This window comes from Arthrobacter globiformis (assembly GCF_003261175.1).
Taxonomy (GTDB): Bacteria; Actinomycetota; Actinomycetes; order Actinomycetales; family Micrococcaceae; genus Arthrobacter; species Arthrobacter globiformis_A.
In genome coordinates this window covers 1-47091 of sequence record NZ_QLNP01000082.1, presented here as the reverse complement: position 1 = coordinate 47091, position 47091 = coordinate 1, and the positions used below count along the sequence as shown (strand labels likewise).

The 47091-nt window shown below is 66.9% G+C and carries 44 protein-coding genes; 19 read left to right on the top strand and 25 right to left on the bottom strand.

The window, feature by feature from the left end; genetic code table 11:
* From DBZ45_RS12975 to DBZ45_RS12930, 10 genes are all read right to left on the bottom strand, one after another.
* The coding region (locus tag DBZ45_RS12975; protein ID WP_111904309.1) for an MBL fold metallo-hydrolase at positions 1–552 on the bottom strand (552 nt) is incomplete at its 3' end.
* Entirely contained in the window at positions 549–1691 is a 1143-nt protein-coding gene (locus DBZ45_RS12970) for an S-(hydroxymethyl)mycothiol dehydrogenase (protein WP_111904308.1), read from the bottom strand. The genes DBZ45_RS12970 and DBZ45_RS12975, both read right to left, overlap by 4 nt.
* Positions 1692–1750: 59 nt before the next feature.
* Positions 1751–3394: an APC family permease gene (locus DBZ45_RS12965; protein ID WP_111904307.1), complete on the bottom strand. Its 1644-nt coding sequence runs from the start codon at positions 3392–3394 to the stop codon at positions 1751–1753.
* Between the two features lie 164 nt (positions 3395–3558).
* On the bottom strand, positions 3559–5106 hold the full coding sequence (locus DBZ45_RS12960) for an aldehyde dehydrogenase family protein (RefSeq protein ID WP_111904306.1): 1548 nt from the start codon (positions 5104–5106) through the stop codon (positions 3559–3561).
* Positions 5107–5109: 3 nt separating this feature from the next.
* Entirely contained in the window at positions 5110–6828 is a 1719-nt protein-coding gene (betA, locus tag DBZ45_RS12955; RefSeq protein ID WP_111904305.1) for a choline dehydrogenase, read from the bottom strand.
* A 341-nt stretch (positions 6829–7169) separates the two neighbouring features.
* Positions 7170–7754, bottom strand: a complete 585-nt coding sequence (locus tag DBZ45_RS12950) for a TetR/AcrR family transcriptional regulator (RefSeq protein ID WP_111904304.1) — start codon at positions 7752–7754, stop codon at positions 7170–7172.
* Between the two features lie 38 nt (positions 7755–7792).
* Positions 7793–9193 (bottom strand): sensor histidine kinase, encoded by a 1401-nt coding sequence (locus DBZ45_RS12945; protein ID WP_223257063.1) that lies wholly within the window; start codon positions 9191–9193, stop codon positions 7793–7795.
* On the bottom strand, positions 9190–9873 hold the full coding sequence (locus DBZ45_RS12940; RefSeq protein ID WP_111904303.1) for a response regulator transcription factor: 684 nt from the start codon (positions 9871–9873) through the stop codon (positions 9190–9192). The genes DBZ45_RS12945 and DBZ45_RS12940 overlap by 4 nt, the downstream gene beginning before the upstream one ends.
* Positions 9874–10333: 460 nt before the next feature.
* Positions 10334–10543, bottom strand: coding sequence for a hypothetical protein (locus DBZ45_RS12935; RefSeq protein ID WP_111904302.1), 210 nt, complete (start codon positions 10541–10543; stop codon positions 10334–10336).
* Between the two features lie 96 nt (positions 10544–10639).
* Positions 10640–10891, bottom strand: coding sequence for a hypothetical protein (locus tag DBZ45_RS12930; RefSeq protein ID WP_146617520.1), 252 nt, complete (start codon positions 10889–10891; stop codon positions 10640–10642).
* A 53-nt stretch (positions 10892–10944) separates the two neighbouring features.
* Between DBZ45_RS12930 and DBZ45_RS23675 the strand changes: the two genes are divergently transcribed.
* The 6 genes from DBZ45_RS23675 to DBZ45_RS12905 all read left to right on the top strand — a co-directional run bounded on the left by DBZ45_RS23675 (position 10945) and on the right by DBZ45_RS12905 (position 16089).
* The gene (locus tag DBZ45_RS23675) at positions 10945–11316 is read left to right on the top strand and encodes a DUF6355 family natural product biosynthesis protein (RefSeq protein WP_223257064.1); all 372 of its coding nucleotides are present in this window, start codon (positions 10945–10947) and stop codon (positions 11314–11316) included.
* Positions 11317–11328: 12 nt separating this feature from the next.
* Entirely contained in the window at positions 11329–11652 is a 324-nt protein-coding gene (locus tag DBZ45_RS22725; protein ID WP_146617519.1) for a DUF6355 family natural product biosynthesis protein, read from the top strand.
* A 587-nt stretch (positions 11653–12239) separates the two neighbouring features.
* Positions 12240–13361, top strand: a complete 1122-nt coding sequence (locus DBZ45_RS12920; RefSeq protein WP_111904299.1) for a PP2C family protein-serine/threonine phosphatase — start codon at positions 12240–12242, stop codon at positions 13359–13361.
* Positions 13358–15349 (top strand): glycosyltransferase family 2 protein, encoded by a 1992-nt coding sequence (locus DBZ45_RS12915; protein ID WP_111904298.1) that lies wholly within the window; start codon positions 13358–13360, stop codon positions 15347–15349. Before DBZ45_RS12920 ends, DBZ45_RS12915 begins: the two co-directional genes overlap by 4 nt.
* On the top strand, positions 15339–15671 hold the full coding sequence (locus DBZ45_RS12910) for an STAS domain-containing protein (protein WP_111904297.1): 333 nt from the start codon (positions 15339–15341) through the stop codon (positions 15669–15671). Before DBZ45_RS12915 ends, DBZ45_RS12910 begins: the two co-directional genes overlap by 11 nt.
* Positions 15664–16089: an ATP-binding protein gene (locus DBZ45_RS12905; protein WP_111904296.1), complete on the top strand. Its 426-nt coding sequence runs from the start codon at positions 15664–15666 to the stop codon at positions 16087–16089. The genes DBZ45_RS12910 and DBZ45_RS12905 overlap by 8 nt, the downstream gene beginning before the upstream one ends.
* A gap of 52 nt (positions 16090–16141) precedes the next feature.
* On the opposite strand, the gene opgC is transcribed toward DBZ45_RS12905, so the two are convergent.
* A complete protein-coding gene (opgC, locus tag DBZ45_RS12900; RefSeq protein ID WP_223257062.1) occupies positions 16142–18631 on the bottom strand; it encodes an OpgC domain-containing protein in 2490 nt (829 codons plus the stop codon).
* Entirely contained in the window at positions 18628–19884 is a 1257-nt protein-coding gene (locus tag DBZ45_RS12895; protein WP_111904295.1) for a GAF domain-containing sensor histidine kinase, read from the bottom strand. The genes opgC and DBZ45_RS12895 overlap by 4 nt, the downstream gene beginning before the upstream one ends.
* 260 nt (positions 19885–20144) lie before the next feature.
* Between DBZ45_RS12895 and uraD the strand changes: the two genes are divergently transcribed.
* The 6 genes from uraD to purM are packed head-to-tail and all read left to right on the top strand — an operon-like array spanning position 20145 to position 25293.
* The gene (gene uraD, locus DBZ45_RS12890) at positions 20145–20642 is read left to right on the top strand and encodes a 2-oxo-4-hydroxy-4-carboxy-5-ureidoimidazoline decarboxylase (protein ID WP_111904294.1); all 498 of its coding nucleotides are present in this window, start codon (positions 20145–20147) and stop codon (positions 20640–20642) included.
* Positions 20639–20977, top strand: a complete 339-nt coding sequence (uraH, locus tag DBZ45_RS12885; protein WP_111904293.1) for a hydroxyisourate hydrolase — start codon at positions 20639–20641, stop codon at positions 20975–20977. Before uraD ends, uraH begins: the two co-directional genes overlap by 4 nt.
* Before the next feature lie 11 nt (positions 20978–20988).
* Positions 20989–21846: a fumarylacetoacetate hydrolase family protein gene (locus DBZ45_RS12880; protein WP_111904292.1), complete on the top strand. Its 858-nt coding sequence runs from the start codon at positions 20989–20991 to the stop codon at positions 21844–21846.
* A 56-nt stretch (positions 21847–21902) separates the two neighbouring features.
* On the top strand, positions 21903–22337 hold the full coding sequence (locus DBZ45_RS12875) for a hypothetical protein (RefSeq protein WP_317616959.1): 435 nt from the start codon (positions 21903–21905) through the stop codon (positions 22335–22337).
* 47 nt (positions 22338–22384) lie between these two features.
* A complete protein-coding gene (purF, locus tag DBZ45_RS12870) occupies positions 22385–24115 on the top strand; it encodes an amidophosphoribosyltransferase (RefSeq protein ID WP_111904291.1) in 1731 nt (576 codons plus the stop codon).
* Positions 24115–25293 carry a phosphoribosylformylglycinamidine cyclo-ligase gene (gene purM / locus DBZ45_RS12865; protein WP_111904290.1) on the top strand — a complete coding sequence of 393 codons (1179 nt, stop codon included), beginning with the start codon at positions 24115–24117 and terminating at the stop codon, positions 25291–25293. The genes purF and purM overlap by 1 nt, the downstream gene beginning before the upstream one ends.
* A 74-nt stretch (positions 25294–25367) precedes the next feature.
* Here the strand turns inward: purM and DBZ45_RS12860 are convergent, their stop codons facing one another.
* Positions 25368–26165 (bottom strand): VOC family protein, encoded by a 798-nt coding sequence (locus tag DBZ45_RS12860; protein WP_111904289.1) that lies wholly within the window; start codon positions 26163–26165, stop codon positions 25368–25370.
* Between the two features lie 206 nt (positions 26166–26371).
* Positions 26372–26605, bottom strand: coding sequence for a DUF3073 domain-containing protein (locus tag DBZ45_RS12855; RefSeq protein WP_003803040.1), 234 nt, complete (start codon positions 26603–26605; stop codon positions 26372–26374).
* A gap of 325 nt (positions 26606–26930) precedes the next feature.
* Here DBZ45_RS12855 and DBZ45_RS23255 point away from each other — a divergent pair, with 325 nt between their 5' ends.
* Positions 26931–27659, top strand: coding sequence for a septum formation family protein (locus DBZ45_RS23255; RefSeq protein ID WP_223257061.1), 729 nt, complete (start codon positions 26931–26933; stop codon positions 27657–27659).
* A 38-nt stretch (positions 27660–27697) separates the two neighbouring features.
* Here DBZ45_RS23255 and clpB read toward each other — a convergent pair whose 3' ends face one another.
* Positions 27698–30355: an ATP-dependent chaperone ClpB gene (clpB, locus tag DBZ45_RS12845; protein WP_111904288.1), complete on the bottom strand. Its 2658-nt coding sequence runs from the start codon at positions 30353–30355 to the stop codon at positions 27698–27700.
* Between the two features lie 283 nt (positions 30356–30638).
* Here clpB and DBZ45_RS12840 point away from each other — a divergent pair, with 283 nt between their 5' ends.
* The gene (locus DBZ45_RS12840) at positions 30639–30974 is read left to right on the top strand and encodes a YciI family protein (protein WP_111904287.1); all 336 of its coding nucleotides are present in this window, start codon (positions 30639–30641) and stop codon (positions 30972–30974) included.
* A 3-nt stretch (positions 30975–30977) separates the two neighbouring features.
* On the opposite strand, the gene DBZ45_RS12835 is transcribed toward DBZ45_RS12840, so the two are convergent.
* Positions 30978–31775, bottom strand: coding sequence for a S1 family peptidase (locus DBZ45_RS12835; RefSeq protein WP_190243120.1), 798 nt, complete (start codon positions 31773–31775; stop codon positions 30978–30980).
* Between the two features lie 427 nt (positions 31776–32202).
* Between DBZ45_RS12835 and DBZ45_RS12830 the strand changes: the two genes are divergently transcribed.
* Positions 32203–33126 carry a metallophosphoesterase gene (locus DBZ45_RS12830; protein ID WP_223257060.1) on the top strand — a complete coding sequence of 308 codons (924 nt, stop codon included), beginning with the start codon at positions 32203–32205 and terminating at the stop codon, positions 33124–33126.
* Positions 33127–33143: 17 nt separating this feature from the next.
* Here the strand turns inward: DBZ45_RS12830 and DBZ45_RS12825 are convergent, their stop codons facing one another.
* Positions 33144–34253, bottom strand: a complete 1110-nt coding sequence (locus tag DBZ45_RS12825; protein WP_223257059.1) for a glycoside hydrolase family 16 protein — start codon at positions 34251–34253, stop codon at positions 33144–33146.
* Positions 34254–34565: 312 nt separating this feature from the next.
* Between DBZ45_RS12825 and DBZ45_RS12820 the strand changes: the two genes are divergently transcribed.
* From DBZ45_RS12820 to DBZ45_RS12805, 4 genes are all read left to right on the top strand, one after another.
* Positions 34566–35342 carry a glycosyltransferase family 2 protein gene (locus DBZ45_RS12820; protein WP_262982859.1) on the top strand — a complete coding sequence of 259 codons (777 nt, stop codon included), beginning with the start codon at positions 34566–34568 and terminating at the stop codon, positions 35340–35342.
* A 1-nt stretch (position 35343) separates the two neighbouring features.
* On the top strand, positions 35344–36342 hold the full coding sequence (locus DBZ45_RS12815) for a glycosyltransferase (protein ID WP_111904285.1): 999 nt from the start codon (positions 35344–35346) through the stop codon (positions 36340–36342).
* A gap of 61 nt (positions 36343–36403) precedes the next feature.
* A complete protein-coding gene (locus DBZ45_RS12810; protein WP_111904284.1) occupies positions 36404–37504 on the top strand; it encodes a hypothetical protein in 1101 nt (366 codons plus the stop codon).
* A gap of 13 nt (positions 37505–37517) precedes the next feature.
* Positions 37518–39611: a glycosyltransferase gene (locus DBZ45_RS12805; protein ID WP_223257058.1), complete on the top strand. Its 2094-nt coding sequence runs from the start codon at positions 37518–37520 to the stop codon at positions 39609–39611.
* A 95-nt stretch (positions 39612–39706) separates the two neighbouring features.
* Here the strand turns inward: DBZ45_RS12805 and DBZ45_RS12800 are convergent, their stop codons facing one another.
* The 8 genes from DBZ45_RS12800 to DBZ45_RS12765 all read right to left on the bottom strand — a co-directional run.
* Positions 39707–40762, bottom strand: coding sequence for a hypothetical protein (locus DBZ45_RS12800; RefSeq protein ID WP_111904282.1), 1056 nt, complete (start codon positions 40760–40762; stop codon positions 39707–39709).
* Positions 40759–40965: a hypothetical protein gene (locus DBZ45_RS12795; RefSeq protein WP_111904281.1), complete on the bottom strand. Its 207-nt coding sequence runs from the start codon at positions 40963–40965 to the stop codon at positions 40759–40761. Before DBZ45_RS12795 ends, DBZ45_RS12800 begins: the two co-directional genes overlap by 4 nt.
* On the bottom strand, positions 40962–41294 hold the full coding sequence (locus DBZ45_RS12790) for a hypothetical protein (RefSeq protein WP_111904280.1): 333 nt from the start codon (positions 41292–41294) through the stop codon (positions 40962–40964). The genes DBZ45_RS12795 and DBZ45_RS12790 overlap by 4 nt, the downstream gene beginning before the upstream one ends.
* Positions 41291–43174: a glycosyltransferase gene (locus tag DBZ45_RS12785; protein WP_223257057.1), complete on the bottom strand. Its 1884-nt coding sequence runs from the start codon at positions 43172–43174 to the stop codon at positions 41291–41293. The genes DBZ45_RS12790 and DBZ45_RS12785 overlap by 4 nt, the downstream gene beginning before the upstream one ends.
* Positions 43171–44481 (bottom strand): lipopolysaccharide biosynthesis protein, encoded by a 1311-nt coding sequence (locus DBZ45_RS12780; RefSeq protein WP_111904279.1) that lies wholly within the window; start codon positions 44479–44481, stop codon positions 43171–43173. Before DBZ45_RS12780 ends, DBZ45_RS12785 begins: the two co-directional genes overlap by 4 nt.
* A complete protein-coding gene (locus tag DBZ45_RS12775) occupies positions 44478–45290 on the bottom strand; it encodes a glycosyltransferase (RefSeq protein WP_111904278.1) in 813 nt (270 codons plus the stop codon). The genes DBZ45_RS12780 and DBZ45_RS12775 overlap by 4 nt, the downstream gene beginning before the upstream one ends.
* Before the next feature lie 10 nt (positions 45291–45300).
* Positions 45301–46392: a hypothetical protein gene (locus DBZ45_RS12770; RefSeq protein ID WP_111904310.1), complete on the bottom strand. Its 1092-nt coding sequence runs from the start codon at positions 46390–46392 to the stop codon at positions 45301–45303.
* A gap of 95 nt (positions 46393–46487) precedes the next feature.
* Positions 46488–47091, bottom strand: a 604-nt coding sequence (locus DBZ45_RS12765; protein ID WP_146617518.1) for a CBM96 family carbohydrate-binding protein, incomplete at its 5' end; no start/stop codon positions are given.

The following is a 47091-nucleotide window of genomic DNA, read 5'->3' as shown; positions in this document are numbered from 1 at the left end:
GACGGTGGTTTCCGGCGGGAGGGTGAGGAGCCGTTCGCGGATGGAGGTCAGGATGGTGGGGTAGTCGCTGTAGGAGCGGCCGGTGGCGCCGGGTCCGCCGTTGAACAGGGTGTCTCCGGTGAACACGGTGTGCTCTGCTTCGAGGTGGAAGCAGGTGGACCCGGGTGAGTGACCTGGGGTGTGGATGGCCTTCAGGGTGGCGCCGCCGACCTGGAACTCGTCCCCGTCCGCGATGGCCGCATCGGGGGTGGTGCCGGGGTAGACCTGTTCCCAGAGGACCTGGTCCTCCGGGTTCAGGTGGATCGGCGCGCCGACGGCGTCGGCGACCTGGCGTGCGGCACCGATGTGGTCGTTGTGCGCGTGGGTGAGCAGGATCGCCTTCACCGTACGGCCGCGGACCTGGTTGATGATCGCGGCGGCGTCGTGCGGGGAATCAATGATCACGCACTCGGTGTCGTTGCCGACGATCCAGACGTTGTTGTCCACATCCCAGGTCCCGCCGTCGAGCGAGAACGTGCCCGAGGTGACAAGGTTTTCGATCCTCACGCTCATGCCGAGGCCCCCGCCGGCTCGGCAGCAGCAGCTGTGGAGGAGGCTGGCGCGGGCTGGATTTCGACGACGGAGCGGAGGACTTTGCCTTCGTGCATTTTGTCGAAGGCTTCCTCGACCTGGTCGATGGTGATCCGTTCGGAGACGAACGCGTCCAGGTCCAGGTTGCCGGCCTTGTAGTGGGCCACGAGCATCGGGAAGTCGCGGGAGGGCAGGCAGTCCCCGTACCAGGAGGACTTCAGCGACCCGCCCCGCCCGAACACATCCAGCAGCGGCAACTCCAGGACCATCTCCGGGGTCGGGACACCGACCAGGACCACGCGGCCGGCAAGGTCGCGGGCGTAGAAGGCCTGCTTGTACGTTTCGGGCCGGCCGACGGCCTCGATCACCACGTCCGCGCCGTTCCCGTTCGTGAGGGCCCGGATCGCCTCGACCGGGTCAGAGGTGCGGGAGTTCACCCCGTGGGTCGCGCCGAGGGCCTTGGCCATCTCGATCTTGTTCTCGTCAATGTCCACGGCGATGATCGTCGTGGCACCGGCGAGCTTCGCGCCGGCAATCGCAGCGATGCCCACCCCGCCGCAGCCGATCACGGCCACCGACTCACCGCGCTTGACCTCACCGGTGTTAATGGCCGCGCCAATGCCGGCCATCACACCGCAGCCCAGCAAACCCACGGCGGCCGGGTCCGCGTCCTCATCGACCTTCGTGCACTGCCCGGCAGCGACCAGCGTCTTCTCCGCGAACGCCCCGATCCCCAACGCCGGGGACAGCTCGGTGCCGTCCTCCAAGGTCATCTTCTGCGTGGCGTTCGCGGTGTTGAAACAGTACTGCGGCTGGCCCTTCGCACACGCCCGGCACTGCCCGCACACCGCACGCCAGTTCAGAATCACCCGGTCACCCGGGGACACCTCGGTAACACCCTCACCCACCGCCGAAACCACACCGGTCGCCTCATGGCCCAGCAGATACGGGAACTCATCACCAATCCCGCCCAGCTTGTAATGCAGATCCGTATGACACACCCCGCACGTCAGGACATCCACCAAAGCCTCCCCCGGCCCCGGATCCGGCACCAGGATCGTCTCCACCGACACCGGAGCATCCTTCGCCCTGACAACAACAGCCTTGACTTTATGAACCATGAGTTAGTGTTCCTTTCCTGAGTCCCGGGGACTCGTTCGCAACGGCACCTGTTGCCAATCTAGCTGACCCGTTGCGGTTCAAGATCATCCTCCATCGGTTCGACGCCGTCCTCCGTGCCTCCGCCTGCCCTGACCGGCTGAGGCTGCCCGGCCGCACCCGACGACGGGTGGGCCGCAACGGCAGCCGCGTGCTCGGCCAGGACACCGGTCTGGTGCCTGATCTTCAGGCGGTAGAGCAGGGTGCCCCCGATGGTGACGGCGGCGACGAAGAGGACGCCGCCCCACTGGAAGTACCACTCGAACGGCGGCACCGAGTTGTAGATTTCGGGGCGCGGCCAGATCAGGTTCAGCGTCATCGCCCCGCCCCAGAGCACGGCGAGGATGTTCACCGGCAGTCCCCATTTGCCCATGCTGAAGCCCGCTTCGCCGTGGCCTTCATCGCGCAGGGGCCACTTCTTCAGGAACCGCCTGCGCAGCATGGGAACCGTGACCAGCAGGTAGGAGAGGTAAATCAGGACGATGCTGATGCTGGACAGAATCGTGAAGATCGCGGGCTGCATGACATTGACCAGCAGCGGGATGACGGCCAGGACGCCGATCACGATGGCCGCGATGGTGGGCGTCTTGCGGACCGGATCCACCTTGCTGAGCTGGCGGCTGAAGGGCAGGTTGTTGTCCCGGGCCATAGCGAACATCATGCGGATGGCAGCGGCATGGACGGCCAGCGTGCAGACCACCACAGCCACCACGATGCACACAAGGAAGGCCTTGCCGAAGGGTCCGCCTAGGACGGAGAGGACGATGTGCTGCAGCCCGCCGTCGGCCGCACCGATCTTGGGGTCGGTGAGGTCCGGGGCCGCCAGGATACCGAAGAGCAGGATCAACCCGCCCAGCAGGAAGGAGGCGGTGACGGCCCGCAGGATGGCTTTGGGCGCGGTGCGCTTCGGGTCCTTCGTTTCCTCGCCGAGGGAGCTGGCGGTGTCGAAGCCGTACATGACGTAGCCCGAGGCCATCGCGCCGATGAGGAACACGCCGAAGAAGCCGAGGTCGTGGCCTTCGCCGAACCCGGCGGTGTCGAAGAAGACCTCGGGACCGCGCACCACATGCCAGCCCAGCGCGAGGATCAGCAGCACGGCCGCGACCAGTTCGACGAACACGCCGATGCTGTTGATCCGGGTCATGAGCTTCACGCCGAACGCGTTGATGAGGGTGGAAATGGTGATCATGATGGTGGCCAGCACGACGCCGTTCATTGCGAAATCAAAGGGTCCGGTGCCATCACCGACGATCTGGAATCCGGACCACAGCTGCGGCAGCGTGATCTGCAGGGCCAGCGCCACGGACCCCAGAGCCATGATGGAGGACAGCAGCAGCAGCCAGCCTGCAAGCCAGGCCGAGGTGCCGGAGGCGAGCCGCTTGGCCCAGTTGTAGACGGACCCCGCCACGGGGTAGCGGCCAGCCAGTTCGGCGAAGCACAGGGCCACCATCAGCTGGCCGACGAAAACGATGGGCCAGGACCACGCGTACGCCGGGCCAGCCATGGAGAAACCAAAGTAGAACAGTTGAAAAACGCCTGTGAGGATGGAGATGTAGCTGACGCCTGCGGCGAAGCTGGCAAACTTGCCGATGCTCCGGTCCAGGGTCTGGGCGTAGCCGAACTCGTCCATGCCGCTTGAATCAGTACTCTTGCTGGGTTCCAACATCTGAACTCCTAAGTAAGAAAAGCACGATGGTGATGACCCGCGGCCGCCTTTGGACGCGGGTAACACTACACGCACGTGACATCGCACGCAGCTGAAATCACGCAGGTGTATCGACGGCCGGGCGCGGGGCTGCAGCGCCCGGCCGTCTCCCCCAAAGCTGATGCCTAGCCGGCTGCGACCGCCCCCGTCTCCCCGCGAGTTTCCCCGTGAGCCGAGCCAAACCATCCGCTCGGGGCGGGGGCGATGTTCTGCCAGATGTGCTTGGCTTCGCGGTATTCGGCCAGGCCTGCCTGGCCGAGCTCACGGCCGATCCCGGACTTCCCGAAACCGCCCCACTCCGCCTGCGGGACGTACGGGTGGTAGTCGTTGATCCATACCGTTCCGTGCCGGAGGGCGCCGGCGACGCGCTGTGCTTTCGACGCGTCAGACGTCCACACCGCGCCGGCCAGGCCGTACTCGGTGTCGTTTGCGATGGCGACGGCCTCGGCCTCGGTCCGGAACGTCTCCACGGTCAGCACCGGCCCGAACGATTCCTCCCGCAGCACGCTCATGCCGGAGCGGCAGTTGCCGAGCACGGTGGGCGGGTAGAAGAAGCCGTCCGCGAGCGGCCCGTCGTCGGGAATGTAGCCGCCGCACAAGAGCTCAGCGCCCTCCGCGATCCCGGCCTGGACGTAGGCGTGGACCTGCTCCCGGTGCTTGGCGGAGATCAGCGGCCCGGTCTCGGCGTCGGAATCGAAGGGCCCGCCCATCCGGATCTTCTTCGCCCGCCGGACCACCTCGGCCACGAAACGCTCGGCGATCGTCTCCTCTACGACCAGCCGCGCCCCTGCCGAGCAGACCTGGCCGGAGTGCAGGAACACCGCTGTCAGGGCGTTGTCGACGGCGGCGTCCCAGTCGGCGTCCGCGAAGACGACGTTGGGGTTCTTCCCGCCGAGCTCGAAGGCCACGCGCTTCACGGTCTCCGCCGCGGCGGCCATGATGGTCTGCCCGGTGGACAGCCCGCCGGTAAGCGAGACGAGGTCGACGCGCGGGTCGGAGCTGAGCGGGCCGCCCACCTTCGACCCGGTGCCGGTCACGAGGTTCGCGACCCCGGCCGGGACGCCGGCCTCGGCGAGGGTTTCCATGAGCAGGATCGAAGTGGACGGCGTGAGCTCGCTGGGCTTGAGCACGAACGAGTTCCCCGCGACGAGTGCCGGCGCGACCTTCCACGCCGCTTGGAGGAGCGGGTAGTTCCACGGCGCTATGAGTGCGCAGACCCCGAGCGGCTCGTACACCACGCGGCTGATGGCATCCGCCCGGCCGGTGTCGATGACGCGGCCGGCATCGAGTCCCGCGACCTTGCCGTAGTACCGGAAGCAGGCGGCGATATCGTCCATGTCGTACTCGGCTTCCACCAGCCGCTTGCCGGTGTCGAGCGCCTCGGCCAGCGCGTAGGCGGCCTTGTCCCGCTCAAGGAGGTCCGCGACGCGGAGCATGACCGCGCCGCGCTCGATGTCCGTGAGCCGGCGCCATGGGCCGTCGTCGAACGCGGCCCGTGCGCTGGCGATCGCCCGCTCCGCGTCCTCCACCGTCGACGAGGCGACGACCGCCACCTCGCGCCCGTCCGCCGGGCAGCGCACGGTGGTGGTCCCGCCGTCGGACGCCTGTTGCCAGGCGCCGTCGATGTACAGGCCTTGGACGAGCTTCAGTTCTGTATCGATCGTCACGCTCATCCCCTAGCCCTTCGCCGCAACGGCAGCTGCTGCTACTGGCATTTCTCCGCCGCGTTCCAGCGGGCTCACACCGTGCCGGTAGAACTCGGCGTGCTGGGGCGCGAGCGGGGCCTTGCCAGCGATCAGGTCGGCTGCCTTCTCTGCCAGCATCATCACCGGGGCGTAGATGTTGCCGTTGGTCACGTACGGCATGGCCGACGCGTCAACCACGCGGAGGCCGCGGGTGCCGTGCACGCTCATGTCCAGCGGGTTGACCACGGCCATGGGATCGGAGTCCGGACCCATCTTCGCGGTACAGGACGGGTGCAGCGCCGTCTCGGCGTCGCGGGCAACCCAGTCAAGGATCTCCGCGTCGGTCTGCACGCTACGGCCGGGAGAAAGCTCGCCGCCGCTGAAGGGACCCATGGCGGACTGGCCGAGGATGTCGCGGGCAACGTGGATCGCCTCGACCCACTCGCGGCGGTCCTGGTCGGTGGAAAGGTAATTGAACAGCATGGACGGGTGCACAGTGGGATCAGTGGATTTGATCTTCAGGCTGCCGCGGGCGTCGGAGTACATAGGTCCGATGTGCACCTGGTAGCCGTGCTTGGCGTCCGCCTTCTGGCCGTCGTAGCGGACGGCGACAGGGAGGAAGTGGAACATCAGGTTGGGGTAGGCCACGTCGTCGTTGGAGCGGACAAAGCCGCCGCCCTCGAAGTGGTTGGTGGCGGCCGGGCCCTTGCGTCCCAGCATCCACTGCAGCCCGATCAGCGGGTAGCGCCACAGGTCCAGGTTGGGCTGCATGGAGACCGGCTGGGTGCAGGCGTGCTGGATGTAGACCTCGAGGTGGTCCTGGAGGTTTTCGCCGACGCCGGGCAGGTTCACCACGGAGTTGATGCCCAGCGAGTTCAGGTGGGCGGCATCGCCGACGCCGGAGAGCTGCAGCAGCTGGGGGGTGTTGATGGCGCCGCCGGCCAGGATCACTTCCCCCGCGGTCACCTGGTGGGTCTTGCCGTTGCGGCGGTAGGTGACGCCGGTGGCCACGTTGCCCTTGAAGTTGACCTTGGTGACGAGGGCCCGGGTCAGGACGGTCAGGTTCTTCCGGCCGAATTCGGGCCGCAGGTAGGCGCGGGAGGCGGAGAGCCGCTGGCCCTTGTGGACGTTGCGGTCGAACGCGGCGAAGCCCTCCTGGCGGTAGCCGTTGACGTCGTCGGTCAGCGGGTAGCCGGCTTGCTGGGCGGCGGCGAAGAAGGCCTGGAACAGCGGGTTGGTGGCGGGGCCCCGTTCCAGCACCAGCGGGCCGGAATGTCCGCGCAGTTCATCGTCGGGATCGGCTGCGAGCGCGTTTTCCATCCGGTTGAAGTACGGGAGGCAGTGCGCGAAGTCCCAGGTTTCCATGCCTGCGTCGGCTCCCCAGCGCTCGTAGTCGAGCGGGTTTCCGCGCTGGAAGATCATGCCGTTGATGGAGCTGGAGCCGCCCAGGACCTTGCCGCGGGCATGGGCTACGCGCCGGCCGCCCATGTGGGGCTCGGGATCGGACTCGTAGCGCCAGTCATAGAGCGGGTTGCCGCTGGGGAAGGTCAGTGCGGCGGGCATCTGGATGAAAAGGTCCCAGGGGTAGTCGCTCCGTCCGGCTTCGAGGACCAGGACGCTGCTCTGGCCTCCGTCGCTCAGGCGGTTGGCGAGCACGGATCCCGCGCTTCCGCCGCCGACGATGACGTAGTCGTAGTTGGTCTGTGTCATGCAAAATCTCCTTCTACCTGGTGCAGATCAGCGTTCACGAAGGTGTGAGTCCTTGGTTGGCCCCCGGTCTCTTAGATGACCGGTGCGCCATGACGCGATGTGGGGGTTGACGGGGTTGGTCAGAGGCTGCGGCGGGTGAAGTTGTGCCTGGGCCGGAAGCCGTAAGTCGCCGATGAAACGCCTTTATTTCCGCGGGACCCCGGTTGTGTGGTGTAGGTCATACACATGCAGACTAGCCCACCTTGAACAACTGTTCAAGGTTAAAACTGAACCGATGTTCAAGAAATTTTGGGCGTAGGGCGCCAGGGCAGTGAGTGTGTTTTAGCTAGGGCTTGTTTCCGCTAGCCGGCGAAGGCGATCTGCTCCGTGCGGGCGAGGCTCCTCCGGATGGAAGCCTCGTCGACGCCAAGGAGCGCCGTCAGCCACATGCCGTTTTGCACGACGACGATGTCGGCTGCCCGCTCCCTGCATTCCTCGCTGGAGAGCTCGGGTTTGGCATTCCCTATCAGCGTCGCGAGCCCATCGAGATACCGCTCAAACGCGGCGGCGTTAATCAGTCCAAAGTCTTCATGGGCTTGCGCGAGCGCCCAAAGATGGAGTCGCAGGGACAGATATTGTGTGGTCAGGAGCTCCGGGCCGGCAACGCGCCGGAGGGCCGTGCGGAGCTGCTCGTCGGGGGGCGACGCGGGGTCCGCCGCGACCAGCATGAGGTCGTGCTCGTCGATCCGGTGCAGGGCCGCACGGATCAGGCTCGACTTGTCTTCGTAGTAGTAATTCACGAGCCCCAGTGCGACGCCGGCCTCTCGGGCCACTGCGCGCATATTCACACCCGAGATGCCATGGCGTGAGAGCAGGCTAAGCGCCGCTTCAAGAATGCGTGCCTGCCTGTCTAGCTGTTCGCCGGAGTTCACGGTGCTTGTATCCACTTGGCCAGACTATGGCGAAACCCGTCATGGTGCATCCGTCAGGGGCGCGGGGCGGCCCTGAATGTGACGCGCGCGTCCACGCCCGGGACGCCCGGCCTGGCGTTGAGGGAGGCCGCTGCCCCGCTGGCTTCGGCGAGCTGCTGGACGATGGCCAGGCCCAGGCCGCTGCCCTCAGACGTCGACTGGCCGCGCCAGAAGCGGTTGAAGGCCTTCTGCCGGTCTTCCTCGGAAAGCCCGGGGCCGTCGTCGAGAACGTGAAGCTCGTAGCCTCCCGAAGTACCGTCAGGGCGGACCACCAGGCGGATCTCCGAGTCCGGCGGCGCCACGGCCAGGGCGTTGTCGATGAGGTTGTCGATGATCTGTTCTGCCGCGCCAGGCATGGCCACCACTCTGGCTTCCGGAACCGTGTCCAGGACCGTCCGCACCCCGCTTTCCTCGGCCAGCGCTTCCCACTGCTCCACCCGGTTGCGGGCGATCACGCTGAGGTCCACGTCCTCCCGGTCCACGTGACGGCTGTCCGCCCGGCTCAGGAGGAGCAGGCCCTCGATGATGCGCTGTAGCCGGTAGGTCTCCTCCAGGGAGTCGGCCACCATGACGCGTGCGCCGTCCGGATCGTTGCCGACGGCATCCACGGCGTTCTCCAGCCTGAGCCGCAGTCCCGTCAGCGGGGTGCGCAGCTGGTGGGACGCGTCGCTGGCGAACCCCCGCTGCTGCTGCAGGAGGTGCTCCAGGCGGTCCGCCATCTGGTTGAAGGACCGGGCCAGTGTGCGCAGCTCGGGCGGCCCCTGTTCCTCCTCGGTGCGGGTGTCGAGGTTACCTTCCGCGAGCAGTTCGGTGGCCTTCTGCAGCCGCTTGATCCGCCTGGTCACGGCACCGGCCATCAGGTAGGCCAGCAGTCCCGCGAGCAGCACGGTGATGCCCGCAACCGCCCACATCACCCGCAGCTGGCCGGAGACGCGGTCGTCCACCACGGACGCCGGGTAGGTCAGTCGCACCGCGCCGGTGATGTTCTCGCCGCTGAGGACGGGAACGGTGACGTAGACCAGGTCGAACCCCAAGGTGTCCGAGTGCCGCTGGCCCGAGGTGATCTGGCCGGCGAGCGCGGCGGAAATTTCGGGCCGCGAAAGGTAGGAGGCCCCGGTGGCCGACTGGTCGTCGTCGGAGGTTGCCACGGCAGTACCGGAACGGTCCACCACCACCACGCGCGCCCCGCTGGCCTGGCCGTAATCGCGGACGGCGGCGGCCACGGTGCCGGGTGCCGACCCGCCCGTTTCGAGCAGCTGCCGTGCCCGCCCGCTAAGCAGGAAGGCGTCGCGTTCAAGGGAGGTGGCCAGCCGGTCGCGTTCCACCCGGACCAGGTAGCTGCCCAGCGGAATGTCCTGCACCAGCACCACCAGAAGCGTGATGGCCATGAACACGGAAATCAGCCGCCACCTCATCCGGGCACGTCCAGCCTGAACCCTACGCCGCGCACCGCCTCGATCCAGCGGGGGTCGCCGAGCTTCTTGCGGATGGCTGCCACGTGCGCGTCCAGGGTCTTGGTGGTTCCGTACCAGGTGCCATCCCACACGGCGCGCAGAATGTCGGTGCGCTGGCACACGGCGCCGGGGTCCTCGGCGAGGTAGTAGAGGAGCTCAAACTCCTTGGCGGTGAGATGGATTTCGGTCCCGTCCACCTGGACCCGCCGGGAGCGCTGGTCGATGCTCAGGGTGCCGATGACGCGCGTGCCGTCAACCGGCGGGGTGGTCCCGGACTGCGGGTCGGCCGTGCGCCGGGCGACCGCCCGGATCCGGGCGACAAGCTCCCGCATCCCGAACGGCTTCACCAGATAGTCATCCGCCCCCAACTCCAGGGCCAGCACCCGGTCGATTTCCTCGTCGCGGGCACTGACAACGATGATCGGCGTCTGCGTCAGGGAGCGGATGGACCGGCAGACGTCCGTGCCGTCCATGTCCGGCAGCCCCAGGTCAAGGAGCACGAAATCAGGGCTGGAGGAGCGGACCTCGGCGAGCGCCCCTGCCCCGTCGGCGACGTGCCGGGCCTGGAAGCCAGCTCTGGTCAGGCCCTCCAGCACGCCGGCGGCCACCGATTCGTCGTCTTCAACCACCAGGATCTGCATATCCGATTATCTTCCGGCCGGAACGGTGCCGCGGTGGATAACCACGGCCTGGACAGGCTACTTCTTCGAGCTTTGACAATTCTTGGGCCCTCAAGGTCCCCCAACCACCCCCTCCGCCCCCAAACCCTTCCTCAGATCCTGCAGAGAAAACCCAAACCCTTCCGCACCGCCTGCGGAAGGGTTTACCAAAAGCCTGCGAAAGCTGAGGGAGCGTCGGGATGTGAATCGCAGCGATAAATGGCCGTCTTTTCGTAGCGCTAAATGTCATTCTCAATGGCCAGGCTGTGCGCTCAAGGCGCCTGCCACGCTCGAACGCTAGGTGAGCGAACCTCTCCCGTCCGTGCACGTAGATAGTGCAACGCCATGCGAGACCCGTCCGCAGTGTCCTGTCGGGGATCGGTCACCGAACACCGATCGCATCGACGCCGGGTTGGGCATGTCTGGACCACTAGGGGTGGAGCTACGGTGAGAGCCGCTGCTCCAAAGTGCCGGCTGCCGGGCGCCCGCGTCGGTACTCAAGAACTGAGCAGGTTAGGAACGCAGAAGCAGCCAGGACCATGACGAGGATCGAAACTGGCCCCCACCATTCCGGCAGCTTCTCAGCGAGCATCACCGTGCCCACCCCGAGAACGATCGACGCCCCGAATAAGTAGCGGCTCCATGCAGTCATATCCACAGCCTAACCGCCGCCGAGATTCTGAGCCGAGCTGCCCGTAAGCTGATCCTCCACGTAGCCGCATGTCACTTCCGCAGGAGCGAAGTCCTCTCAGGTATCCCTGTCTGAGATTTCCTTTGCTGTTCGCCGCAATCTGATAGCGGCAAGCCCGATGACGCTGCCTGCTGCGGCCAGGAAGAAGAACAGCACCAGCAGCGGACCAGACATCCCAGGAAAAAGGGGGTTCCGGCCGGTAAGGAAGATCGAAGCCAAGAGGCCCGCCATCGACACGCAAAACGCAAGCCCTAGTACCTTCTGCTTGCGGACCTGGCGCATCATCGGCGATCTAGTTGAAGTAGCCATGAATATATTCTATCGTGTTGAACGAACCCAACTTGACTGGGTTTGTAAATAACATGGGGGAAAATAACATTAAAGCGCGAAAGATTGTCAGAATTCTGTCCACAGGGCTTCTAGTTGCCGGTGGCATCGTTGGCACTTCACTAGTGGGGCCGGAAGAGGCAAAGGCTTCGGTATGTGGTTACTCGCAAGAAATCCGCACCTATAGTTCCATCCTCAGTCTGAACTTGCTTGGTCAGACCCTAGACCCCTTTGGCGGCCAGAAAGTCGTGTCTGTCTACGGTCACTGCGGTCCCACGAACGTTAGGATCGTCACCGAATCACCCAATGGCAACCGTTACGCATGCGTACCCCCGGGTGACAGCTGGCTCGGATTCGTGAACCAGGGCGACAGGATCACTGGCGCCTACTACGTCGGCCTCTGCTAAGGGGCAGCTCCAATGAGTCAGCTAAACGGTTTCAAGCGCGCTTGCACCGCAATAACGACTGGGGCGGCGCTGGTAGTCTCCGGACTGGTGGTCACCGCCGCGCCGGCATCTGCAGCCGTGTGCGGTTTTCAGGGTGTTGTCACGTCGAACATCGGCGGCAACATACCGCCCTGGGAAGAAGCGATCTATAACCACTGCGGTCCAGGTAACGTCAAGATCAGAGTCCAGTACTACTACGCCGAACGCGACCTGTGCGTGACCCCTGGAGAAACCCGCCTCTATGCAAACCCGAACTTGGGCGGCCTCAACTTCGCATATTATATTGGCGGCTGCTGACCAATACGAATCAGCCGATTCTCTGTAGGGCAAGTATTTACTGTGCACTTTACATAGAAAGTATTTATAATCTACTTCTAAATTAAAACTGAAGTGCTTCGTCCACACCGGCTCAGCAGGACGGACAAAACTGTCACCTGGTCCGACTTCGGGTGGGATGACATCTTCGGCACGTCAACGGAACCCGTTGAGATCGACAGAACGTTCGTATTCGAGCGGGCAGAGTACGAAAAAGCACTTCACACCCTCATCAGACAGTTCTCAGGGAGCTCGGATCACAAACTCTGAGGCGCGCACCCAGCTGTAACTGAGCCAGAAGAGACGATGTAACTGAGCAGAGCATGACTGGGGCTGTCTGTTTGTCTGCCCGTAGGGCCCAAGTCCTGCAGCATTGAAGCAGTCAAGGCAGCCAGCGCGCCATTTAGCGCTGCGAAAAGACGACCGTTTAGCCCTGTGGTTCACAGCGTCGGGAGGAACACGGCGACAAGCGAAGGAGCGTTTGACACGGGGGTTCACGCAGGCCGAGCCGCTTGGACATGTTGCAGGTGTGGCGTGACAAGTCTGTAGAGACAGGAGTTAATAGAGGCATGTCTTCAACCCCTGAGCCGCGCCGCGCCGTCGTGATCGAGGACGATCCGGACATTCGGGGGCTGCTGGTCCGGGTCCTGGTCAAGCAGGGCTTCGAAGTCACCGAAGCCGGCGCCGGATTCCCGGGCATCGAGGCGGTGCGAAACACCAAGGCGGACCTGGTCACGCTGGACCTGAACCTTCCGGATCTGGACGGGCTGGAGGTTTGCAAGCGGCTCCGTGAGTTCTCGGACGCGTTCATCATCATGCTCACGGCCAGGGTGGATGAACTGGACAAGCTCACCGGCCTGGACAACGGGGCGGACGACTACGTCAACAAACCGTTCAGTCCGCGGGAATTCCAGTCCCGGATCAATGCGCTGTTCCGCCGTTCCCGCACCCCCGCCGCGGACGAGGCCGCCCAGAACGACCTCCGCCGCGCCGCCGAGGTGCAGCAAAGCCTGCTCCCCCGCGAGGAGGTCCGCCTGGACGGCTACGAGGTGGCAGGCGTGTTCCGCCCCTCGCGCAGCGTGGGCGGCGACTTCTACGACTGGTACCAGACGCCCGACGGGCTGCACCTGACGTTCGCCGACGCCATGGGCAAGGGCATGGGCGCCGCCCTCATCGCGGCCACCGCCCGGGCCGTGATGCGCTCGGTCCGCCACGAGCCGGACCTGGGCAGTGCCTTCGGCCTGGCCAGCCGCTCGATCGCGTCGGACCTGGACATCTCGGGGTCCTTCGTCACGCTCTTCCACGCCCGGCTGGACGCCGGTTCCGGAAAGGTCAGCTACGTCGACGCCGGCCACGGCCTGGCGATTCATCTGCAGGCCGACGGCGGTGCGCAGCGGCTTCCGTCTGCCGGCCCGCCCGTCGGGGCCTGGGCCGATGCCGGCTGGACCGAAGCGGCCCTGAACCTTGCCCCCGGCGACTCGCTCGCCGTCGTGAGCGACGGCGTCCTTGACGTCTTCGGCTCGGTTGAGGAGTTCACCGACGCCGTCCGCCGGTCAACGTACGGACAGCCGACGGCGGAGGCGGCCTGCGCCGCCCTGCTCCAGTTGGCCCCGGCCGACACCGCGGAGGATGATGTCACAGCGGTTGTGGTGCGGCGCCTGGCCGGGACGGCCGGAACGGCTGCTCCGTGACGCGTTTCTGGACCCGGGTGGTGGTGCTCCTGACGGTCATTCTGGGGATCAACTACATCGCCTGGCGCTGGCTGGCCTCGCTGAACTGGGATGCCTGGTGGATCGCCGTCCCGCTCGTGGCCGCCGAGACCTACAGCCTCATTGACGTCATGCTGTTCGGCATGACCGTGTGGCGCCTGAAGATCCGCAAGGCCGCGCCCCGGGCTCCGGCCGACGCCACCGTGGACGTCTTCATCACCACCTACAACGAGCCGCTGGACCTGGTGATGACCACGGCCCTCGCCGCGAAGCGCATCCGGCATCCGCACAGCACCTGGATCCTCGACGACGGCGCCCGCCCCGAGATGCGCCGGCTCGCCGAGGAGCACGGGCTGGGGTACGTCACCCGGAGCGCGGACTGGCAGAACATGCCCCGCCATGCGAAGGCGGGCAACCTCAACAACGCCCTGATGGTCACCGAGGGTGAGTTCCTGCTGATCCTCGACGCCGACCAGATCCCCGAGCCGGACATCCTCGACAAAACGCTGGGCTACTTTACCCACCCCAAGGTTGCGCTGGTGCAGACGCCCCAGTACTTCAGCAACGTCCCCGCCAGCGATCCCCTTGGCAGCCAGGCGCCGCTGTTCTACGGCCCCATCCAGCAGGGCAAGGACGGCTGGAACGCGGCCTTCTTCTGTGGCTCCAATGCCATCCTCCGCCGCGAGGCCCTCATGCAGCTGGGCCTGGTGGGGTACGTGAAGGAGACGGAAAAGAGCATCCGGCGCGCCCTGGCGGCCTCCCAGTCGGCCATCCGCAAGGCCCGGAAATCGGCTGACTCGGACAACCTGCTCGTGGCGCAGATGCTGGACGAGGTGGAGGCCGCCACCACCGAAGCCCGCCGCCGGCTCGACGACGGCGAGTCCCTGAGCGAGATCACCTACCACGTACGCAGGAAGGTGGACCAGGCTGTCCACGCGCTCGTCCAGGCCGATGTGTCCGCGCTGCAGGCAGACCTTGAGGAAATCGCCGCCATGGAACTGGCGCACGTGGGCGATTCCGGCGTCCCCGTAGTGGCCGACGACGCAGTGCAGCGCATGTCCGCCCGGGACTGGTCCCCGCTCGGCGCCATCGAATCGGTGCAGGCCGTGCTGGACGCCCTTTCCGTGGAACGCACCGGCGAAGCCCAGCCCGTCATGCCGCTGGCCACCATCTCCGTGACCGAGGACATGGCCACCGCCATGCGCATCCACGGCATGGGATGGGAAAGCGTCTACCACCATGAGGTCCTCGCGTACGGCCTCGCCCCGGAGGACCTGGCCACCATGCTGACGCAGCGGCTGCGCTGGGCACAGGGCACCATCCAGGTGATGCTCCGGGAAAACCCGCTGGTGCAGCGCGGCCTCAAACTGGGCCAGCGTCTCATGTACTTCGCCACCATGTGGACCTACCTGAGCGGCTTCGCCGCGGTGATCTACTTTGCCGCCCCCATCATCTACCTGTTGCTCGGGATCCTGCCGGTGAGCAGCCTCAGCACCGACTTCTTCATCCGGTTCATTCCGTTCATGGTGGTCAACCAGCTGCTGTTTGCCATCGCCGGCCGCGGCATCCCCACTTGGCGCGGGCAGCAGTACAGCCTGGCGCTGTTTCCCACCTGGATTAAGGCATGTACGACGGCGGCCCGGAACGTCTGGTTCGGACGTCCCCTGGGGTTCGCCGTCACGCCCAAGGACCGCCAGACCGGCGGCCCCAGCTGGAGCCTGATCCGGCCGCAGATTGTAGTGTCCGTGCTGCTGGCCATTTCCTCGGTGGTGGGCATCGTGCGGCTTGCCGCCGGGATGTCCGAACCGATCGGTACGTTGGTCAATGTGGCCTGGGTGGTGTTCGACCTCGTGGTCATGAGCATCCTGGTCCGGGCGGTGCTGTACAAGGGTTTTGAACTAGAGGGTTCAGCGCCGGAGACCCGTCCGGCAGCGGGTTTGATCGAAGAAAGGAAGACGGATGGATCTTAGTTACGAGGTCAAGGACTCATACGCCGAAATCAAGGCCGCCGGCCGCCTGAACATGGTGTCCGCGCCCAAGCTCAGGGAGTTCGTGGCGGACGTTGTTGCCGCTGGATCCAGCCGGATCGTGGTGAACCTGGAAGATACCGCGTTCATGGATTCTTCCGGGCTGGGAGCCCTCATCGGCTGCCTGAAGGCTGCCCGGCAGGCTGGCGGTGACCTCCGCATCGCAGCCGTCCAGCCGCAGGTGAAGATGGTTCTGGAACTGACCAGCATGGACCGCGTGCTGACGTCCTACGCCACCGCGGCCGAGGCGTTCGGCAATGACTGACGTCCTGGCCCGCCGGAACTTCCGGAGCCTGGCCACACCCGAAGCCGTCGATGCCGTGCACGGCCAGCTGGACGACCTCTGGGAAGATGCCCCCTTCGTTCCCGACATGGACCGGATGACCTTCGCCACCGCCGTGATCGAGGCCGCCGCCAACGTGGTCCAGCATGCGGAGCCGGAGTCAGCAGATCCCGTGGAACTGGGCGTGGACATCTGCATCCGCCAGTCGAGCCTGCGGGCCAAGGTCAGCGCCTTCGGCGCCGCCAGCCCCTCCATCGACGGCGACCCCGCCATGCCAGGCGAGGACGCCGAGTCGGGACGCGGGCTGGCACTGATCCGCGCCCTGGTCACCACCGTGACATTCACCCGGCAGGACGCGACGAATACCTGGATCCTGTCGCGGGACCCCATCGGCTCCTGACCATCCGCCCCCGCGCAGCGCCCTGGCCGCCCCCGGGCATAGGTGAGCGCCGTCAGGTGGGGATGATGCGGAAGAGGAACCGGGTCCGGACCATGACCCAGAGCAGCGCCAGGATCACTGCGTAGGCGGCGGTGTTGAAAAGCACCCGGCCCTCCTGCAGGGCCGGGATATTCGCGATGACGGCGATCAGGGCCACGTGGATGATGAAGACGTACAGCGTGGCCCGGCCCAGCGGGATGAAAAACCAGCCCAGGGCCCGGTGGACCGGCTTCCAGTACGCAGTCAGCAGCGCATACGCGGCCACCACCAGCACCAGCACATTCAGCAGCCGCCCCACCCCGAGGTAGGTCCGGCCGAAGTAGGCGTCGTACAGTGCACGGTAGGCCGTGTCCGGCAGGATGGCCACGCGGACGTCGAAGCTGTTGGCCAGGTAAGGGTTGCCCCAGGCCAGGAAGGCGAGGGCCGCCGCGGCCACGGTGCAGGCCACCACCACCCACGAATGGGCGGCCAGCCAGCCGATGATCCGCTGCCGGTGGTAGCCGGCCACCATGCCGACGATGAACAGCACCTGCCACACCAGCAGAGGGAAGGAATCCTCGAATTCAGACGGCAGGAGCCGGATCCGGAAGGTGGTCCCGGCCGCGTACAGGGCCGTGGTGGCAGCCAGCACCCACAGCGCCTTTCCCCGCGACAGTGCCCAGAGGACCAGCGGGCTGGCCAGGAGCAGGATCACGTACAGGCCCATGACGTTGAACTGCCAGGGGCCGAACTGCAGCAACAGGATGCCCGGAACGACTTCCGGCGCCACGGGGAAGTGCAGCAGCGAATCCATCCCGGCGTACAGGTCGTAGGAGCGGCCCGCTCCCCCGTGGCCGGCCGCGCCGGTCCCCTGGTCTACGAACGACGTCAGGGTCTCCGCGTTGATGGCGGGAACGAGGGAGATCAGGAATACCCCGATCAGCACCGTGAGCGCGGTGGCGTAGAGCTTGCCGGCGCGCTTGGTGGTGTGGTCAACCACGTCACCGAAGTTGTCCCTGACCCGGGGACCGAACACCATGCCCAGCACGAGCCCCGAAAAGAGCACAAAGAGCTCGGCACCGGACACGAAGCCCACCGCCTCCTGGGTGAACAGCTGGAACAGTGAGGTCATGCCCACGTGGTTGACCACCACGAACACAATGGCAAGGCCGCGCAGGAAGTCCACCCGGGAATCACGTGAGGCGGGATCGCCGTACGCCCAGCCGGCCACCCGTGGCAGGAAGCGGGGAAGCAGCCAGAGGAGGCCGACGACGGCGGCCAGGGCACCCGCAGTCGTCCACGCGCCGATTCCGCCGAGAACTTTCCCTGCGCCGCCTGATTCGTCGCCGGCAAGATTCCCGCGGGCCGTCACCGGCCCCGTGACCATCGCTGATTCGGCCAGCTTTGCGCCGGCTGCCGCGGCGATGCCGGGCTGCCCCGCCAGCCGCCAGTCAATCGCTGCCACGCCGGTGTCCCGGGTGCTGGTCCGCTCGTCCCACACAACGGCACCGATAAATTTGAACCCTTCGGGCGAAGCGACGGCGAGCACCTGGTTCCACCAAGCCAGCTTGATCTCCGACTCTGCCGGGCCGCCAGTGGTGGAGCTGAAGAATGCGGCCGTCTGCAGCATCAGCGGCTTGCCGCGGCCCTGCGCGTAGTCCGCATAGAAGTCGCCGTAACCGCCGCGGCCGTCGCTGCCGGTCAGCATGCCCGCCAGCTCGCCCTCAGCCGGAAGAGTATTCACGGCGGACGCCCCGCCGGTGTCGTCGTGATACGCGCCCAGGCCGGACCACTCCACGGCGTCGTCACCGGGGTAGTACGGCGAGTAGGCGTCGTCGGCGCCGTCCCAGCGTCCGTCGCTGTTGGTGTCGAGCAGCTCGAAGCCGTCAGACCCCTGGGCCGGCGCGTTGCGGTTCCTCGCAAAGGGGTAGTCGCGGCCCAGGAAGGGCTGCCACACCATGACGGTGCCCGCATCGTCCTGGGATTTGAAGGCAGCTGCCACCGCCCGGAATGCCTTCTGGTACGCCTCCGGCTGCTGGCCCCAGGATACCCAGCTGGTGTTCATGTCCGGCGCAAACTTCATGTACAGCCTGCCTTGGAAGCCGTCGCTGAGCTGCCCGATTGTCCGGGCAAAGGCTGCTGCGTCCTCGGGGGATACCTGGTCCAGGGAACGTGCGGGCTTGACCGCCAGCAGGGCGTGGGCTCCCTGTGAATCACTCTGCCGTAGGAATTCGCGGATGTGGACCTTCTCGGATTCCTGCAGCGGGAAGGCAACGTCGTGCCCGAAGATGGCCGGCACCGCACCCAGGCGTTCCGCCAAACCGGCAGCGCTGTCCTCGCCCCACTCCAGAGCGGCGCCGAAGAGCGGGCCATCCCCGGCGCCAGTAATTTCCCCCTTCGCCGGGGCCGCGGCGGCCTGCGCCGGACCCCCTGGCAGCAGGACGAGCAGGAGCACCAGCAGAAACGCGCGGACGACGGCGCTGCCCGCGGTGCCGCCTATGGGGCCTTTCAGGGCGCTGTTCACAGGACAGCCGGAAAGGTCAGCACTACGGTGGTGCCGCCGCCGAGGGTCTCCGTCAGGGTCAGGTCACCCCCGTGCGCCTGGGCGATCCGCCTGCAGGTGGCCAGGCCCAGCCCGGAGCCCTGGCCGTCCCCTTCCCGGTGCAGGCGGACCAGGGGCTCCAGCACGCGCTCCCTGTCCTCCGGCCTGATTCCCTTGCCGTTGTCCGCCACGAGGACCGCGGTCCCGTGGTAGTTCGAGGCCGCGGTGACCCGGATTTCCAGGGGCCGCTCCGGGCTGCGGTAGTTCAGGGCGTTGGAGAGCAGGTTCTGCAGCAGGGCGCGCAGCTGGAGCGGATCCGCTTGCAGCCGCGCGTCATCGGAGTCCAGCATGGCCCCGCTCCCGAACGGGATGCCGAGGTCGCGCGCGGCGTCCGAGACGGCCTCGCGCAGCGAGACGGGTTGCTGGTGCAGCGCACCGCCCACCTTCGAGTAGTCCAGCACGTCCTCGAGCATGGCGAGCATGCGCCGGCCGCTGGAACCGATGAGCTGCAGGTACTCGGCGGCCGGGTGCTCCGGCGGCATGTCCGGATCATCCTCGCCCAGTTCGACGTAGCCAAGGATCGTGGTCAGCGGAATACGCAGGTCGTGGCTCACGCGTCCGGCGAACTCGCCGAGCTTGGCGTTGCTCCGCCGCACCTCGTCCAGCGCCACGTTCAGCTGCAGGGTCCGGTGCTGGAGCTCCAGCAGCTCCACGGCCTGCTGGGCCAGGAGCTCCAGCATGGCGATCTGCTCCGGGTCGGGGTCCGCCGGCCTGTCGGAGAAGACACACAGCGAACCCAGTACGAAGCCGGAGGCGGTTACCAGCGGCACCGAGGCGTAATAGCGGACGCGGGCGATCTCACCGGTCACAAACGGATTATTGGCAAAGCGCGGGTCCCCGGATGCATCGCGGACCACGGTGGTTTCCCGGGCCAGGAAGACCCTGGCACACATCGAATCCTCCCGGGAGCAGACGCCCGGTTCCACCCCCGACGCCGCGATCTGGCGCTGCTGGTCCGCGGTGATCACGTTCACCACGCTGTAGGGCACCCGGCACAGCTTCGCGGCCAGGTCCACGAGGTTGTCCAGGGCGGTGCGGGCAGTATCGGCGCGGGCAGTGCCGCCGACGGGCGGAAAGGCGGTGCCCTCCTGGCCAGGCAACAACCCGTACGCCTTCAGCACGGCCTGCCGATCGATGTCCTGCTCCGGGAGCGTCCGAGCGCTGGCCCCTTTCATCCGTCCCCTGTCGCCGCGCGGGACTCCGACCCAGCGTCAAGTCCCCTCGGCGCCGATACTATCCGCCCGACCTCAACGCCTGCGATAGTCTCTTGACACCGGCAGACATGCTCGGCTTCACTATTACGTATGCTGAAATAACAGTTCCATGATGCGGAACTCGGCGATTCCTCGGTGAGGAGTTGTCGATCGCCGGGAGAGGACCCGGGCCTCCGCATAGCCGTCACCATGGATGCCAGCATCTGCTTGAGGATCACAACGTGAAGCTTGCCGAATTCAATGCCGCGGACAGGGACGCTGCCAACGCGGTCCTGCGCCCCTGCATCGACGTCCCCCGCTGGGTGGACCAGATTGCCGCCGCGCGCCCCTTCGCCTCCCGCGAGGAGCTCCTCGACGGCGCCCGGGCCGCCGCCGCGCCGTTCACGCCGGACGAGGTGGCAGGCGCCATGGCGCATCATCCGAGGATCGGCGAACGTCCCGCCGAGCAGACCACCGAGGCGGCCATGTCCCGGTCCGAGCAGGCAGGCGTGGACCCGGCCGACACCGCGGTGGCGGACGCCCTGGCGCGCGGCAACCGCGCCTACGAGGAAAAATTCGGCCGGGTCTTCCTGATCCGCGCCGCCGGACGGACGGCCCCCGAAATTCTGGCAGCGCTGAATGAGCGCCTGGCCAACACGCCGGCGCAGGAAGACGCCATCGTCGCGCAGCAGCTGCGCGAAATCGCCCTGCTGCGCCTGGAAGGAGTGATCAGCGAATGAGCGTTTCCCATGTAACAACCCACGTCCTGGACACCGGCGCCGGACGCCCGGCGGCGGGTATCGCCGTCGTGCTTTACGCGAACGACGGCGGCAGCTGGACTCAGCTGGGCAGCGGCACCACCGATGCGGACGGCCGCGCGAAGGACCTGGGACCGGAGGTTCTGGCCCCCGGGAAATACCGGCTCAACTTCGCCACCGGCGACTACTACGCCCAGCAGGGCGGCACCACGTTCTTCCCGGAGGTGGACCTGGTCTTCGAGGTCACCGGTACCGAGCACTACCATGTGCCGCTGCTGCTGAGTCCGTTCGCCTACTCCACCTACCGCGGCAGCTGAAAGGACACAGAATGCGGCTGATGCGCATTGGCCCGGCGGGCAACGAGGTACCGGTGGTCGTTGACGATGACGGCCACGCCTATGACCTGCGGCCGGTCACCCAGGATATCGACGGGGACTTCCTGGCGGCCTGGGCCGGCCAGCTCACCGACCTAGACCTGTCCGGCCTCCCGCAGGTGCCCCTCGACGGCAAACGGATCGGCGCGCCGATCGCCCGGCCCGGCGCAGTGATCGGCGTGGGGCTGAACTACGCCGCGCACGCTGCAGAATCCGGCTTGCCCGTGCCGGAGCGGCCCATCATCTTCTTCAAGCATCCCAACACCGTGGTTGGTCCGGACGACGACGTCATCATCCCGCCCGGGGCGCAGCGGGTGGACTGGGAGGTGGAGTTGGGTGTGGTCATCGGCCGGCGCGCCAGCTACCTGGTATCCGACGCCGAGGCGGCGGACTGCATCGCGGGCTACGTCCTGTCCAACGACGTCTCTGAGCGCGAGTACCAGCTGGAGCACTCCGGGCCGCAGTGGTCGCTGGGCAAATCCTGCCCCACCTTCAACCCGGTGGGACCCTGGCTGGTGCCCGCCGAGGGAGTGGATGCGGACGGCATCCGCCTCTCTTCCTGGGTCAATGACGAGGTCCGGCAGGACAGCTCGACGGCGGACATGGTGTTCGGGCCGGCAGAGCTGGTCCGCCGGCTCTCGCAGTACATGGTGCTCGAACCCGGCGACCTCATCACCACCGGCACCCCGGAGGGCGTGGCACTGTCCGGCCGCTTCCCGTTCCTGAAAGACGGCGATGTCATGCGGATGTCCGGCGGGGACCTGCTGGGCGAGCAGCGGCAGCGGCTGGTCCCGGCGGGGCCGCAGGCCTGAGCAGGCTGAACCCGCCGGGGCAGGCCGGGGGCCGGGATGACAGTAGGCTAGATGGCATGTCTTCCGACCAGCCCACCCCTGAACGGCACGAAATTCCCGAACGGCGCGAGATCACCGTCCGGCGCGCCCCCAAGTACGTTCCCTTCCTGATCCTGGGCGGGCTGGTGGGCTTCGCCGCGGCGGCTGTCATTGCGTACGCCCTGCCCGGCGATGCCAGCTACGACCGCGGCTCCGTGTACGGCTTCTTCATGGTGCCGTGCGCCGCTGCGGGTGTGATTCTCGGCGCAATTGCCGCGCTGGTGCTGGACCGCACCAGCGTGCGCCGCGCCCGCCGCGGCGTCGTCGAAGCGGTGCCGGAGCCGGAACTTTCCGCACCAGGCACGGCACCAACCACGCACCCGGCCGCAGAACCGGGCACGGCACCGGGCACTGAACCGGGCCCGGCACCGGAGCGGACCACGAACGATGGCGAGCCCGGCCAGCGGTCATAATCCGGCCGCCGGAATTTCCCTACCCCATGACGTGAGATAATCGACCAGTGGCACGCGGCGATGGAAAACTTTCTCATGATCTTCTCCCTGGCGAAAAGGGCCCACAGGACGCTTGCGGCGTCTTCGGGGTCTGGGCACCAGGTGAAGAAGTAGCAAAACTTACCTACTACGGGCTGTACGCGTTGCAGCACCGCGGTCAGGAGTCGGCTGGCATAGCAACCAGCGACGGCAAGCGGATCAACGTCTACAAGGACATGGGCCTCGTATCCCAGGTCTTCGACGAGACCACGCTGAACACCCTGACCGGGCACCTGGCCGTCGGCCACTGCCGCTACTCCACCACCGGCGCCAGCCACTGGGCCAACGCCCAGCCCACCCTCGGTGCCACCAGCACCGGCACGGTGGCCCTGGCGCACAACGGCAACCTGACCAACACCGCCGAGCTCAACGCCATGATCCTGGAACGCAACGGCGGCCAGCTCAGCGGTGAAATGAAGCAGGGCAACACCTCGGACACCGCACTGGTGACGGCACTGCTGGAAGGTGAAGAGGGCAAGTCCCTCGAACAGACCGCCATCGAGCTGCTCCCCAAGATCAAGGGCGGCTTCTGCTTCGTCTTCATGGACGAGGGCACCCTGTACGCGGCGCGGGACACCTACGGCATCCGCCCCCTTTGCCTGGGCCGGCTGGAACGCGGCTGGGTGGTGGCGTCCGAACAGTCCGCCCTGGCCACCGTGGGCGCCAGCTTCATCCGCGAAATCGAACCCGGCGAATTCATCGCCATCGATGAGCAGGGCGTGCGGTCCCAGCGCTTTGCGGAGCCGACGCCGGCCGGTTGTGTTTTCGAATACGTCTACCTCGCGCGCCCCGACGCCGCGATTGCCGGGCGGTCCGTGTACGAATCCCGGGTGGAGATGGGCCGCCAGCTGGCCCGCGAGAACACGCAGGAAGCGGACATTGTCATCCCGGTCCCGGAATCCGGCACCCCTGCAGCCGTGGGCTACGCCGAAGAATCCGGCATCCCGTTCGCGCACGGCTTCGTCAAGAACTCCTACGTGGGCCGCACATTCATCCAGCCCTCGCAGACGCTGCGCCAGCTGGGCATCCGACTGAAGCTCAACGCGCTGGAGTCCGTGATCCGCGGCAAGCGCGTGGTGGTGGTGGATGACTCCATCGTCCGCGGCAACACGCAGCGCGCCATCGTTCGGATGCTCCGCGAAGCCGGCGCGGCGGCCGTCCACGTCAAGATTTCCTCCCCGCCGGTCCAGTGGCCGTGCTTCTACGGCATCGACTTCGCCTCCCGGGCAGAGCTGATCGCCAACGGCGCCACGATCGAAGAAATCTCCCAGGCCATCGGCGCCGACTCGCTGGCCTACATCTCCGAGGACGGCATGATCGGTGCCACCCAGCAGCCCCGCGAACGGCTCTGCACCGCCTGCTTCACGGGCAAGTACCCTATCGAGCTCCCCGGCTCGGACAAACTGGGCAAGAACCTGCTGGAGCGCACGGACCTCGGCGGCCTGCCGGCCACCTCGGCAGGCAGCGCCCCGGCCGCCTCCGGTGACGCCGCCGCGGAAGCCGCCATCGAACCGGCCACTGCCACACCGGGCAATCCGGACAGCATCCCCGTCACCGAGGACCCTGCCGAGAAGCCGGGCGCCACCGGTTGCGACCCGGGGCCCGATGCCGAGTTCGAGAACCTGCTCACCGACGCCGACCGCGTGCCCGAGCTCCACCACGACGCTGCGACCGTCGGCGCTGACAAGAAAGAGTCCTGATGACTTCCGCTTCCTCCACTGCTGACATGAATGCTGCCCAGAACAACGCCGGCATCACCTACGCGGCCGCCGGTGTGGACGTCGAGGCCGGCGACCGCGCCGTCGAACTCATGAAGGACGCCGTCAAGGCGACCCACAACGCATCGGTGATTGGCGGCGTCGGCGGCTTCGCGGGCCTGTACGACGTCTCGAAGCTCCTGACCTACAAGAAGCCCCTGCTGGCCACGTCCACGGACGGCGTCGGCACCAAGGTGGCCATCGCCCAGGCCATGGACATCCACGACACCATCGGCTTCGACCTCGTGGGCATGGTGGTTGACGACATCGTGGTGGTGGGCGCCGAGCCGCTGTACATGACCGACTACATCGCCTGCGGCAAGGTGGTTCCGGAGCGCATCGCGGACATCGTCCGCGGCATCGCTGCCGCCTGCTCCGTGGCCGGCACCGCCCTGGTGGGCGGCGAAACCGCCGAGCACCCCGGCCTGCTGGGCGAGCACGAGTACGACGTCGCCGGTGCCGCCACCGGCGTTGTTGAGGCAGACGCGCTGCTGGGGCCGGACCGCGTTCGCGAAGGCGACGTGGTGATCGGCATGGCTTCCTCGGGCCTGCACTCCAACGGCTACTCGCTGGTCCGCCGCGTCATCAACCACGCCGGCTGGGCCCTGGACCGCCAGGTCTCAGAACTGGGCCGCACGCTGGGCGAGGAACTGCTGGAACCCACCCGCGTCTACGCCGCTGACTGCCTGGACCTGGCGCGGGCTTTCCCTGTCACGGCTGGCCTTGCCTCAGGCGGCAGGGCTGTGCACGGCTTCAGCCACGTCACCGGTGGCGGGCTCGCCGCCAACCTGGCGCGCGTCCTGCCGCAGGGCCTCGTGGCCACCGTTGACCGCTCCACCTGGGAGCTGCCCGCCATCTTCAAGCTCGTCTCCGAGCTGGGCCGCGTCCCGCTGCCCGACCTGGAGCGCACGCTGAACCTCGGCGTCGGCATGGTGGCCGTGGTCTCCGCCGAAGCTGCCGATGCCGCCGTGGCCCGCCTCAACGAGCGCGGCCTGCCGTCCTGGATCATGGGCTCCGTCAGCGCCGACTCCGATGCCGTGGTCAAGACTGGCCCGGACTACGTGCAGGGCGCCAAGGGCGTGGACGGCGGCGCAGTCCAGCTGGTCAACGCCTACGCGTAACCCCCACCGGCCCCCTCGCCGAGTTCCCCGTACCTGCCGTATGACAGCAGGTACGGGGGACTCGGCGTTTAAGGCTAGACCTCCAGGACGCTGAACACGCCGCCCTGCGGGTCCTTCAGGGTGGCGATGATGCCGCCGTCGTCGTCGAACTCCGGCTCCACCAGCACCTCGGCCCCGGCTGCCACAGCCGACAGCACGGCTTCCTTGACGCTGGAGACGCCGAAGTAGACCTGCCAGCCGCGGCTGCCGGGCTCGCCGTCTCTGTCCTCGTCGTCGTCCTCCTGCGGGGCAGGGGCAATGCCCGCCACCTCTGCGCCGTTCACCATCAGCGTGGTGTACGTGCCGCCGTCGTCCTGAGGGTATTCCGTCACCGCGTGACCGAACAGCTGCTGGAAAAACCCGACGGCGGCCTGCGGCTCGGGCGTGAGCAGTTCGGCCCAGGCAAACGCGCCGGGCTCGTTGTGCCGCCCGCTGCCCGGGTGGGTTCCGGCCTGCCAGACGCCGGTGGCACCGCCGCCCGGCGGCTCCACAAACACCATGCTTCCGGTGTCCCCGATATCCTCCGGACCGAACTGCACAGAACCGCCGGCATGGTCGGCTTCCTCCGCGGTGGACCGGGCGTCGTCCGTGGCAAAGTAGATGTTCCACTGCGCGGGCCGCTGTGCGTCACCCTGCTGCGGCTGCGGTGCCACCGTCGCCACGACGTCGTCGTCCAGGAAGGCCTTCGCGTAGCTGCGGCCGTCCGGGGTCGGCAGGTCCTCGTACCGCCACCCGAACACGGCGGCGTAGAAGGCCTTGGCGGCAGCCACGTCCGGCGTCTGGACGTCCGTCCAGCAGAGCTCTCCAAGGCTGTACCCGCTGCGCTGCACCATGCGTTCGTACCTTTCGTTGGCTGAATTCTTTCCAGCCTAGTTCCTGAAGGGCACGGTTCCTACGGGCGGGTTTGCAAGGGGGCCTGCGCGGAAACGCCAAAGGCCCGGTGGGCACGCCAAAGACCGGCATGCCCAACGGGCCTGATAACTATGGTGTACGACGGCGGCTCACAGCCAACTGCCTTATAGCAGTTCAGCTGGAACGACTAACCGATACGACGGCTGTCTACCTCATCGTCGTCTTCATCCAAATCGTCCGCGTACTTATCCACGTAGGCTGAATAGTCCGGCTCAACCGGTTCATTCGCGAAGTGGCTCGTGGCACGACTTCCCGGACCCGTGAGCTCTCGCTGTAGGGCCGAATAATCAGTGTTCGGGGAGTAGTACTTGATGTCCCGAGCCTGCTTGGTAGCTTTTGCCTTTTGACGGCCGCGCCCCATGGCGTGACCCCCTTTTGTACTTGGACCGGAGGTGGTCACCTTTGGCGATCGGTGAGGCCCCGGAATGTTTGGTCAATTTGTCGTACCCCTAGATTACATGCTTTCGGCGGCCTCTGCTTGCCATGGCGGCCCCCAGGGACCGCCGCAGTCCGCTTCTCCGCGGCAATCCGGGGCTCGCAGAGATTTTTTGTTCGATAGAGTCTCCTGAACGACTGAAATTAAGCGGGCATGGGAATCCGGCAATCGGCCGCCCGGGCCACACCGCCGAAACGCAAATCGGATGCCCAGCGCTTGAGCGAACGCCAGGAAGGGGTGCCGCCCCCATATGAATGACAACGATCCCAGCCACGACGGGGGACGCGGGCCGGCCCGCGCCGTCGCCGTGCAACCCGAACGGGCCGAGCACAAAACGGCAGAGCCGAAGCCAGCCGCGCCGAATCCAGGCGCACAGGAACAGGCGCAACCCCATACGGCCCGGCCGAAGAACCTCGGCGGATCGCTCCGCTCACGGCTCGCACAGCCCGAAGTCCGGCAGACCCTGCTCAAGTCCGGCTTTGTCGCCGCCCTGCTCGTGGTGGGCGGCCTGCTCGTGTGGCTCCTGACGTCACTCCTCGCGGGCGCCACCATGCAGGCGGCCAACCGGCCGGACGCCACGGCGGCGGATCCTTCCCCTGCCCCGGCGGCCCCGTCGCCCCGGCCAAGCCTGCCCCTGGCCAGCGTGAGCCCGCTGGACTTCCGGGTGGGCGACTGCCTCAAGGACTTCGACCCCGAGGCATCCAAGTCCACCGTGGTTGCCTGCACCACCGATCATTCTGCCCAGCTGGTGGCAGTCACCCACTATGCCGACGGCGACGCATACCCGGGCCGTGACGCGATGAAGACCAGGGCCAGGGAAACGTGCCAGGACGCGCCGCTGACGGCGAAATCCAACGACTACAACCTGAACTACCGCCTCGCGTATCCGAGCACGGCCAGCTGGGCCAAGGGCGATCGCCGCGTGGACTGCTATGTCACCGCGTCCGGCAACATCCTCAAGGCAAGCCTGCTCCCCTAGCTCCCAAACGAAACCAAGGGAGCGGGCCAACCCCGTTCCTAGTCCCGGCGTCGGACGGTGAGTCCGCTGCCCAGGGGAGCGCCGCCGTCGGGCCCCGAAAGTGCTTCCAGGCCCTCGACAGTGAGTTCCCCGAGATCGGCGGCGGTGTCCACCAGGACAGTGTCACCGTCGGAGATTTCACCGGCCAGGATGGCCTTGGCCAGCCGGTCGCCGATTTCGCGCTGCACAAGGCGGCGCAGCGGCCGGGCGCCGTAGGCCGGGTCGAAGCCGGACATTGCCAGCCAGGAGCGGGCCCCTTCGGTGACCTCGAGCGAGAGCCGCCGCTCCTGCAGGCGCTTGGTCAGCTCTGCCACCTGCAGCTCGACGATCCGGGCGAGTTCGTCCACGGACAGCGGATCGAACAGCACCACCTCATCCAGCCGGTTCAGGAACTCCGGCTTGAAGGAAGCGTTCACCGTGGCCATCACCGCGTTGCGCTTGGCGTTCGCATCCAGCGTCGGGTCCACGAGGAACTGGCTGCCCAGGTTTGAGGTGAGCACCAGGATCACGTTGCGGAAGTCCACGGTGCGGCCCTGGCCGTCGGTGAGGCGGCCGTCGTCGAGCACCTGCAGCAGGATGTCGAACACCTCGGGGTGGGCCTTCTCCACCTCGTCCAGCAGCACCACGGAGTACGGCCGGCGGCGGACGGCCTCGGTGAGCTGGCCGCCCTCTTCGTAGCCGACGTACCCGGGAGGCGCACCGACGAGGCGCGCCACGGAGTGCTTCTCGCTGTACTCGGACATGTCGATCCGCACCATGGCGCGTTCGTCGTCGAAAAGGAAGTCCGCGAGCGCCTTGGCGAGTTCGGTTTTGCCGACGCCGGTGGGGCCGAGGAACAGGAACGAACCGGTGGGCCGGTTGGGGTCGCTGATGCCAGCCCGTGCACGGCGCACGGCGTCGGAGACGGCGGTGACGGCCTTGGACTGACCGATCAGCCGCCGGCCGAGTTCCCCCTCCATGTGCAGCAGCTTCTGGCTTTCGCCCTGGAGCATGCGGCCGGCCGGAATGCCCGTCCATGCCGCGATGACCTCGGCGATGTCGTTGGCGGTGACCTCCTCCGCCACCATCAGGGCAGACTTGTCGGCGACGGCGGCCTCAGCCTCTGCGGCGTCGCTCAGTTCGCGCTCTAGTGCCGGAATCTCGCCGTACAGGATCCGGGACGCTGTCTCCAGGTCACCTTCGCGCTGCGCCTTGTCCGCCGTGGACCGCAGCTCGTCCAGCTTTGCCTTCAGGTCGCCGACGCGGTTCAGGCCGGCTTTCTCGGCTTCCCAGCGGGCGTTCAGGCCGGCCAGCTGCTCCTTCTTGTCCGCCATGTCCGCCCGCAGCGCAGCGAGGCGCTCCACGGACGCGGCGTCAGTCTCGCCCTGCAGTGCGAGCTCCTCCATGGTGAGCCGGTCGACGGCGCGGCGCAGCTGGTCGATTTCCTCCGGGGCGGAGTCGATCTCCATGCGCAGCCGGGAGGCGGCCTCGTCCACGAGGTCGATCGCCTTGTCCGGCAGCTGCCTGCCGGAAATGTAGCGGTTGGAGAGCGTCGCGGCAGCCACCAGCGCGGAGTCGGCGATGGCAACCTTGTGATGGGCCTCGTACCGCTCCTTCAGGCCACGCAGGATGCCGATGGTGTCGTCCACGCTGGGCTCCCCGACGTACACCTGCTGGAAGCGCCGCTCCAGGGCAGGGTCCTTCTCGATGTTCTCGCGGTACTCGTCGAGGGTGGTGGCGCCGATGAGCCGCAGCTCGCCCCGGGCCAGCATCGGTTTGAGCATGTTGCCGGCATCCATGGCGCTTTCGCCGCTGGCCCCGGCACCCACCACGGTGTGCAGCTCATCGATGAACGTGACAATCTGGCCGTCGGAGTTCTTGATCTCCTCAAGGACGGCCTTGAGGCGCTCCTCAAACTCGCCGCGGTACTTGGCGCCGGCCACCATGGAGGCCAGGTCAAGGGCGATCAGGGTCTTGCCCCGAAGGCTCTCCGGCACGTCGCCCGCGACGATGCGCTGGGCGAGGCCCTCGACGACGGCCGTCTTGCCGACGCCCGGCTCACCGATGATCACGGGGTTGTTCTTGGTGCGCCGGCTGAGAACCTGGATGATGCGGCGGATTTCTGCATCCCGCCCAATCACCGGGTCCAGCTTGCCCGAGCGGGCGGTCGCGGTCAGGTCGGTGCCGAACTTTTCCAGGGCCTGAAAGGTGTTCTCGGGATCTGGCGAGTTGACCTTGCGGTCGCCGCGGACCCCCGGCAGGGCCGCTGCCAACGCCTCATGCGACGCGCCGGCCTCGCGGAGCAGCCTGCCCACGCCCTCGCTTCCCGCCGAGAGGCCCAGCAGCAGGTGCTCGGTGGAGACGAAGGAGTCGCCCAGCTTGTCGGCTTCGTTCTGGGCGTTCTGGATCGCCTGCAGGGAAGGCCGGGACAGCTGGGCCTGCTGGACCGAGCTTCCGGACGTGGCGGGCAGCGCCTTGATGGCGGTACTCGCCTGGACGCTGACAGTATCCGGGTCCGCTCCGGTGGCGCGGAGGAGTGCGACGGCGACGCCCTCCCGCTGGTCCATGAGTGCCTTGAGCAGGTGCGCGGGTTCCACCTGCGGATTCCCGGCCGTGGAGGCGTTCATGGCGGCAGCTGAAAGAGCCTCCTGGCTCTTGGTGGTGAATTTGGCGTCCAAAGAGAGCTCCTTTCGAAGACGGTTTAGCTAGGTTGAGTCTACTACGCTCAACTTTGCCTTTTACGTCTGCACGGCCAAGTTTTCCCACAGCGAAACACCCTCCGGCGGGCCGGCAAATCTTGTGTGAACGGTGGCCCTTGAACTGTATCGCCAACGGCCGAATCCCCCTAGGATCGACCTGTGGCCGCGAGCGTCACGCCCTGGAGGCGGCCGCCGCAAGAGCGTCACCCCGCAACCCCAAAGACCACTACCCAGAGACCACTACCCAGAGACAGGAACGGCAATGAAGAAGTTTTTAGTTCTTTACAACGCACCGCAGTCGGCACAATCCCAGATGGCGGAAAGTTCCCCCGAAGCCGCGCAGGAGGGCATGAAAGCGTGGATGGAGTGGGCATCCCGGGCCGGCAGCGGCATCGTGGACATGGGCCAGCCCCTCGGTGCCGGCAAGGAGGTCAGCCAGTCGGGCACCTCGGACACGAACGCCAGCGTGGGCGGATACGGCATCCTGCAGGCCGAGGACATGGACGGTGCCCTGGCCCTCCTCGACGGACACCCGCACCTCATGATGCCCGGCGCGAGCATCCAGGTATTCGAGGCCCTCGACCTGCCCGGGATGTAACCGCTAGGAGCCCCGAACCCCTGAGACGCTGGTGATCCAGGCGAGGTTGCGGACCACGGAGGCGTGGTCGTTGTAGTAGCCGGTGTAATTCGAGGGGTTCGGGACCGGCAGAATGTCCGACGAGGACAGGACCCCTGCAAGTTTTCCGTTCACGATGAGCGGGCCGCCCGAGTCGCCGCCGAGCGTGTGGCCGCTCTGCGACCGCGTCCGGACAGACGGACCGCCGTAGTTGTCCACGCCCTGCCACACCACCGAGACGTCCGCCGCTTTGAGGTAGTAGGACATGGCACCGGACCCCTCGGACTGATCGCCCCAGCCATAAACCCTCGCGCGGGTTCCGGTGGCAGGAAAGGAACTGGACAGGCCCACGTAGGAGCCGTAGTACGGCGTGGACAGCTTCAGCAACAGGACGTCCCCGGCCGGAGCGGGGTAGCGTGCGGCAACCGAACGGACGGTACCTCCGGTTCCGAGGTAGCTGGTGCCCAGCCGGACCGACCTGAGGCTCGCGGAGTTGCAGTGCTTGGCCGTAATGACCCAGCCCGCAGCGATCTGACTGCCGGCGCACCCCACGGTGGTGCCTGCGGAGTCGAAGGAAACTTGCACCGTGAAGGGTGCGGCTGCAACCGTCGTGGTGCTGCCACCCGCGATGTCCCGGCTCAACGTGCCGTCGCCGCCCGGGGCCGGAACTTCCTTGAGAGGCACCTCCCGGGCCGCGGCGGCCTGCGCCGGCGGGCCACAGAGAACGGGGGCGAGCAGGGCCGCGCAGGCCGTGGCCGCGGCTAGGATTTTCGCGATCTTCAACGTGGGACTCCTTGGCGTCGGGTGTGAGAGGTCCGCCTGCGAGGCTACGTGCAGTGACAAGAGTTGTCATATTCATTACTCGCGGCGTCACTGTCGTCCGCGCTAGCGCCGGAGCATGGTTTTGGGCCGCTGCGGGCATACGCTGAGGGCCTAAGGGTCATTGCTGTCCGCCAGCCTGCGGCGGCATCAGGCTTAGTTCCGCGTGTGAGGGATCATGACTGGACTGTCGAAAGAGCGGAGATGGTCCGGGGTTGCTCCGGCCGTACTCTCGATGGCGCTGCTGCTTACAGCGTGCCAGTCCGGTCCCCCCGCGCTGCCGCCGTCGTCGTCGTTAGGGACGCCGGCTTCGCCAGGTACGTCTGGACGGGCAACCGCGTCACCCAGCCCCGTGGAACCCTTCTCCCCGGCAGGGCCTTCCTCAACCACAGTGCCAGCCGCCGTCCATTTCACAGCCCAGGGCGACATCGGGCTGGGCACGGGGGCCAGGAAGGTGCTTGACACGATCGGCGCCCTGCGCCCGGAGCTGAACCTGGCCCTCGGGGACTTCCCCTACGAGGCAGGGCGCGAGCAGGATTTTTGTGACATGGTCACCGGCAAACTGGGCGGGGGCTTTCCCTACCAGTTGGTCACCGGGAACCACGAGAGCGACGGCCATGACGGCGACATCGCCAACATCGTCAACTGCCTGCCCAACAAGCTGCCGGGGCTCCAGGGCGAGTACGGAATCCAGTGGTACGCCGACTACCCGGAACGTAACCCGCTGGTGCGTTTCATCCTGGTGTCCCCGGGGATCAAATTCCATGACGGAAACAACCTGGACTATTCGCGGGGCAGTGAGCGGTGGCGCTGGACAGCAGCCGCGTTGGACGGGGCGAGGGCAAAGAACATTCCCTGGACCGTGGTGGGCATGCACACTCCTTGCCTTAGCGTGGGCAAATATGGGTGCCAGGCGGGAGCTGACTTCACGGACATGCTCATCGACAAGAAGGCAGACCTGGTCCTGAGCGCCCACGACCACGTCTACCAACGGAGCCACCAGCTGGGCAGGGGCCAGGATTGCCCGGCACTGCTGCCGGACACGTTCTCCCAAGGCTGCCTCGCGGATTCGGACGCCACAATGGTCCAGGGTGCCGGAACGGTCTTCGCCACAGTCGGAACCGGCGGTAAGGGGCTCTACGACGTCAACGACCAGGATTCGGAATCCCGCTACTTTGCCACCTGGTCAGGGCGCAACCGCGACGCCGCCCTCGGCACGCTGGACGTGACGGCCACCGCTGACCGGCTCGCGGCAAAGTTTGTCCCGGCGGAGGGGTACACCTTTACAGACAGCTTCGGTATCGACCGGAAATAGGCGGGCAGTTACGGACCCTAAGCGCGTTTCCAGATAGCGATCCAGTCCAAGTGGAGGTGCCCTGCCGTCTCAGGTTTGGGACACACATTGAACATGCAGGATTCCGTTTGGAGTATGTAGTGCATGGGGGTGTTCGGCACTCGGGAAGTGCCTGCTCCGAGCGAGTGTCCATCGAGGAAGAACTCGACCTTTCCCGGCGACCACTCCATAGTGGCGACATGCCAGGAGGTGAACGAAGCATTGGCATAGAAGACATCTGTGTCGCGCGGGTCGGTGCCCATCTTGTGCACCGCTCCGTAGAACGAGGATGTGGCCAGATCGCTTTCCGGGAAGTCAATTTCTCCGTCCCGGGGCCACATCTTGCTGTCCGGCCACAGGAGCCAGGCCGTCTTGAAGCCTTTCAGGGGATCTGCCTTGAACCGGACGGAGTACCTGCCGTAGAGGAGGCTGTTGGCGCGGGGAGGGTTGGTGGTGGCATTCGGAATCTTGGGAGTAGGCGCTGCCCCCATCGAAATGCCGTTCTCCGAGTGCAGGTACCAGTCCAGCATGCCATTTTTCACACTGAGGACCTTGGATGGATAGTAGCGTGAAGGCTGGCCGGTCTGGCCTGCGGAATCGGGCCATCCGTCTTTGTAGCCGGCACTCCACTTGTCAATGTAGGCCGGGCCGGGAAATGCGCCAATGGGCACGTCGCCGCGGTTAAAGTCCTCCACGAACACCTGCTTCCAGCCGGGCAAATCGCCTACAGGCAACTTGTGCACCGCGGGGTCGACGGCAGGGACTGGCGTCCCCGGGGTGGGCCGCCGTCCCGCCGTTGCCGTCGCGGACGGTGCAGGTGCAGTTGGTTCAGCTGCCGCCCGTGGCACTGCAGGCGGCGCCGCCGCAGTTGGTGCCGCTGCAGTTGGCGCCGCTGCAGAGGGCTTGACGGGAGGGGGCGTAGCCGGCGACAGTGCCCTGGTGGACGGCCTGACCGCTGAGGGTTGCGTCTCGGGCAGCCGGTCCATCGGCAGCCGCTGCGCTTCCTTGGCCACCGGAGCGCACGCGGTGAGTATCGCCACCGCGCCAAGCGCGGCGAACCTCCATACGCGGTGTTTTTGGTGGTTACCGTGCGCTGGGGTTGAGGCCATGGGGAAACTATGGCATTTGGGCCTTGGGGATTCCAAGGAATCCCTGACCCCCAAAACTGGGGCTGTTTCAAGGAATCCCAAGCTTTTTACAGGCTGCTCAGCCGAACATGGTCCGAGGGGGAGTGCAAGCAAGTTGCCAGGACCGCAGCAGCAGCAGGCGCTTCGATTTCCCGTAACCAGCCGGGGAGGCTGCTCGGGAGGGGCATAGGCATACGACCCCAATGAGTGGTGAGGCTAGTGACCATCCCCGTACAAGTTTCAACTGTTCACGCACCAAGTCCGGCGCCGGTTTCTCTGGCCTCAATCAGCGTGGTGATTCCCACCCTGAACGAAGCCATGAACCTCCCGTGGGTTCTGCGCCGCATGCCCTCGTACGTGGACGAAGTGGTGATCGTCGACGGCCGTTCACTGGACAGCACGGTTGACGTCGCCCGTGCCCTGCGCCTCGATGTGGTGGTGGTCTCGGAGACCCACGCCGGCAAGGGTTTCGCCGTCCGGGCCGGGCTCGCTGCGGCCTCCGGAGACATCATCGTCATGCTGGACGCCGATGGGAGCATGGATCCGCAGGAAATAGGCTGGTTTGTCACCCCGCTGCAGCATGAATTCGACTTCGTGAAGGGCTCCAGGTACGTCACCGGTGGCGGGTCGGAGGACATCACGCTGCTCCGCAGTGCCGGCAACCGGGCCCTGACCCGCCTGGCCAACGTAGTGCTCCACAGCAACTATTCCGATCTGTGCTACGGCTACATCGCCATGCGGCGGGAGTGCCTGCAGATCCTCGAACTGGCGTCCGAAGGGTTTGAAATCGAGACCGAGCTGATCGTCCGCGCGTCCAGGGCCGGTCTGCGGATCGCCGAGGTTCCCAGCAACGAACTCAACCGGATCTCCGGCAATTCCAACCTGCACACATTCCGCGACGGGTGGCGCGTACTGAGGACCCTGGCCCGTGAGTGCGTGGGCTGGGAAGCACCCACGGCCGGCGCCCGGCCGGAGTCGCTCAGGCGCGTGAAATACAGGTACCCCAGCATCTCCCTCCCCCACATCCCGACGGATCCGGCAACCGTCCTTGGTCTGATAGCAGGTGATTAACGTGAACCACGTTGAAGGGGTTCCGGCCGTTTCGGTGGTGATCTGCTCCTACACGGAAGACCGCTGGGACCGGCTGATGGCCGCCGTCGAATCCGTCCGTGCACAAACGGTGCCGCCACAGCAGACCATCGTGGTGGTTGACTATAACGTTGACCTGTACAAGCGGCTCATCTTCTCGGTCGATGATGTCGTGCTCCTGGAGAACACGGGCCCCAAAGGCCTCTCCGGAGCACGGAACACGGGGGCCGCCGCGGCAACGGCCGGGGTCGTTGCCTTCCTCGATGACGATGCGGTGGCGGCCCCGGACTGGCTGGAGCGGCTGACGGCCCTCTACGACGACCCTGATGTGCTGGCCGTGGGCGGACGTGTGGTGCCGGAATGGGAAACAAGCCGGCCGGCCTATTTCGGCGAGGAGCTGGACTGGATCGTCGGCTGCACGCACCGCGGCATGCCCAAGGTGGCGGCCGAGGTCCGCAACGTCATCGGCGCCAATATGTCCTTCCGTTCCCAGGTCATCCAGATGGTGGGTGGTTTCAACACGTCCCTGGGCCGGCAAAACTCGCTGCCTTTGGGCTGCGAGGAGACGGAAATCTGCATCCGCGCTGCCATAGGTTCGCCGGGTGGCCGCGTGGTGTACGAACCGGCGGCCGTGGTGAACCATTACGTCCCCGCGCAGCGGGGGACGCTGAACTACATGCTGCGCCGCGGCTGGTCTGAGGGAATATCAAAAGCCCTGGTCAGCAAGATCGTCGGCCACAAGCGCGCTCTGGGGCCCGAACGCCGGTACGTCCGCGGCGTGCTGCCCCGTGCCGTGGCAGCCGGCATTCTGGGCAGGATCCGGGGAACGGACCCCGCCGGTCTTCGCCGGGCCGGGTCCATCCTGGCCGTGCTGGCCGTAACTACTTGCGGGTACATCCGGGGACGCCGCCTGCCCCTTGATCGCACTGGCGGGGGCCTCGAGCCGCACGAGTCCCACGCCAGCTGGAGGGAAGTCAAATGATCCGGATGTACCCGCAGGGCAGCTTTGCCCGAATCACCGAGACCGCTGGAGGGCCGGAAGCATGAGTCAGTCCGAAAAAGACGTCCTGAGGGACTCGCTCCCGTCCACCGGCGCCAGCTTCGATGTCCACGGCCTCGTGGGCATCGATGTGGCCCCCGGCACGCCCGGCGAAGCACAGCTGCGGGACATGCTCGCTCCGTTCCTCGGACCGTCCCGGGCACCGCTCCGCCTGCATGTCAGCGCGGAAACGGCGGACGTGGGGGAACAGTCGCACGCCGAGGATGCCTTCCGGTTTACGCCGGAGTCGCTCCACATCCCGGCGGACCGCGTCCAGGTCCAGGAAACCCGGGACGGTTACTCGGTCCAGGGCCGGGGCGAGCTGCTGACGGCCGTCATTCCCCTGCTGGACCGGCTCTGCATCAGGCAGAACGCCGCCATGATCCATGCGGCGGTGGTGGACTTCCGCGGCTCGGGAGTCCTGCTTCCGGCCTGGGGCGGAGTGGGCAAGACCAGCACGGTCGCGAAGCTTACGGCCATGCCAGGCGTGCGGTTCATGGCCGACGACTGGGCATTCCTGGATGCCGACAGTATGCTCATGGGCTATGCCAAACCGATGTTCCTCAAGCCGCACCACCGCAGGATCTACCCCGAGGTGTTCAGCGGCGCACGTAAGCCTTTGGCTCCAGGCTGGCTGACGAACACGGTGGCCCACCTTGCCACGGCTGTCCATCCTGTGATCGTCCGCTACCCGAAGACCGCCGCCTTCACCCGCCGATGGTCCCCGGAGCACCGCATGGTCCATCCGGAGCTGGTTTTCGGACGGGACGGCATCTCATCGGCGGCGCTCACCCGGCTGGCCATCTTCCTGGAACGCTACGACGGTTCCGAAGCCCGGCTGGAGACACGCAGCCGCGAGTGGATGACCTCCCGCATCGTCGGGAACTTCCACTCCGAGCTCCCGGTGGTGTCACGGCGGCTGATCGAGGCCCTTGGCGCGACGGGCCTGGTTCCGCTTGAGGAATTTTTCAGCCAGAAGGCAGCCGTGGTTCGCCGCGCCCTCGAGGACGTGCCGTGCTCCCTGCTCAGAATTCCCGCCGCTTGGTCCGCCGACCGGACGTCGGACTATGTGGCCGGCCTGATCAGCTCCAAGCTGGAGGAGTGACTTGGGTGCCCACGTGAACGATCTCGAAGTGTCCGTGGTGGTTCCCGCGCGGAATGCGGCGCGGTGGCTTGCCGAATGCCTGGAGTCCATCCGCGCCGAGAGGCCGCGCGAGATCATCGTGGTGGATGGCTGCTCTACGGACAACACAGTGGAGATCGCACGGTCGATGGGCGCCCGCGTCATCTCGGACGAGGGCCGCGGGTTGCCGGCAGCGCGGATGCTGGGTGTCGAGAACGCCTGTTCCGATCTCGTAGCACTGATCGACGCCGACGTCGTTCTTCCGCCGGGCGCTTTGGGCGGTCTCCTGGACGAGTTCAAAGCCTGCGGCTACGACGGGCTGCAGTTCGGCCTGGTCAGCGAGGCGGATGGGCCCGGATACTGGGGGGCGGCCCTGGCCTGGCACCACGTCCACAGCCGGGTCCGCTCGTGGTTCGGCGTGTGCGCCACCCTCATGCGAAGAAAAGTCCTGCTGTCCGTGGCGTTCGATGACACCTTCCGCTCCGGCGAGGACATCGAGCTCAGGATCAGGCTTGAAGAGGCCGGCTACCGGCTTGGCGTCTCCAGCATCACAGCGGTGCGCCACCGGTTCATGGACACATTCGGCGCCGCCCGTGATCAGTGGCTCCAGGACGGCGCCGGGCTGGCCCGCACGGTCCGCAAGCACCCCGGCCGCGCCGGCTGGCTTGTGCTGCTTCCACTCCTGGCCACCGTCCGCGGCGCCGGTCTGTCGCTGCTGCATGCGCCCCGATTCCTTGCGTACTGGGCCTGCTTCCTCGTGTACAACTACAGGTCGATGTTCGGCGAGCTCCTGCGGCCGCCCGGCACCGGCCTGTCCGTGGGCGGGAACGCCGCCTGGCTGACCGCCGCCCGGATAGCCCCCATGGCCACCGGTTTCCTGTTCTGGGCGATGGCGGCGTTCATGCTGCCGCCCGCGCAGCTCGGCATGGGTTCTGCGGTGGTGGCTGCGGCCCTCCTGACCGTGCATCTCGGGATGCTGGGGGTCGGGCCTGCCACGCTTACGCTGCTCCCCGAACAGTCCGACGGCGGCCGCCGGCTGATTGCCAGCAGCCTCCTCACCGTCGGGGTTTCCACAGTCGTGCTGTCCGGTGCAGTGGCGGCTGTGACCTACGCGTTGGGGTCTGGCGTGGGCCTGGCCTGGAACGATCCCGTCATAACCGGGATGTTCACCGCGACGGCGCTGTTCGCCGCGGTTGCGTACCAGCTGGACCACGTGGGCGTAGCACAGGAGCGCTCCGACCGCGCATTAGTCAGGAGCCTGACCCAGAGCCTGGTTCAACTGGCTGTGCTGGCCTTCGCCATGGCCGGTGGCATCCGGGAAGTGGCAGTGGTGGTGGCGGCGGTGGGCGCCGGCGCCCTGGCCAGTGTGGTCCTCGGACTGCGCCAGCTCAACCGTGCCGGGATGTCACCGGACTGGAAGCACGGGCTCCGGGTCGGACCGGCCCTGCGGCTTCTGAAGCCGGGCCTGCCGAACCATGCGCTGATGCTCGCAGACCGCGCCCCCCGCTATCTCCTTCCACTGATCGTGGCCGCTACCCTCGGCCCGGCCGCAACCGCGTCCTGGTACATGGCGTGGATGATGGCGTCTGCGGTCTTCTTCTTTCCTCAGTCTTCCGGGTTCTCCCTGCAGACGGCGCTGGCCGGAGGCAGATCAAGGCCGGGGCTGGTGTCCTCCGCACTCAAGACCAGCCTCGCCCTCACGTTCGTTACCGGAGCGATGTTGCTCATAGCTGGCCCCTACCTTCTCCGTTTCCTTGGGCCGGAGTACGCGTCAACCGCCATCCTGCTTCCTGTCCTGGTGCCGGCGCTACTGCTGGGCTGCGTGACTCAGGTCTACTTCGGTCTGTGCCGGGCGCAGGGCCGCCTCGCCGAGGCCACAGCCGTAGCCGTCCTCGCTGCCGTCCTTGTCGTGGGGCCAGCTTCGCTTGGCGCCCGCGAATTCGGCCTCCTCGGCGTCGCAGCGCTATGGTCCGCCGCCCAGGCGTCAGCGGCTCTGATTGCCATCTGGCGCCTCAGGAAGCTGACGGCCGCAACGCTCCTAGAGATTGGGCCGAACACGCCGGCAGCAAGCGGTGCACGAGGTTTCTGACCGCCGGGGTCCCTAACCGTGTTTGCTCCAACTGTCCCGCACCAAGGCATGTCTCAGCCCGCCGCCGGTGGCGGCGGGCTGGCACGGGTTACGGCTTAGTCGCCACCGTCCGGACGCCAGTACCGCAGCCCGCCGCTGATCGCGCCGTCGCGGGCAACGTCGACCACGGCGTACGGGAACGCCCGACGGTCCGACTGGTCAGGTCCGCGACCGCGGACGTCCGAACCCCACGTGCCGGTGTTGACGTACCGGGTAGGGCTCGCCTCCAGCGCCGACTCCAGGGCCCGGTGGGTGTGGCCCGAGATGTACCAGGCCACCCCGCAACCGTGCTCCTCGAGCGTACGGGCAACCCGGCCCGCTGCAGCGGGAGCCTCCTCGCCGGTGACTTTGCGGCCGGCGGCCGCGAGAACCATGCGGGTTGCAGCGACCGGGAGCGCGGACACGGTCCGGAATCGAGACAGACGCGCCAGGTCCCGAACGGCCACCCCGTCAAGCGCGAGCCGCTGTGACTCGGCCTGCAACAGCTCGTCGTACGCGGGCTCCCGGACTCGGCGTTCCGCCCGCTCGGACGCCAGGCAGGCCCGGGCAACGGCCCCAGCGCGGCTCAGGCGTGACCTCGACGGAAGGGCGTTCCATGCAGCGAGCGGTGGCAGGTCCAGCTCGTCGGTGCCGTTGATTGCCGAGCGGAGCACCTCGGGTATCCGGTGCAGCGCGTGGTGATGGTGCCCGTGCTCGGCCACGAGCACGCCAGGCACGTGCAGGAACCACGGGTACACGCGGACCCGCGTCGGTTCTTCGGGTGACAGCAGCCCCGACAGGCGGGCGGCCACCGAGGGCCGGGCCAGCTCCACATCGTGGTTGCCGCACACGAAGTGCAGCTGCACGCCGCGCGCCGCACACGCCTTCAACGCCGCGAGCGTGTCCGGGTGGCGGGCGAGGATGGACTCGAGCCGGGCCAGGCTCGCGTCCTCCGCGAACCCGGCCAGCTCGAACGTGTCACCGACGAAGGCAACGTGCTGCTCCTGACCGGAGGCTGGGAGCACCTCGCCGCGCAGGAACTCCGGCAGCACACTGCCGGGGCACCGGGCGTCGTCGTCCGACTCGCCCAGGTGGAGGTCGCTGAGGAGCCACCACTGCGCGGGACTGCTCACCCGAGCAGTCCCAGCACCCGTGGAAGGAAAAGCAACAGGTACATCGCCCCCAGGATGGCGACGACCCTGAGGGTCACCGCCGGGCTGAGGAATCTGTGCCGGCTGGGCTGTCCGGCGTCCGGTCCGACGTGCCTGACCTCGAGCGCGACGAGGGTGACGAGCAGAGCGGCAGCTGCGAACAGTCCCACCAAATCGATAATCATGACGCCTCCTGCCGTGCGCGTGCCAAGCACGCGAGAACTGTGATCACACCCATCGTGATGACGCACGCCTGCCACGACCACACAGCGAGGTAGAACATCGCCATGGACACGGCCGTGAGCACGGCGAGGCCGAGCGCAAGGACGAGCAGCGCTCGGAGCGCGACGTCGGACACCTGGGTGAGCCGGGACAATGCGTGCCCGGGGAGTAGGACAAGGATCGCTATCGCCGCGACCGCCTGCAGCGGTGTCGGCAACCCGAGCAGGGTCACCAGCGACAACACGACGGCCGAGACGCCGAGGGCCAGAGTGGGCCTGCTGACGCCGTTCATGGCGTCACCCGGTAAGCGCGTGCGTCGGCGTTGCTGTACACAAGCTCCACGCCGTTATGGGTGCTCAGCCACTTCTCCAGCTCAGCGAAGCCGGCCTCGCTGGTGAAGCCCTGGAGCACAAGACTTGCCTCCGACGAGCGTGTGAACAGCACGACGGCACCGCCGGGACTGTGCCGGGCGTAGTCGTAGACAACCGGGCCGCACTTCGCCGTCGACAAGTCGGACCGGCATAGGTCGTCCATTGTCCGGTACCGGTGTTCGAGGTAGCCCTGGCTGCGCCATGGCGTCGGGTGGGCAGCGGAGATGAGCGCCGAGCCGGTGGGTGCGAGACGCTGTGCTGCCGCGACGGCGGTAATCTCATCGTCGGTGAAAACGTCATACCGGGCGTTCCCGAACCGGCCCGTGACGGTCATCACGGCCAGCAGGGTGCAGGCCAGCGCAAGGCCGCCCGCGGCGAGGTAGGAGCGGCGTTTGCTGCCGTCCATGCTGCGTTTGCTTTCGTCCAGGCTGTGTTTGCTTTCGTCCAGGCTGTGTTTGCTTTCGTCCAGGCTGTGTTTGCTTTCGTCCAGGGTGAGTTTGCTGCGATCCGCGGGAAGCAGGATCGAGCCCGCCTGCAGGGCGATGAAGGGCAGCGCGAACAGCGACACTCTGATGAGCATCTCCCCGCCGTACACCTGCGCGGGGAAAAGCAGCAGCGGGGTGAGGGCCAGGAGGACCACTCGGATGTCGAGACGTCCCCGGCGCCAGTCGCGCACGGCCCCGGCGGCGGCGAGTCCCCACAGCACCAGGGTGAGAATTGCGCGGACCTGTACCACCAGCACGTGTCCGTCGGCCCCACGCACGCGGTCGAGGACGTTCGCCTCGGTCGCGGCCTCCAGTCCTGCGTCCGCCAGGGGCGGATGCCCGGAGAGGTAAGCACTCGCGGGGTATGCGAGCCACAGAGTCAGTACGACTATGGTGATCAGGGGCAGCCTGCTGGGCCACACCCGTCCGCTCAGGGTGAGGGCGGTGATGGCGATGAGCGCCATGAACGGCGTCAGCTGGTGGCTGGCGCTGATAACCACGATGAGCAAGAGGGCCATCACGAGGGCGCCCACCCGGTAGCCGGTCCGCGGCTCGGCGGGCGACCGTCCCCGCCACCACGCTGCCAGGTCCGCTGGCCGGAAGCCGCGGAACACTGGTGCCCGCGCCGCCAACGGACCGAGGAGCAGCGCGATCACGACGAGGTGCAGGAAGAAGCCAAAGGCCTGCGGCGACAGATAATCCTGGTCCTGCCAATTGCCAAGGCAGAAGAGCCAGAGCGCGAGCCAGCGACGCCGCGGATCGCGCGTCAGGTAGCCCGTCACAACGGCAAGGGCAATGAGCCACAGCCCCATGTTGAACACCGGCGCCCACAGCGCAAGGGACACGGGGTCGAGACCGGTCGCCTGGAGCACCGTAGCCAGCAGGGCGAAGAAACCTGGCCAGTTGAAGTACCCGTCGATGCTCGGGTCGATACCGTGCGTGCCCGAGAGGGCGTCGGCGATGCCGAGATGGCGGAACGCAATCTCACCCCGCGGTATGTCCGTCGCGAAGGCCGCGGTCCCGAAGAGCATGAGCACGAGCACCGCGATGAGCCAAATCATGACCGGGCGGCGCGCCGGTCCTCCGGCATCCCCGCGCAACGCGATGACGAAGGCGACGTTCAGAATCAGGACACCCGCCCAGAACGGGTAGGGCAGTACTGCGACGAGCCCTAGGTCGCTGTTCACGGGCACGGACACCGTGGAGGCTGCCCCCACGGCAAGCGCCAGCGACACGATTCCCGCCGCTGCGCACCACACGTCACGTGCCTTCCAGCGTCCTGCGGTGCGGCTGGTCGCAACTAGCGTGTCGGTCATAGCTCCTCCTGTGTGGCGGGCGCTCGTCGCGCCTCCTCAGTGACGCGCCGAAGTACGGCGACTAGCCGGAGGCCGACGACGGCGGCCCCGATGGAAAGCACCAACAGCCATGCAAGGGCCATGTCTGTGGCTCCCCTGTCAGCGGCCGACAGCGCTGAAGCGCAGAGCGCGACTCCAAGCGTCACGCCGACCACGATTGCCTCCGTGTAGCGGCCCCGGGCCCGGCACACGGCGTTGTAGGCCTGCAGTACCGCGTACGGCACCAGCCCGGCCGCCAACCACCGCAGAGCGCCGGCGGAGGAGTCGGCGTACCGTTCCCCCAGCAGACTGAGCAGCGGGTGGGCGAGGAGGATAAGGACGGCGGCACCCAGGCCACCTATGGCGAGCGACCACCGGAGACTCGCCCAGGTGCTCGGTACCAGACGGTCCGCGTCGCGGACACCCTCCGAGAACTGGACGATGCCCATCAACGTCGGAGCCTGGTAGGCGGCCCAGGCCATCATCCATGCGGGATACCAGTAGGCGGCGGCCTCCGGCGCCACCGTGTGTGCGAGCAAGAGCGGCAGCACCAGTCCGGGAGTGCGTTCGGTGAGGGTGAGGAGCTGGTTCGGAAAGCCCAGCGCCAGCAATGGGCGGCCCCGCGCCAAGCGCAGGGAAGGCCGCGGCCGGTAGCCGACCAGTTTTCGCAGCTGGATCGCTCCGACCATGCATGCCACGGCCGAACCGAGGGTCCAGCAGGCCAGCAGCACGTCGTCGGGGGCGCCGTGCGCCCACAGGGCCACGGCCCCTGCGGCCCCGAGTGAGACCGCTCCGCCCAGGACGTACCTTGAGGTCGCGCTGGCACCCCGTCCCAACGCTACGAGTGCCTGGTCCAGCACGATGACCATGGTGCCGGTGACGGCAGCCACGATGAAGGTGAGCCAGAAGAGAACCGATACGGATGCGGTGTCCGGTGCCACCGCCGACTGCAGTGCGAGGTAGCCGATGGACAGAATGGTGCCGGCTACCCCCACAATGGCGAACGCGGCATCCAAAATCCGCGCCGGCGCCTCCCCTCGGCCTACCGCGACGATCACGGCCGACCCGGCGCCCAGCACCGCGAGCTGCGTGCAGATCATCACGGCCGAGACTGCGGCAGTAGTCAGCCCGACTTCACGGTCGGACGTCGCGCGCGCGGCCACGATCCAGAAGGCGAAGCCCGCTCCGGTCTGGGCGGCCTTGCCCGCGACGAGACCGAGCGAGCTGCGCAGGGCGGAGTGCCGGACTGGCGTGGCATCCGAGACAGCGGCCCCCGCCTTGGCCCTCACGACGAGAGACCTCTCGCCAGGCCCACATAGTTGCACCAGCAGAAGGCAGCGTAGTAGCGCAGCCACCGGGGCTGGCCCTTGGCGAGGCTCAAGGCGCTGCCCCGGACTGCCGCGGCGGCGGGCAGCAGCGCCAACCTGGCACCGCGCCAGCCGTGCTTGCGGATCATCCGTCCCAGTCCCGTTCCGTCCATGAGGAACTGGTCGAGCGCGAAATCAAAGTCGTCGGCGGCGAAGCGATGTTCGACGACGACCCGGCGTGAGACCGCCGTTCGCATCCCTGACTGGCGCATCCGCCAGCGCAGTTCGATGTCTTCTCCCGATTTGAACGAGTCGTCGAAGCCCATGTTGAGCATCAGCTCGCGGTCCACGACAGTCGCCACGAGTCCGAACCAGTTGCGGCTGCGGCCGGTGCGGTGGTGATGTGCCAGCGCCTGCCCCCAGTAGCCTGGTCCACCGACACTCTCCAGGCCGGCCTGGAGGGCATCGTGGCCCTCCTCGACCAGCTCCGTTAGAAGGTCGGCGACCCCACCGGGCCCGAACACGACGTCGGTGTCGACGAGCAGGACCCAGCGGGTGCTGCTGTTCCGCACACCGAGCGTTCGGGCCCACGGCAGGCCGCGGCCCTCGTCACTCAGGATCCGGGCGCCGGCCGCCTCGGCGAGGGCGACGGTGCGGTCGGTGGAGCATCCGTCCACCACAATGATCTCGGCAACACCCGATTCGCGCAGGGCCTCCAGACAGCGCGGGAGCATGAGCTCCGCGTTGCGGGCCGGAACGACGGCGGTGACGTCGGCAGTGCTGTGACCCACTGCATCCTCCCTAGGCCTGCTCGTCGAGAACTGAGGGCAACAGCTGTTCGAGATGTTGGACGATGTCGTCCGACGCCTCGTCCGCTGAATACGCGGAAGGCACCTGCAGCAGGTGGCAGGGCCGTCCGTCAAGCGCCTTGCTCAGCACGAGCCCCTTGGCCGCGAAGTGCTCGCGCCACGGAACAACCGACGTTGCTGCCAGGCCTGTTACCACCTGCTGCGAGAAGCCCGCCATCTCGATGTGGAAGTTGCCAAGCATGCGGTCGACCATCCAATCGCTCGACCGCTCGACGATCCGGGACCTGGCGCCCTCGAAGCGCTCGACATAGATGGCGGCCGCGAGCGGGGCCGTCGTCGTCACCTCCCGCCCCGGGAACGCGGTCCCCGGATCGACCATGCGGTGTTCGGGGGACCACCGCCGGGCGAAGTCCGCAAGCTGCGGATACCGGATGACGTACGGGTGGACCACCGTGGTGAGACGGCCGACGCTCTTCGAGAGCCGCGACGGGATGAGGGGTTTCCGGGCACCTTCAAACAGGTGCGGGTAGATGCCCCGGTGGTGCGGCTTGATGAACATCGGCTTGGCGTAGCCCAGCAAGGTGGCGTCCTCGGCAAGGAAAGCCCAGTCGTCACCCATGAATGACCACCCTTCGCGCCGCATCAGCTTGGCCACGGTGCTCGTTTTACCGGTCCCGCCGGCCGCGGGAAGCGCAATCGCGTGGCCCCGATAGGCCATCGTGGCTGCGTGGATCATGGCAGCTCCCCGGCCGACCATGGCGGCATCCAGAATCGGGACCACGGTGGTCAGCAGCTCGCCCGGCCCGTGAATGCGCCATTGGTCTGCGTCCCTCACGACCTGGACGTGGTCGTCCTGGAAGCGCACGCTGGTTTCCGTGTACGCGAGCTCGTGCTCGAGCAGACCCGCATCCGGCATCGGCTCCGGCCGGTCATCGACGATGATGTCGCCTGGCCGTTCGGTGTTTGTGGCGAAACACGCCAACATCGTTTGGAGTTGAGTCGCTGCCGGTGCCTTTGCGTCGACGCGGATCGTGACGCGGCCATGGATATCGAAGTGCACTGCCTTGGTCCGCAAGGTGCGCATGGTCATCCCCTGTCTGGGTGGTGTCGGGCGGATGGTGTCGGTAAATGGTGTTGCTGGTGCGGAGACGGTGCCGGCCGTGCCGACACCGTCCTCTGCTATCCCAGCGTGAGCACCAGCTTCGGTGCGGCAGTGCTGCTGACCTCCTTTGAATTGAGGTCCAGACCGTCGCTGCTGCTGGAGTTGATGCCAAGAGAGAGCTGTTGTCCGAGTTCGCCGGCCACGGCGGTGGCTGTCAGCGGAATGTTGTAGTTGGTGTTGGTCGTTGTCGGGCCGAGTGTCCCTATGCTGGCGGTGCCCAGCGCCGGCTTGTTGCCGTTCGTGATCCCGGTTTCGCTCCAGGTGTCATTGGCGACGACTCGCACGTTCTGTGTCCCCGTCGACCCGCTTCCCGCGCTTCGCAGCTGCAGCGTCGCACTCTGCAGCGTCCTGCCCGCATACGGGGTTAGGTCGAACTTCAAATACGTGGCCTCCACCGGACTGTTGTCCACGCCCAGCAGGGTGCTCGTGCCGAAATTCGTCGTCGGCGACGCGCTGGTCACATAGCTGTCAGCAGTGGCGGTCAGCGTGACGGTCTGCGGCGTCGTGCCGCCGCCGCCGACGGTCCAGGTCTGCGTCGCTGCTGTCGCATCGGTGTTACCGGCCGCGTCGGTGGCCCAAACAGAGAATGTGTGCGATCCGGTCGACAACGCGGTGTAGGTC

Coding starts and splice junctions, on each gene's coding strand:
- DBZ45_RS12880 (WP_111904292.1), top strand. CDS start 20,989: ATGCGGCTGATGCGCATTGGCCCGGCGGGCAACGAGGTACCGGTGGTC.
- DBZ45_RS12905 (WP_111904296.1), top strand. CDS start 15,664: ATGACTGACGTCCTGGCCCGCCGGAACTTCCGGAGCCTGGCCACACCC.
- DBZ45_RS12960 (WP_111904306.1), bottom strand. CDS start 5,106: ATGAGCGTGACGATCGATACAGAACTGAAGCTCGTCCAAGGCCTGTAC.
- DBZ45_RS12920 (WP_111904299.1), top strand. CDS start 12,240: ATGTCTTCAACCCCTGAGCCGCGCCGCGCCGTCGTGATCGAGGACGAT.
- DBZ45_RS12930 (WP_146617520.1), bottom strand. CDS start 10,891: ATGGCTACTTCAACTAGATCGCCGATGATGCGCCAGGTCCGCAAGCAG.
- DBZ45_RS22725 (WP_146617519.1), top strand. CDS start 11,329: ATGAGTCAGCTAAACGGTTTCAAGCGCGCTTGCACCGCAATAACGACT.
- DBZ45_RS12970 (WP_111904308.1), bottom strand. CDS start 1,691: ATGGTTCATAAAGTCAAGGCTGTTGTTGTCAGGGCGAAGGATGCTCCG.
- uraH (WP_111904293.1), top strand. CDS start 20,639: ATGAGCGTTTCCCATGTAACAACCCACGTCCTGGACACCGGCGCCGGA.
- DBZ45_RS12935 (WP_111904302.1), bottom strand. CDS start 10,543: ATGACTGCATGGAGCCGCTACTTATTCGGGGCGTCGATCGTTCTCGGG.
- DBZ45_RS12795 (WP_111904281.1), bottom strand. CDS start 40,965: ATGATTATCGATTTGGTGGGACTGTTCGCAGCTGCCGCTCTGCTCGTC.
- DBZ45_RS12785 (WP_223257057.1), bottom strand. CDS start 43,174: ATGACCGACACGCTAGTTGCGACCAGCCGCACCGCAGGACGCTGGAAG.
- DBZ45_RS12770 (WP_111904310.1), bottom strand. CDS start 46,392: ATGCGCACCTTGCGGACCAAGGCAGTGCACTTCGATATCCATGGCCGC.
- DBZ45_RS12810 (WP_111904284.1), top strand. CDS start 36,404: ATGAGTCAGTCCGAAAAAGACGTCCTGAGGGACTCGCTCCCGTCCACC.
- DBZ45_RS12940 (WP_111904303.1), bottom strand. CDS start 9,873: ATGCAGATCCTGGTGGTTGAAGACGACGAATCGGTGGCCGCCGGCGTG.
- purM (WP_111904290.1), top strand. CDS start 24,115: ATGACTTCCGCTTCCTCCACTGCTGACATGAATGCTGCCCAGAACAAC.
- DBZ45_RS12840 (WP_111904287.1), top strand. CDS start 30,639: ATGAAGAAGTTTTTAGTTCTTTACAACGCACCGCAGTCGGCACAATCC.
- DBZ45_RS23255 (WP_223257061.1), top strand. CDS start 26,931: ATGAATGACAACGATCCCAGCCACGACGGGGGACGCGGGCCGGCCCGC.
- DBZ45_RS12895 (WP_111904295.1), bottom strand. CDS start 19,884: ATGAAAGGGGCCAGCGCTCGGACGCTCCCGGAGCAGGACATCGATCGG.
- DBZ45_RS12965 (WP_111904307.1), bottom strand. CDS start 3,394: ATGTTGGAACCCAGCAAGAGTACTGATTCAAGCGGCATGGACGAGTTC.
- DBZ45_RS12945 (WP_223257063.1), bottom strand. CDS start 9,193: ATGAGGTGGCGGCTGATTTCCGTGTTCATGGCCATCACGCTTCTGGTG.
- DBZ45_RS12860 (WP_111904289.1), bottom strand. CDS start 26,165: ATGGTGCAGCGCAGCGGGTACAGCCTTGGAGAGCTCTGCTGGACGGAC.
- DBZ45_RS12910 (WP_111904297.1), top strand. CDS start 15,339: ATGGATCTTAGTTACGAGGTCAAGGACTCATACGCCGAAATCAAGGCC.
- DBZ45_RS12875 (WP_317616959.1), top strand. CDS start 21,903: ATGTCTTCCGACCAGCCCACCCCTGAACGGCACGAAATTCCCGAACGG.
- DBZ45_RS12790 (WP_111904280.1), bottom strand. CDS start 41,294: ATGAACGGCGTCAGCAGGCCCACTCTGGCCCTCGGCGTCTCGGCCGTC.
- betA (WP_111904305.1), bottom strand. CDS start 6,828: ATGACACAGACCAACTACGACTACGTCATCGTCGGCGGCGGAAGCGCG.
- DBZ45_RS12825 (WP_223257059.1), bottom strand. CDS start 34,253: ATGGCCTCAACCCCAGCGCACGGTAACCACCAAAAACACCGCGTATGG.
- DBZ45_RS12855 (WP_003803040.1), bottom strand. CDS start 26,605: ATGGGGCGCGGCCGTCAAAAGGCAAAAGCTACCAAGCAGGCTCGGGAC.
- DBZ45_RS23675 (WP_223257064.1), top strand. CDS start 10,945: ATGGGGGAAAATAACATTAAAGCGCGAAAGATTGTCAGAATTCTGTCC.